A 57,671-nucleotide genomic window follows, 5' to 3' on the forward strand; every position below is an offset into this window, starting at 1 on the left:
ATGTGTCGAAATATCAGCAGATTTCAGTGGCAGATGCCATTGCCAAAGGCAATTCTTCCGGTTCCGGCTCTGCAGCGGACATGGCCGGCATGATGGTCGGGATGAATATCGCCAAAGACATGATGGATACCATGAAAGAATCGAAATCCGGAGGCGGACAAACTGCTGGAGGCGACAACGTCCAAGGACCGAACTTCTGCCCGAACTGCGGCCAGAAAAACGAAGGCGCGAAATTCTGTCCGAATTGCGGCCAGAAATTAGCCTAGGCAAATAAAAGGAAATTTCTCCGGCGCTCGAGAATAAAACCAATGGGAAACAAATTCTCAAACACCGGAAAAGAGGAATTCTATTGGAACAGTTACTGGCAGCAATGAAAATACTGGGCGATGACACAATTCAGCGGACTCAGCTGAAGCATCGCATGAATTTGGTGAAAGCATTCGGCATTCAAGACGGGATGTCAGTCATTGAAGTCGGCTGCGGCCAAGGAGACACAACGGTTGCACTGGCAAACGGAGTTGGTGAAAGCGGCCGGGTGCTGGCGGTTGATATTGCGCCGCCGGATTACGGTGCACCCATCACGCTCGGTGAAGCGACGTCTTCTATTGCAGCATCCCCGCTTGGGTCCAGAGTGGAGTTCCGGCTGGAAACCGATTTGCTGGATTTGCCGGAAGGCCGGTTCGATGTTGCGGTCTTGTCGCATTGTTCCTGGTATTTCCGGGATCCGGATCAGCTGCTGATGATCTTCAAAAAGCTGCGCCGGATGGCCAAGCGAATATGTGTCGCGGAATGGGATGTGAATTTCACACAGTTGTCCCAGCGCAGCCATTTTACAGCGGCGGCTATTTTAGCGTTGTACAGCGAGTTTGTTGAAAATGATGGCAATATCCAGCATTTATTTGATTCGCATCAATTGCAGCATTTGCTGGAAGAAGCAGGCTGGAACGTGGCCGAAACCGCAACGGTCGCGGCCTCTTATTTGCAGGACGGTTCTTGGGAAGCGGATTATGCCCGGTCAGTCCAACAGGCTTTTTCAACAGCTCCGCCGCGCATCAGGTCGCTTGCCGGCAGTTTTTATTCCTTGTTGGAAAAAGAGAATATCGCCAGTCTCGACAGCGTCGTAATACTAGCGGAATAGCAGCTGAATACGGATTTAAGCCGATGGGCAGCAGAGCAGCTGCTTTCCATCGGCTTTTTTATATCCGCTTTAATGCGCCATCATTTCATGGGCAATCGTATGGCCATCCATATCGGACGGGTAATAAGTCGGCCAGTTCACCACTTCATCAAGCAAGGCATTCCGGTCGTCGCCCCAATACAAATGATAATGGTCCGCATCGGTTGGTGAGATGCCGTGGTCACTGAATTGGATAAACTGCGGCATGCCCTCGCTGCCTTCTGCCAATTTAAAGACAAAGCGGACGCCCCGGTTGCCGGCTTCGTATGTAAGGGTTTCATAGCCGTCGTATGTATAAGTGCCGGATAGTTCTTTGCCGTTTTGGAAAAAGCTCACTTGGTCTTCGGCGATTACGACTCGCTCCACGTCTGTCTTGTAGCCTTGGGTGTAATACGTTTTATATTCTTCAGCTGTCATGTCATCTGAATGCAGCGCTTTGTCTTCGAACACTTCATCGAGTTCGCCGTTTTCAAGAAGAGGATAGACGGATTGCCAATCGCCTGCCCAGTCGGAGAGGGGACGGTCCTCTACTTGGCTGTCTTCAAAAAAGCCGTCGTAGATTTTTTGTGATTCTTCATCATGGGCATGGCTGTGTTCGTGGTCATGCCCGTGGTCATGGTCATGATTGCTTTCCGTTTCTTTTGTTTCTGCCTGTGCGGTGCTTGAAGCAGTCGTTTCTTGTTCAGCCTCGGATGGATCTGCAGATTGGCATCCGGCTGCGAACAGCGTAGTAAGGGCCAGAATTCCAGCACCTTTGATTAATGAATTTTTCATGTTAACACTCCTTTTCTTAAATCGTAATGATTACACTTTATGATTATACATAAGAAACGCAAGGGTGATAATAAAAAGATTATTCTGTCTTTTAGATTAATGAATAAAGGCGAACAGCCTTTGATTTTTCAAACCCAAAGGCTATTCGGGAAAAATAGGCAATGCTATAAAAAAGTCCTTTTTACCTAGTGAGTTAAACTTGCGCAGCAGTCAGTAAATGCCCTATAATTTGATACATTGTGTCCGAATTTCACAAACTCGGAGAAAGTCATGAACGGATTTTTGGCGCTGTGCCGCCAGCAATTTCAATTAAGAACGGAGAAGAATAAGTATGGACAAAGTTTACAGCACGGCGATCATTTTTCTGGGATCGCTTTTGCTTGGAGTAGCATTCAATATGTTTTTATTGCCGCATGAAATTTTATCAGGCGGAATCACGGGGATTGCGATGATTTTTAGTTTGATGCTGCCGGTCAATGCCGGGATTTGGCTCATTCTATTGAACATACCGGTTTTGGTGTTGGGCTGGATGAAGCTTGGGAAAGTATTCATTTTGAACAGCATTTTCTCGGTAGCAGTGACTTCAATTTCGATGCTCTATATCCCGGTTATGAAAGTGACAGAAGATGCTTTGTTGTCATCGGTATTCGGCGGGGTCCTGGTTGGAGTCGGGGTCGGATTCATCATCCGCTTTTACGGTTCAACAGGCGGCTTTGACGTAATCGGTCTCCTTTTGACAATGAAGCGCGATATTCCACTTGGTTTCTTAGTGTTTGGTCTAAACAGTTTAGTGGTCTTCGTATCAGGCTTTATTTTCACATGGGAACTTGCGATGTACACAATGGCTTCAATTTATATTACTGGGCTTGTGGTTGACCGCATCCACACCCGCCACATCAAGTTGAGCCTGATGGTAGTGACCAGCAAAGGCGATGCCGTCAAAAAGCAATTGCTTGAACATCTTTACCGCGGCATCACGGTGACGGACGGGGAAGGCGCATATTCGGGGAACAAAGTGAAGGTCCTTTACTCGGTCATTTCTCGCTACGAGCTCGCGTATGTCCGTCCGCTTATCAAGGAAATTGATCCAAATGCTTTTGTCAGCATCAGCGAAACGATGGAAGTCATGGGCAACTTCCGCAAAGACGACAATTTCAAGAAAGTGCCTGGCACATCCCAAATGATGTGAGACCGGTATTAACACCCCTTCGAAGCTGAAACTCGGAGGGGTATTTCATTTGCGAAAATATTATCAGAATAATCAAAATAAGTATTTTCAATTTAGGTAATTGGGTTTATGATGAGGGTAGAAGGAGGAGGATTTGAGATGGATCCAACATTTGGTCTGGTGCCTATGCTCGTGCTTGCAGCCATTGCAGTCGTGCTGATCATGACCTATTTCATCTTCCACCACTGGGCAAAATGAACAGTACGGCAAAAGCCGCATCTACATGCGGCTTTTTTAATTTGGCTGGAAGCAGATTGGCTTTATAGTGCTAAATTCGAAAATCGCTGCAATTGGCTGAACTCGCAGCTTGTGGAAGTATCCGAAGGCTATGGGGCAATGAAAGTGGTCCGTTAACTAAATGATTTGCATGCAGGCTACAGCCTGAACCGAAAGAACCGAGGGATTATTTAAGATGGAGGAAATTTAGTCTGGAAACCGAATGGTTAACAGAGAGATTGCTGAAAGGGCGGGATGGAATTGGAACAAAAAGAAATCATCGAGCTGGCGAAAAAGCACGGCTTTGAACTGGAAGGGCGGAAGTGGAGACTGAATGATTCAGGGCTGGATTTTTTGGTGGTGCTTTACGAAGATCCGTCAGGCATGCGTTGGGTGCTGCGCATACCGCGAAGAGCGGACGTGCAAAGTGAAATCCACAAAGAAAAAGCGATTTTGGACGTCGTGGAGCCGAATCTTGTTGTGGCGGCGCCGAAATGGGAAGTCATCACTGACGAAATGATTGCTTACCGGGCACTTCCGGGTGTTCCAGCCGGTACCATCAACAAAGAAGAGCAGCGCTATGATTGGGTGATCAATCCCGAACAGCTGTCTGAGAGTTATGTGGCCAGCTTGGCAAAAGGCATGGCGGCTCTTCATTCGATTCCATTTGAGAAAGTGGAAGCGGGAGGATTGGCCATTCAAACGATTGATGAAGTGAGGAGCCGGATGCTGGAACGAATGGAAGCGGTGAGCGAACAGTTTGAAGTCAGTGATGCTCTTTGGGCACGCTGGCATAAATGGATCGAAGACGATTCTATGTGGCCGGACCATACAGGGTTCATCCATGGCGATTTGCATGCCGGCCATATCCTGATTGACGGGCAAGAAAACGTCACGGGATTCATCGACTGGACAGAAGGCAAAGTGGCGGACGTTTCCACTGACTTTGTCGGCCATTTGCGCGCTCATGGCGAAGAGGAAATGAAGCGGCTGGTGGATGCATACGGAGAGGCTGGCGGCCGCACTTGGCCGAAGATGAAAGAACACATTCTTGAACTGGCAGCCACGTATCCGATTGACATCGCTGAATTTGCACTGAAATCAGGCATTGAGGAATATATGGAAATGGCGCGCGGAGCTTTAAAAGGAGAACAAGCTTAAGCTATTAATATTAAACTTCTAGGCAACTATAAAAACAGCAGGCATCTATCAAAGCGATGCCTGCTGTTTTTAGTTGTCGGCCTTCTTACTGACATGTTGCCGAGGGAAAATCTATGCACAAAAACAAGAGAGGAAAAAGCAATTAAAAACCATCCCCAAAACAGAAGTTCATAGGGATGGTCTTCGCTTTTATACAAACAAATGGCCGAACAAGACCAGGATCGGCAAGGTGATCACTGTGCGCAAAATGAAGATGACGGCCAGTTCCCAGAACTTGACCGGAATATTTGAACGCAGGATCAACAGTCCGATTTCAGACATATAGATGATCTGTGTCAAAGAGACACCCGCCAGAACAAAACGGGTCAATTCGCTTTCAATGCCGCTGCCGAGAACCGCTGGCAGGAACATATCCGCAAAACCGACAAGGAAAGTCGGGGCCGCTTCAGCTGCTTCGGGAAGGCCCAGCAACGTCAGTACAGGAATCAACGGATAAGAGACGATTTTGAACAGCGGTGTGTATTCCGCTACGACCAATGCTACTGTTCCAAGTGCCATTACCAATGGGATTAATGCCAGCCAGATGTCCAAAACGGTTTCTACACCGATTTTGGCGAGCTTTGAAGGGCTTGCAGCGCTGTCCGCTTTGCGGCGGGCTTCTGCAAATCCCCATTTGACAAGAGACACGTTTTCCGGAATAACATCGTCCACTTGTTTGCCAACCGGCGCATAATAGACATCCTTTTTGCGGGACAGCGGCGGAATGCGCGGCATGATGACGGCCGCGACCAGACAAGCAACGGAAACGGCCAAGTAGAACGGCAAAAACAAATGGCCGATGCCGACCACATTGGCGACAACTAAACTGAAGGCGACCGATGCAATCGAGAAAGTCGTCGCAATAACGGATGCTTCACGTTCGGTGTAATAGCCTTCGTCGTATTGCTTCATGGTGACCAGGACACCGACTGGCGCCGCTCCCATCCACGATGCCATCGCATCAATCGAGGAACGGCCAGGCAAAGTGAATACGGGACGCATGAATTTATTGACCAAAACGCCGACAAATTCCATAAGCCCGAATTCAACGAGCAAAGGCAACAGAATGCCGGCGAATAAGAACCAAGTCAATAGGACAGGCGCCAAATCATAAAGGACGACGCCGCCTGTATTGCGGGAAGCGATCGCTTCAGGGCCGATTTCAAAATATGCCATGATGCCAAATGCGAAAGCAATGATGCGTACCGCGAGGCCGAATGGGCCGTTGATAAACGTTGCACGCAGAAAAGGCGAGTTCTTTACAAACTCAGGTTTTATGGCAGTCGCTGCCAGGCTGGCAATGGCTGAAAAGCCGAGAAGGAATAGAATGAATGCAGGAATCACGTTGCTGAAAGTGGACAACAGGAAAGAGGCAAGAATGCCGACGCCGATTGTCACTTCTCCGTTATAAGAAATCGGACATAAAAACAGCAATGCTCCAATCAGGGAAGGAATGAGAAATTTCCATGTTGCAGCTGGAGAAACAGCTTTCTTGTTTTGTTGGAGCATGGTCATATATAAATCCTCCTTACGTTTCTTTAAAATAAGATGTATACAGTATACATTTAAAACTTATAATTATACAATAGTCTGAAGGGTGTAAAACTGCTTTTTTCGCTTTTTTCTTCAACTAGCCTTTATTTCAAAACCCGCCTTAAGTAATAAGAACCAAAAACTTAAGTGGAAAATAATTTTTGTACAAAATATGGCAGGTAATTTTCATCGCCGTATAGTTCATAAATTCCTTAATACCAGGCTTTTGAATGAATTATTTCACTAGATAAAGATAGAATCCACTCGTATTCATTAGACCTATTTTTAATCGGAATAATAAAATTTCTTAGAAAGTGTCCATGAACTCTGCTACTATTGATAAAGACAGATATTTTAAAATATATTTATAAAAGATGAATAATACATCTCCTTTGCCTTGCCAGGCTGGTTGGCCTTCTATATGACTATCCGGATCCTTTCGTCAGCGTATGACTGATGAAAGGATCATTATTTATATCTGCCAAGAAAATGAAGCTGATATAACCAAGTATGAAATTTCATATAGAAGGAAAATTTAATAATGAAATATTTATTTGATAAAGCATAAAGCAATTTGTATAATGATTAATAAACAATTGGGTAAATGAATATTTATACAATTGTGAACAAGGATGTTTAAAGAAAGGAATGTATGCACATGCAAGTCAAAGAACAAAAAAGTGGAGTTTTGCAGCAATCAGCCCTTGAATATATAAAAGCTACTCACCGGAAAATCAAAGACCGCAACCCGGGGGAGTCTGAATTTTTGCAGGCGACATGGGAAGTTTTTGATTCCCTGCAGCCCGTTTTCGAACAGCATCCTGAATATGTGGAAGAAGGCATCTTGGAGCGTATTTCAGAACCGGAACGTTTCATTACGTTTCGGGTGACTTGGGAAGACGACAACGGCAATGTACATGTAAACCGCGGCTACCGCGTACAGTTCAACAGCACACTTGGTCCATTTAAAGGCGGCCTTCGTTTTCACCCGTCGCTGACCGGCAGCGTTGTCAAATTCCTCGGCTTTGAGCAGATTTTTAAGAACGCCTTGACTGGTTTGCCAATCGGCGGAGGCAAAGGCGGATCGGATTTTGATCCGAAAGGAAAGTCCGACCGGGAAATTATGCGCTTTTGCCAAAGCTTCATGACGGAACTCAGCCGCCACATCGGTCCGGATATTGATGTTCCGGCAGGTGACATTGGCGTCGGCAAGAGGGAGATCGGGTATTTGTTCGGCCAGTATAAGCGGATTCGCAATGCTTTTGAAGCAGGCGTCTTTACCGGCAAGAACCCGGACAACGGCGGCAGCTTGATCCGCAAAGAAGCAACGGGCTACGGCACCGTTTATTTTGTCGAAGAAATGCTGAAAGAGCAGGGGCTGTCGTTTGCCGGCAGCACCGTCATCGTTTCGGGTTCGGGGAATGTCTCGATTTACGCGATGGAAAAAGCAATCGAATTCGGCGCCAAAGTGATTGCCTGCAGCGACTCAGAAGGCTATATCTATGACCCGGATGGCATTGATGTTGAAACCGTTAAGCAATTGAAAGAAGTGGAAAGAAAAAGAATCTACAATTACTTGGAGCATCACCCCAATGCCCGGTTTGGAAATGACAAATCCGAAATCTGGACGATTCCATGCGACATTGCCTTGCCGTGCGCCACACAGAATGAAATCGGCCGCGAAAGTGCCGAAGTGCTCGTGGACAATGGCCTTAAAGCGCTTGGAGAAGGCGCCAATATGCCTTGCGACGATGAAGCGGTGCGTGTATTGACGCATAACAAAATACTCTTTGCACCAGCGAAAGCGGCCAATGCAGGCGGCGTTGCCGTATCGGCAATGGAAATGTCGCAGAACAGCATGCGCTATTCCTGGACAGCGGAAGAAGTCGATGCGAAACTGCATCAAGTCATGAAAACCATTTATAAAAACTGCATGGAAACTGCCGGGAAATACGGTTCTCCAGGAAACTTAATCGTCGGCGCCAATATTGCCGGCTTCAAGAAAGTGGCGGATGCCATGCTCGATCACGGATTAAGTTAATCAAATAATAAAAGAAATAATTGAAAAAGCGCTTAGACAAGCAATTGTCTGAGCGCTTTTTTTTGTGTGTCAAATCTCCTGTTTCTTCGCCTCACTAAAGGATTCTCTCTTTGAGTAAATTTCCTCCTATTCATACTTTCATCCCGTTTTGGCATGAGGAGATGATAGTCGAATCTCTTCAAGTGGAAAGAAAGATGAACTAATTTTGTTATAAAAATAATTAAACGACAGGAATATTTAACCTTTTTTTAACCTTAGAACTATATTGTAGCAAGTGCAGTTATTTTTTGTGGAAATGGTAGTTCCTAAGAACTGTTTTAGAAAGGGTGACAATTTCTTTCATTATGCAGGATAGGGTGGTTGGATGAACGTTTTAAGTGGGACGATTTGCGCGTCAATGGCGCTATTTTGTTTAGCAGGAGGAGGAACAAATATGGATTATTTACCGCCGGTGCCATCATCAGATTCTCAACCCTCAGAGAACAACGGAGTACTGCAAGACTATGATTCGATTCCTTGGAAAATCGTTTGGAACGAAGAATTTGATGCAGGACCATTGGATTCGGCACGTTGGAATGTGCTGGATGACCCTTATGGATATGGCAATAGAAGCCAGCACTACAAACCAGAAAACATAGAAGTCAGTGAAAGCAATTTAATAATAAATACGAAAAAAGAAACTTCTCAAGGATTCCCTTATACATCAGGAGCGATTACGACAAAAGGAAAGGCCGTATTCAAATACGGAAAAATTGAAGTAAGGGCGAAGCTTCCTTCGGGAAGAGGGCTTTTGCCTGCGATTTGGCTCTGGAACAACGAAGGGAAAGACTTTCCGGAAATTGACATGGTAGAAGTACTTGGCCAGCAGCCGGGGCAAATATGGAACACCATCCATTACGAAGTAAATGGCGTTTACGGGAAAGATTACAAGCTTTCGGAATTGCCTAATCTGACCACTGATTACCATACGTACGGAATTGAATGGGATTCGAAGAAAATAACCTTCTTTGTTGACGGCACTTCTATCTATACCAGCACAACTTATGTACCGAATGAAGACATGTATTTATTCATCAACACCGCTGTAGGCGGAGATTGGGTTGGGGAGCCTGATGAAACCACAGAATTTCCTGTGCAAATGATGGTCGATTGGATTCGTTATTACAAAAAATAGAATAGCTAAGGGGACGGGGAAATGGATATAATTTTACTGGCGGCCTTATTATTATGGGCGGTATTTTTTAGTTTTCAATTAGCATACTTAGTTTTGGCTTTTAGAATTACGCGGGAAGATACCGATGTCAGACATGATCTGCGCGAGAATAAAATGTCGATTTTAGTGCCGGCATATAACGAAGCAAAAGTATTGAAAAGCTGTTTTTCAGGATTTAAAAATTTAGCTTACGAAAATTTCGAAATGATTATTATCAACGATGGATCAGATGATAATTCCATGAAGCTATTGGTGGATTTATTGAATTTGAAAGAGGAAAAGCTAACCCCACGAGATATATTGGCGTACAACCCGGTCATTCGAACTTTTGTGTCATCTGCTTACCCAAATGTTAAAGTGCTTGATAAAGTAAATGGCGGCAAAGCAGATGCGTTAAATGCCGGAGCTGATTATGCTAGCGGAGACATTATTATCACTTTAGATGCGGACAGTATCCTGCAGAAAAATGCTTTGACGCATATAAACGAAGCCATGCAAGATCCTAACGTCATTGCTGGCGGCGGGATGGTGCATGTTGGCCAAATGTACAAGGATTCAAAGCCGTCGTTTAAAGGGAAAGGGCTTGTGAGATACCAATTGTCTGATTATATGCTGTCGTTTTACATCAAAAGATTCGTGCAATCAAAATTCGGTCTGGTGTCTGTAGTTTCCGGAGCTTTTGGTGCATTTAGAGCTTTTGCCTTATACGAAGCGGGAGGATATAAAAAGACAATTGGCGAGGACATGGAAATCACCCTTAATATGCAGCAGCTGATTAAAAACACTTATACAAAAGGCAAGCTGGTCTTCATACCGAAAGCTGAGTGCTACACAGAAGTGCCTGCTGACTACAAGAGCCTATCGAAGCAGAGAATCAGATGGCAAAAAGGCTTTATCGATTCTTTGAAAATTTACCGCAAGGACAGAGTGAAGAAATTAGGCTTTAAACTTGTTTTCTTTGTTTTCATCGACTCGATACTGCCTGGGGTTGTTGGGATTTTCACTACTTTTCTTCTGGCATACTCGATTGTCACGGGCGGAATGCTGGGGCTGACTCTCTTATTGCTGGCAGCTACAGCCGCTTTGCAAATTGTGCAGCGAGTAGGAGCTTATGTAATTTCAAGAAGATACGGACACAAATACTCAAAAAGCGATTATGCCAGAATCACGTTGTTTTCAGTTGTTGAACTCGTCACATACCGGGTTTTGGATGCCTACTTTTTCATGTATGGATCGATTGCCTATTTGGTTCAACGGAATCATACGTGGAACAAGCTGGAGAGAACCGGAATCGTCTCAATCTATACAAATGAAATCGTGAACGAAAAACCAATTTCAATCACAGATGCACTGCCGTTAAAAGAAGCTATCGTAGAAATAGCTGCAGTCTTTGATACGGAATTGGTACCGGATGAAACTTTTGAAAGTGTGCCGGAAAAGTTTCAAGATCTTGTATCTAAAAACATGTTGGAACCAGTGAATGAGCTTTTACTGGAAGTAAGTTCTGAAGCTCCATCCCTCACCAAAAATGTCTGAGATTGCAATAACTCTATTAAAGTTAGATTGAAAATTATGTATTTTTAACTCGCTCTTTAAATTCAAAATTTGAGGAGCGCGTTTTATTTTAACTATTATTAGTTCTACAAGGCAAATTATGAATGTTCTTATTTTACCTTGTTTTGGCCGCTTGGGGCTTGGAATTCAAACACCTTACTTCTACCAATTTCAATAAGTATATTTAAAAAAGACTGAATTATTTTTAAAATACTTATTGCGTTATCAAAAATGAGCTGTTATTGTTATCTCTATCGAATATTTAGACAACTTCATACTGTTTTTCTTATCAAGAGAGGTCGAGGAACTGGTCCGATGAAACCTCAGCAACCTGCAGCTATTCAGCGGCAAAGGTGCTAATTCCAGCAAGTTTTTATACTTGATAGATAAGAAGATACCCTTAACTTATTTACTGATGCAAAGGCTCTTCTTTATTGAAGCGCTCTTGCATTTTTTTTATTGTTTAAACCTATTAAGTTAATAGGATTAATAAGTGATTGGAGGAAAAGGAATGGTTTATCAGCTTGGTATTTTGGATCAAAGTCCAATGTTCGAAGGGAAAACGGGTGCCTATGCGCTCAGAAGAACAGTAGAACTGGCGCAAAAGGCGGAACAGTGGGGATATGGGCGTTTTTGGGTTTCTGAACATCATAACAGTGAGACGGTGGCGGGATCTTCACCGGAAATATTGATGTCACACGTATTGGCTAAAACCGAAACGATCCGCGTAGGTTCTGGAGGCGTCATGCTGCAGCATTACAGCCCGTATAAAGTGGCGGAGAACTTCAATTTGCTGGCTAGTCTTGCTCCCGGACGTGTAGACCTAGGCATCGGCAAAGCGCCGGGTGGGTTGCCGTTATCAACAAAAGCCTTGAATTACGGATCTGCAAATCAAGAAATTACTTTTGAAGAGCGCCTCGTTTTGCTGGATGAGCTGCTTGAAGATTCCTTGGCGGATAATCATCAGTTGTCGGGGATTCAAGCGACGCCCCTTCCGCCTGAGAATACAGAAAACTTTCTGTTGGGGGCAAGTCCTGAAAGTGCGGAACTTGCTGCCCGCCTTGGCTGGAGTTTTGTTTACGCCTTGTTCATCAACAGTGATGCTGCCGTCTTGGAAAAAGCGGCAGAAGCTTACCGGAACAAAAACGGAAGCGGCCGTGTCCTGGTCGCTGCTGCTGTGGTGGCAGCCCCGACGGAAGAAGAAGCTAACCGCCTTGCAGGTGATAAAAAGATTTATAAAGTGCATTTGGAAAGCGGCCGGACCGTAACGCTCGTCAGTGCTGAAAGCGCGGAGGAGTTTGGCCGCCAGGCGGGTGAACCGTATACGACGTCCGTCCAGGATGCCAATGTTATTAAAGGGACGCCGGAGACAATCCACAGGATATTTGATGATTTCCACCAGCGGCTCGGAATAGCGGAATTTATCCTTCATACGCCGATTGAAACCGAAGAAGGGCGGCTGCGGTCATTCGAATTGCTCAGTCCGCTCCATGCACAAAACACAAAGGAGGAAGATACCTATGTCTAACAAAAAACAAATCAAATTTGGCGTGATGCTTCACGGTGCAGGAGGGCATATGAATGCCTGGAAAGATCCTTCTGTTCCTGCAGATGCCAGTGTTAATCTGCAGCATTATACAGAGGCAGCGCAAAAAGCGGAGCGCGCCGGCATCGATTTTGTTTTTGTGGCAGATGGACTGTTCATCAACGAAAAGTCGATCCCGCATTTTCTAAACCGTTTTGAACCGATTACGATTCTTTCCGCTTTGGCTTCGGTGACAACGCATATCGGCCTTGTAGGAACTTTGTCGACTTCTTACAGCGAACCCTTTACGGTGGCAAGGCAATTTGCTTCCCTCGATAAAATCAGTGGCGGCCGTGCTGGGTGGAACGTCGTGACATCTCCTTTAGAAGGTTCCGCGACTAATTACAATAAAGGCGAGCATCCCGAGCATGCGCTGCGCTATGAAATTGCGGATGAATACTTGGAAGTCACAAAGGGCTTATGGGATTCCTGGGAAGACGACGCTTTTGTGCGGAACCGTGAAACGGGCCAATTTTTCGACCATGAGAAAATGCACGCATTGAACCATAAAGGCAAGCATTTTTCTGTGGCAGGGCCATTGAATATCAGCCGTTCGGAACAGGGGCAGCCGGTCATCTTCCAGGCAGGCGCTTCGGAATCGGGCAAAAGTTTTGCAGCGAAGCATGCAGAAGCAATCTTTACACATGCCAATAGCCTGGAGCAGGCCCGGGCTTATTACAATGATGTCAAAGATAAAGCCGAAGCAATCGGCCGCAACCGGGACGAGCTATTTGTTTATCCAGCCTTGAGCCCGATAGTCGGGGCGACGCTTGAGGAAGCAGAAGCAAAATACGAAGAGATCCAAAACCTGGTAACGATTGAAGAAGCTTTGAATTACCTGGGCCGTTACTTTGACCATTTTGATTTCAGCCAGTTTCCGCTGGATGAACCGTTTCCGGAAATCGGAGATGTCGGCAAAAACAGTTTCCAGTCGACAACAGACCACATAAAGAAAAGAGCACGGGAACATGGTTTAACACTTCGCCAAGTGGCGATGGAAGAAGCTACGCGCAAAGGTTCATTTTTCGGTACATACGAACAGATTGCCAACCAATTGATCCAATGGGTCGAAGAAGGAGGCGCAGATGGCTTTATCGTTGGCCATCATGTACTCGGAAGGGATTTTGATGCTTTCCTTCAAAACGTGCTGCCCATCTTAGAAGAACGGGGGTATTATAGCCGGAGTTATGGGCACGATACTCTGCGGGGCAATCTGGGCTTGCCGTTTAAAGAAAACCGCTACAGCAAAGAAAAACAAACAATTACCCAATAAGAGGAGGAAATGAAAATGGCTCAATCCCCATCAATCATTGTCTGGTCGAAACAAGGCTGCCATTACTGTGCAGAAGTGAAAGAATACTTGGAAGCGAATCGCTTATCTTACAAAACGGTGGACGTGACTGAAAATGACGACCGCCGCGATATTTTGGAAATCAAATACGGCGTCCGTTATGTGCCGGTGGTGGAAATCGGAAAAGACAATGTGTACAAAGCTGTTGTGGAACTGGGAATTGAAAATTTGGAAGAGGCGTTGGAACAAGCGGGCGCTCTGATTAAATCTTAAGAAAACAGACAGGGGTTGGTGAAGGATGAAGACACTGAAAAACACGAAAATATTTTTGCTGCTAATCAGTTTGCTGCTGATTGTTGCAGGCTGCTCGCAATCTGGGGCATCAGATAGCCAGACGGCAAACGCTGGAACAAAAGAACCGGCAACTGGCGGCAATTTGACTTATGCACTGGCGACCTCACCGGATACATTAGACCCGCACCGCAGCAGTTTGGCTGTATCGGTTCGCGCATTCCGTACGATTTATGACAGCCTGGTCGTACAGGATGAAAACAATGAAATCCAGCCATGGCTGGCAACGGAATGGGAAGTGTCGGAAGACGGCAAGAGCTATACGTTTAAGCTGCGGGAAGACGTGACATTCCATGACGGCACGCCGTTCAACGCAGAAGCTGTTAAATACAACTTTGACCGCATCATCAACCCCGAAACGAAAGCCTTGAACTCCGTGGCGCTCTTGGCACCCTATGAATCGGCTGAAGTCGTAGATGAATTTACCGTTAAATTAAATCTAAGTACGCCTTCCGCTTCGTTCTTAAGCAATTTGAGCCAGGCGATGCTCGGCATCGTGTCTCCGACAGCTGCTGAAAAAGACGGCGAGCAATTCGGCAAAAACCCGGTCGGCACCGGCCCATTCAAATTTGTCAGCTGGACTGAAAACACAGAAATTGCCGTTGAAAAAAATGAAGAGTATAACTGGGCACCAGCTTATGTAGAAAACCAGGGAGCACCTTACTTGGATACGTTGACGTTCAAAATCATTCCGGAAGAAGCGACGCGCATCGGCAGCGTCCAAAGCGGGCAAGTGCTGGCAGCGGAAACCGTGCCACCGCAAAATATCGTCGCATTGGAAAATGATCCAGAAAACCATTTATTGAAAGTTAATACTCTTGGTTTGCCTTATACCTTGTTCTTTAATCAGCGGGAAGAGCCATGGAACGATGTCAATGTCCGAAGAGCGGTCTTGCAGGCAGTTGATGTGGATGCCATTGTAAAAACCTTATATATGGGCACTTACGAAAGAGCTTGGTCTCCGCTCAGCCCTGGAATACTAGGATATGACAAGTCGCTGGAAAACAGCTGGGAAACCGATATAGCCGCAGCCAATAAATTACTGGACGAAGCGGGTTACGCAATCGGGGCAGATGGCGTCCGTGAAAAAGATGGCGAGAAATTGACGTTGAATTATGTGGATGCTTCCCCGAACCGTGAGAAACGAAATGACATTGCAGTCATCGTCCAACAGCAGTTGAAAGAAGTGGGCATTGCAGTGGAAGTCAATATTACGCCGGATTACAGAACGGTCATTTATGAAAATAGCGAATACGATCTTTACGGCAACAGTATGGTGAACTCGGATCCGAACGCACTTCGCAATATTTATCACACGCCTGAAAAAACAAGGGTGCTTGAATCACTTGTAGGAGGCTACGATGAGCGTCTGGATGAATTGCTTGAGCAGGGGACAGTAGAAGCCGATCCTGTGAAGCGCGAGGAAATCTACAAAGAAGCACAGCACATCATCATTGATCAGGCGATGATCATTCCGGTTTATGTATTCCCGTACACAGTTGCTGCTTCAAATAAAGTTGACGGCATCGTCTTTGATACGCTGGGATATCCGTTATTCAATGATGCCAATATCAGCCAGTAACGAAGGAGGCAGAAGAAATGGGCTTGTACAATAAAGTGCTGGGGCGGTTGGTCAATGCAGTGCTTTCGATAATCGGTTCATTGGTACTCGTATTTTTCATCATCTATATGATGCCCGGTGATCCGGTGTTATCTATGGTAGATCCTTCAACAGCAACACCGGAAGCAATTGAAAATATGCGGGTGGAATTAGGCCTTGACCGCCCATTCTACAGCCAATTTGCCGATTATTTCAGCCAGATGATTCAAGGAGATTTTGGGCAGTCGCGGATCACCAGCGAGCCGGTGCTTGATAAAATTCTCATGCATTTGCCGGCAACCTTAGCCTTGTCTTTGGCAAGCATCCTATTCTCCATCATCATTGGCGTAGGGTTTGGCGTATTATCAGCCATATACCGCAATCGCTGGCTGGATTCAGTAGTTCGCATCATCGGCCTGTTCGGCATTTCGATGCCGACTTTCTGGTCGGGGATCCTGCTGCTTTTGGTCTTCTCTGTCCAACTGAACTGGCTGCCGATTATGGGCTCGGATGGACTGGCGACTTTGGTGCTGCCGGCACTTGCGCTCGGCTTTGTCGGTGCCGGTTTCATTATCCGGATGGTCCGTTCGAGCATGGTGGAAGTCCTCGATGAACAGTTTATTTTGATGCTTCGGGCAAAAGGCTTATCTGAACGCTTGGTCATGTATCGGCATGCACTCCGCAATGCCCTGATTCCGGCGATTACTGTCATCGGCCTCCATATCGGAGAGCTGCTGGCGGGGACTGTGGTCATTGAAACGGTTTTCTCGCGCCAGGGAATTGGCCGCATCATTGCCGATGCCATCATGTCGAAAGATATGCCTGTCATCCAGGGCGTCATCTTTTTCAGTGCTATCGTTTACGTCCTGGTTAATCTATTAGTGGATCTGTCGTATTCCGTGGCCGATCCAAGGATCCGCCGTTCAGCTGGAACGAGGTAAGAAAGGGGAGAGGCATTCATGAAAAATGTTAGTGAAAGTCCAGCTGCCAGACTGCCGAGATTAAAAGCATTCCAGCTGAAAGGCAAATTGTCGGCTTCCAATTTATCGGTTTTTTCCGCCGGTTTTGTTTTGTTGTTTATCATCCTGTGTGCGCTGTTTCCGGCTTGGATAGCGCCGTATCCACCGACGAAAATGTTCACCGATCAGATTTTGGCGGCACCGAGTGCAGCTCATCTGTTCGGAACAGATTATTTTGGCCGTGATGTGTTCAGCCTGGTGGTCCATGGCAGCCGGGATTCCTTGATCATCGGCGTGGCAGCAGTATTGGTGGGCGGTTTGATTGGTGGAGCCCTCGGCGCCATTGCCGGATATGCCGGTGGAATCATCGATGCGATATTCATGCGCATTGTAGAAATCCTCATGACGATTCCAGGAATTCTGCTCGCCCTCGCCATAGCAGCAGCTCTCGGGCCCAGTTTGAAAAATATTGTACTGGCAATCGCCATTTCGTCCATTCCCGGCTACGCACGCGTGATGAGAGGGCAGATGATTTCCATCAAAAAACGCCCGTATATCGCTGCTTCCCGATCTATCGGGACGTCAAATGTACGCATTTTGCTGTGGCATATCCTGCCGAATGCCTGGCCGCCGATCTTGGTCATGGCGACAATCGGCTTGGGATCAGCCATCTTGACAGGTGCGGGCCTCAGTTTTCTTGGCCTGGGAGTGATTAAAGAAGTGCCGGATTGGGGCGCTCTTTTGTCGCAAGGCCGCAATTACTTGACGGCTGGCTGGTGGATGGCGACTTTTCCGGGTCTTGCCATCACAGCTTTTGTGCTGGCCATTAATATTGTCGGCGACAAACTGCAGGAAGAAACCAATCCGAAATTGAGCAAGGGGAGATAGGTGAGCAGCGATGACACAATTATTAGAAGTGCAAAATCTGCAAGTGGATTTTGAAGGGAAAGAGAATCGCCTCACTGCGCTAAAAAATGTCTCCCTGCTAATAAAAAAAGGTGAGACGGTATGTGTAGTGGGCGAATCGGGCAGCGGGAAAACGGTCTTGTCCAAGTCAATCATGCGCTTGATTGAGTACGAAAATGGAAAAATTGCAGCCGGCCGGGTTTCGCTGGACGGAACGGAATTGACCGGTTTGTCGCAAAAAGAATTGCGAACGGTGCGCGGCGACAAAGTGGCCATGATTTTCCAGGAGCCAATGGCAGCTTTTGATCCGGTTTTCACAATCGGCCAGCAAATTATCGAAGCAATCCAGGCGCATAAGCCAACCAATAAAGTCCAAGCAAAAGCCCGGGCCTTGTATTTATTGGAGCGCGTCGGCATTTCCGATGCGTTCTTGCGTTTCAAGCAATACCCCAATGAACTGTCTGGAGGCATGCTGCAGCGTGCGATGATTGCGATGGCGCTTGCCTGCGAACCGGACCTGCTGATTGCAGACGAACCGACGACCGCGCTCGATGTCACAATCCAGGCGCAGATTCTGCAATTGTTGGAAGAACTGAAAGAAGAGTTCGGCATGTCGATTTTGCTGATTACACACGATATGGGAATTGCTGCAGAAGTGGCGGACCGTATTGTTGTCATGTACACAGGGGAAATCGTCGAGCAGGCAACGAAGGGGCAATTGTTCTCTGTACCGCATCATCCCTATACAAAAGGATTGCTGCAATCGGTGACAAAATTGGACAGCGACCGCAGCCAAAAACTGTTTTCCATTAAAGGCACGATTCCGCCATTATCCGATTTGCCAAGCGGCTGTTCGTTTCATCCGCGCTGCCCGTTTGCTACAGATAAATGCCAAAGCGAAAAACCTCAGCTCCGTGTTGTTAACGGCCGCGAAACGGCATGCTGGCATGCGGAGGAATTGGTGGAGCGCAAGGAATGGATTCAGAATGCCACAGCCATATTGCCAGCTGCTAAAGAAGAGAAAACGGAAGTTGCTGAAGATTTGATTGTAGTGAGAGGGCTCAGCAAGTTTTATCCGATTGGCCAAAAGGGGGGATTCTTTAAAGCGCAAAGCTATACGCGCGCAGTTGAAGATGTCTCGTTCTCCATCAAAAAAGGGGAAACGTTCGGACTCGTCGGAGAATCAGGCAGCGGCAAATCGACACTCGGCCGTGTGTTGCTGCAGCTGGAAAAAGCGACGAGCGGAAAAGTGGTGTTTGATGGAACCGACCTTTCTGTGCTCAGCACGAAAGAACTGCGGGAGCAGCGCCGGCACATGCAGATGATTTACCAAGATCCATATGGTTCCGTCAATCCACGCTGGAAGGTCGGCGATATTATCGAGGAACCATTAAAAGTCCATCAGCCTTCCAACCCGAACGCAAACCGCCAAAAAGCGAAGGAATTGCTGACAGCTGTCGGATTGAACGGCAATGCCTATGACCGGTATCCGCATGAATTTTCGGGCGGTCAGCGCCAGCGCATTGCCATCGCACGTGCAATCGCTTTGAATCCGAAATTCGTTTTGGCGGATGAAGCGGTATCGGCGCTTGATGTGTCGGTTCAGGCACAAATTATTAATTTGATGAAAGACCTGCAGCAGGAACTTGGGCTTACTTATTTGTTTATCGGACACGGCTTGAATATTGTCCGCCATATTTCCGACCGGATCGGTGTGATGTATTTAGGGCAGCTCGTTGAAATTGCTGAAAGCGAAACCTTGTTCCTGCGACCGGCGCATCATTACACGAAAGGCCTTATCGCCTCGATACCGGCAATCGATTCAACGTCAGGGAAACGGGGGAAACAGGCATACGTCCCAGGAGAGATTCCTTCCACTTCAAAGCCGCCATCCGGCTGCCGTTTTCATACACGCTGCCCAGCTGCTACAGAACGCTGCCGTTTGGAAGCGCCGCCTCTGCGTGAAGTGGAGCCGGACCATTTCGCAGCCTGCCATTATCCAGCATTGTAAAAGTAAAGATACAGTTCATAAGAACCAGCTGAAGAAAAGTTTTTTCTTCAGCTGGTTTTTATTTGGGGAGCTACTTTTTCCCCGATAATCTGAAGTTGATTCAATGAAGACAAGGGTGGCCAAGTATTTCTTATCACTGGTTCCAACCGGTTCTATCGCAGTTATTTGAAGTCTTATCGATGTTTTAAGACTTTCTATCGACGTTCTTCAATTTCCTCTTCATTTCCTCTCTTTACGCAATCCTCACATTTTTTAACACTCTCTCAACAATTCCTTCACATTGGACCCGTACACTTAATGAATAACAAACGAGAAAATCAGAGGGGGAAACGACATGAAGAAATGGGCTACGGGTGCAGGAATATTGGCGATGACGGCAATGCTCGTTGCGTGCAGCGGAGAAGAAGCGGCGAATAACGCCGAAGCGGAAAGTACGGGCAGCGGTGCAGGCCTATCCGGTCCACTTGATTTCTATACGTCTCAGCCCGATGCGGATGCACAGGCATTGGTTGACGCGTTCACGGAAAAGAACCCGGAAGTGGAAGTCAGCATTTTCCGTTCAGGCACAGAAGAAGTGGTATCGAAAATACAGGCGGAAGACCAGGCAGGGAATATACAGGCTGATGTCTTGCTAGTAGCGGATTCCGTGACATTCGAGAACTTCAAAAAAGAAGAACTTCTGCTTCCGTACAAGTCGCCGGAAGCAAAAGCAATTGATAAAGCATATGTGGATCCCGACGGCGCTTATACCGGAACAAAAGTGATGGCGACCGGTCTGATCGTCAATACGAACGAAGTGAAAGAGTTGCCGGACAGCTGGAATGTATTGGAGGAAGAAGCGGCAAAAGGTAAAGCGGTGATGCCAAGTCCGCTGTATTCCGGAGCAGCTGCGTACAACCTGGGTGTTATTACGAAGCAGGACGGCATGGGTTGGGAATTTTATGAAAACATGCGCGCCAATAACATCACTATTACGCAAGGAAACGGCGCTGTACTGGAAGGTGTTGCGATGGGCGAACAGCAGTACGGTATAATCGTTGATTACTTAGCCGCGCAGGCGAAGAGCGACGGATCTCCGGTGGAACTGGTATATCCGAAAGAAGGCGTACCGGTCATTACCGAGCCGATAGGTATCCTGGCGAATACTGATAACGAAGAAGCGGCCCAGGCTTTTGTTGATTTTGTCTTGTCGGAAGAAGGCCAGGAATTGGCGTCGGAACAGGGGTATACCCCAATCCGAGAAGGCGTTGAAGCGCCGGAAGGCTTAAAATCATTGGACGAAATAAAGGTATTGGAAGCTGATTCGGTGGGATTGCTCCAAACGCGCGATGATGACAAAGCGACATTCGGGAAAATCTTCGGTCAATGACCGATTTTCCTGGAGTAAGGAGTTAACAACATGATGGCTAAACAGCAGGCAATTGGAGAGAGGAAAAAGGGGACGCCTTCTTTCTCGCTCTTTTTTCAAAACAAAAACTTCTATAAAGGCATCGGCCTGCTTGCGGTATTCCTGCTTTTTCTGCTGCCGGTGCTCCGGCTTATCTGGCTCAGTTTTTTTGATAAGAGCGGACTGACATTGCAATATTACCAACAGGTACTGCAGGAAACAGCAACTTGGGTGACTGTCCAAAACACGCTGATCATCGTATTGGGCTCTACACTGTTGGCCCTTGTGCTGGGCGTTGCGTTCTCCTGGATTATGGCATATGTCGAGGTGAGGGGGAAACAGGCGATGCAGCTGTTCATTTTTCTGCCCTTTATCATTCCTTCCTATATTACAACGCTCGCATGGACGCAGTTTTTTAGTGGATCGGGACCAGTGGCAGCTTTATTATCGAGGCTTCCAGGAAATTTGGAAGTACCGAATTTGTACAGCATCGGCGGCATCGTCCTACTTCTCGGCTTGTCGCATTATCCACTCGTCTATCTGTTTACAGTCCATGTCTTCCGAAAGATTCCGCGTGACTTGGAAGAAGCGGCAGCGACGTCCGGCTTGTCGAAAAAGCAGGCATTCCGAAAAGTGGTGATGCCGTTGGCACTCCCTGGAATAGCGGGCGGCGGGTTGATTGCCTTTTTATCAAATCTCGACAATTTCGGCATTCCGGCATTTTTAGGAACGCCGTCGAATATCCGGGTATTAAGCACTTATATTTATGAGCAGGTAGTGGGCTTTGGTCCAGAAGCATTCTCTCGTGCGGCCGTGTTATCCGTTCTGCTTGGGATTATTGCACTGCTGGGCACATTGCTTCAATGGTTTTTGCTTCGTCGGAGCCGCGTCACGGAGACAGCGCGCAGTGATTCGGAGCCGCGCATTTTCCTGAAGCCTGCCAAAAGAAGAGTGCTGGAAGTTTCGCTCTGGGCGTTTTTGCTGGTAACGAGCGTGATGCCGCTGATGGCAATGGCTGCATTGTCGCTGATTTCTGCATACGGCGTGCCGTTTACATTGGAGAATTTGTCTTTGAAAAACTATGAGCATGTATTTTTAATTGATGCAAAACCGGCGGCTGCATTAGCGAACAGCCTTAAGCTCGCGCTGGTTACAATGGCCATTTGCTTGATTCTGGGCACAATGCTCGCCTATCTCCGGTTTAAATACCCGGATTGGAGCACAAAAACAGCGGAATTGTTCATCACAATTCCGTATGCGCTGCCTGGAACCGTATTCGCACTTTGCATGATTTTCATGTGGATGGAACCGGTGCCTGGCTGGAATCCGGGAATTTACGGGACCGTACTGATTCTTTTTATCGCCTACACCACCCGGTTTCTCGTGCTGCAGATCCGCGGCAGCCACACGGCATTCCTGCAAATCGATCCGTCGATGGAAGAAGCGGCGAGAACAGCCGGCGCAAAAGGCTGGACAAAGTGGTGCAAGATTTTATTGCCATTATTGTTTCCCGGCATACTCAGCGGTGCCTTGCTGGTGTTTCTGATGGCGTTGACGGAACTTACCGTATCGAGCCTGCTCTGGTCTTCCGGTTCTGAAACGGTGGGCGTCGTCATTTTCAGCTATGAGCAGGCAGGCTACTCGACGTATTCAACTACGTTCTCAACGGTTCTTGTGCTGGGCATTCTGTTCGGAGGCACTTTGTTTATGGGGCTCGGCAAGCTATGGGACAGAAAGGTGCTGAAAACAAAATGATTAATATGGAAGGCGTTTCAAAAAAATATGGAAATTTTACAGCGCTCTATTCCGTGGATCTAAAAATAAAAAAAGGAGAATTCATTGCGGTGCTGGGTCCTTCTGGCTGTGGCAAGACGACGCTTTTAAAACTGCTCGCAGGCTTTATGGGACCGACAGAAGGCAGCATCGCCATGGACGGTACGCAGATGGCTACGGCGAAAAAAGTTGTGCCTCCGGAAAAACGCAATATCGGCATGGTGTTCCAGTCGTTTGCCTTGTGGCCGCATATGACCGTCGCCGACCATGTCAAGTTTCCGCTCCAACACCATCCGAACAGGGAAAAAGAAGGCAAGGCTGGAGTCGGGTTACGAATCCAGGAAGTGCTGGAGCTAGTCGGGCTGGAAGCATTTGCGAAACGCTTTCCATCGGAACTTTCCGGCGGCCAGAAACAGCGGGTGGCACTGGCTCGGGCGATTGCCCCGCTGCCGAATCTGCTTTTGATGGATGAACCGTTCAGCGCGCTGGATGTCGAATTGCGGATGGAGATGCGGAAAGAAATTCAAAAGCTGCATAAGGAAACGGGTGCATCCATTGTTTTCGTGACGCATGACCAAGGTGAAGCGCTGGCGATTGCAGATAAGATCGTGGTAATGAACGCCGGGCGGATTGAACAAGTTGCTCCGCCGGAAGTGATTTATACACGCCCGGAAACGCCGTTCGTGGCGACATTTGTCGGCAAATGCAATCTCGTTGAAGGGCAGTGGCAAAAGGGCGGCTTTGTACCAGCCGGCGACGCGAAAAGCATCTGGCCGGACCTTGGAGTGGCCCGCAGTTTTAAAGCGGACGGCATCTACCCGGTGCGGCCGGAACAACTGCAACTATCAACGTCGGGGAAATCAGGACTCCAGGGACGTGTCTCTTTCGTCCAGTACCAAGGGTACGAAATCCATTATACAGTAGAAGTGGATGGAGCAATGTGGACGGTTCATGAACCGGCTAATGCTCAACGGTTTCATACGGGAGATGCGGTTGCCGTGTGCTTGAAGGCGGGCGTGCTGCAGGAGAGAGAATTAGATGCGGTTCTGAAGTGAAGGAGTGTCTGAACACATATATTTTTTTAGGAAAATAAATTGTTGTGAACTTAAATGAAAAGTTTAAGAAGCCGTCTTCTTGTTGGCAGTTTCGCTTTTCGCTTGTGAAAAGCAATCAAAAATAGGGGATGGGAATTTTGTTGGAGACAAAAAAGTTTCCGGAATATGCTGAACGCATACAAATTCCGTCAAAGTACACAGAACTTCCTGAACGCACACAAATTCCATCAAACGCACATAAAACAAAAAATCCGGAAACCGCCAATCGGTTTCCGGGTTTTTCTGCGTCTTTCTTTATTATCTCGGAGCTTTTCGTTAGTTCTATACTTGCGGTGTTATTGCCGCTGCTGCTTTTCGATCCTGTGCGTCATGCAGTTTCACCATAACAAAGCGTGCAATCGGCTGGATGACCAGACTTTCTGCAGCAAGCACGATGATGAAGTTGCGCGGCCAGTACTGCAGCCAGTTGCTAAAGAGTTCCGGATGGAAACCATTGCCGACCATATCACCGATCAAAGTCATTGCAGCGGACATTCCGAGAACAGTAAAGAGAATACGGAATAGGATTTTTGAATTGAAGCTGTCCGTCGGCTTGGTGAATTTAGCGGTTAAAGCTTCGGCAATACGGCCGAAAATAGCAGGTTCAATGACCATAACAATAATCCACATGATTGGCAGCATTTTTAAAATGGCAAAAGCAATCTCTCCATTAAACTCTCCGGCAAAGTAAATGGTGCTGAATGAAGTCATAAATAAAACAGTTAAGGTCGAGATGGTGGCGCCGTATAACAGACCCTCTTTGCCGTTGCGGGGCAATCTTTTTTCTTGATGCATGTTTTTCTCCTTTCCAAAAGCGTTTCTTGAACTTTGGCATGTCATTAAACTAGCTATACATTTTGAATAAGCTGTTTTTTGCAGCCATGCTTAATTAAATTGATGCTCTGTTCAATCTGTTTTCAACCTTAACAAAATGAATGGCTTTTTCGTAAGTGTCCATTATGTGTCTCTTTTATTTTTAATTTCCTTTAATTTCTCAGTAGACACATAAGAGGGGAAAGTTTAGGGGGTCAACTAATCGGGAAAGTATATTGAATGTATAAGAAACTAAGCATATGGGAACTTTTCTTTAGGAGGAGATTACGATGGCAAACCATACAACATCCAACCAAGAAGCAATCGAAAAAGTCAAAGAGCTGATCAAGGATATCGAAGTGGCGATGTTCACGACCTTTTCGAATGGCAAAGCGGTGTCGCGCCCGATGCAGACGCAGGAAACAGAATTTGATGGGGATCTTTGGTTTATGACGATGAAAGATACATCGAAATACCAGGAACTCCTGGCTAATCCTAATGTGAACCTTGCCTACTCAGGAAAATCATACGTATCCATCAGCGGAACAGCTGAATTCAGCGAAGACATGGAAAAGAAAAAAGAGTACTGGAATCCGGTATTCGGCAAATTGCTCGAAACGACGTACGATGACCCGAATGTGGTGTTGATCAAAGTGACGCCGGAAACAGCGGAGTATTGGGAATCGGGTACAACGCTAAAAACCGTGAAAAAATTTGCTAAAAAGTTGACGACCAAAGAAACCATGGGCGATGACGATGAATTGAACGATACGGTCGAATTCGAACGCCATTACGGCAGCGACAGCTGAATAGAAGCAGAATGAAGGCCAGCCGGCCAGCCGCAATGGGCTGGCCTTTTCGTATGGAGAAAAGGTTTATTAATCCCGGGAATTCGCTTAGAGTAGAAAGAAAGAAGCATTTTGCAGAGGATGAGGATTGTGAAGTTTTTTGCCACCCATGATGAACAGATTGCCATACTGCAAGAACGCGGGCTGCTTGTAGTAGACGAAGCGGCTGCGAAACGCATTTTGTCGCGTGAGAATTACTATGCGCTGATCGATGGCTATAAAGAGCCGTTTCTCGAGAAGGATGAGCGCCTGAATCCGTATCAAGTTGAGCAGTATACCGAAGGGACGGAGTTCAGCCATATATATGCGCTGTATCGCTTTGACCGGGAGCTGCGGATGCTGCTGCTGAATGAACTGCTGAAGTTCGAAAAGAATATGAAATCAAAGATTGCGTACCGCTTCTCTGAGAAATTCCAGGAGCAGGACAGCTTTTTGGAACCGGTGCATTACAGCCTCGATCCCCAGCATTTTCACGAAAGGGACCGCATCATTTCAACGCTTGCCAATTTGATCAAAAGCCATAAAAAACGCGACCGGGTGAGGTATCCCGCCATCCGGGACTTTTTCGACAAACATCGGAACGTGCCGCTGTGGGTGCTCGCCAATTTTCTGTCGCTCGGCCAAATCACCAACTTTTATACAGTGATCGACGAAGAATTGCGGGAACGCATTGCCCGTGACTTTGCGGAAGAGTACGGCGAAGAGTACAGCGGCATCCAGTTGAAAGCGAAGGAAATCGACGCCATCTTGAAAGTCGCTTTTCCATACCGCAACAAATCGGCGCACGAAGAAGTGCTGTACCGCTATCGTTTGCCGCATCCTGTGGAACTTGGCGGCGTGGAACAAAGCATAGGGATGCCGAAAGGAAGTTTGAGCAATGGGACGGTTTGTTCCATGGTGACTTTGCTGAAACTGGTGCTTGCGAAAGACGAGTACGATGTATTTGCAATAGAACTCAAGCGGCTGTTGGATGAACTCGAAAGCACCATTATGCAGCCGGCTTATGAAAAAATCATGAAAGACATGGGCTATAAAAAATAAAGGCAAAACGCCGCTTCCGAAAAGGAAAGCGGCGTTTTTAAATAAAGTTTTTCAACCCTTTATATATCTCGACAATGTCCTCCAGCTTCATGCGCACCAGGCCGCTTGATGAAGGGCAAACATATTCGATGGTGCCTGGCACGACCGGATTATCCTGGACGCCCCATTGGATGGAGCGTTTTTTGCTGTATTCCTGGTATACGCCTTTGCCGACAAAACAGACGGCTTTTGGCTGGTACATTTTGATTTTCCGCTGCAAAATAGCAGCACCTTCCGCATACTCCGCTTTGGAAATCTCAGCCGCTTCTTTTGTTGGGCGGTCAACAATATTCGTCAAACCGTATCCAAGTTCAAGCAGTTCATTGTTTTCATTTGGAGCATATTTTCGGGACGTCAGTCCGGCTTCGTAAAGGATTTTCCAAAACCGGTTGGTCGGGTTGGCATAGTGGAACCCTGTTTCGGAAGAGCGGATGCTTGGGTTAAAACCGACAAACAGGACTTTTAAGCCTTTTTCCATATGATCGGGGATGGGTTCCAAGTGCAACAGAATTCAGCTCCTTTGACATAAAAAGCAAACCCCTTAAAAGGGGTTTGCCAGCTGTTCAATTTATTTGGTGTTTGTGAAACCGCCGTCGATACGGATCACTTCGCCGTTGATGTATTCCGCTTTAGAAGTTAATAGGAACGTGACAAGCTCAGCCACTTCGTCGGCAGTGCCCAAGCGTTTTTGCGGGATGCCGCTTGTCGCGTTGGCTTTCATTTCCGGATTCGCTTCGTAGAACGCTTTGACCATTGGTGTTTCAGTTGGCCCTGGCGCAATCGCATTGACGCGAAGCCCATCTTTGGCGTATTCAGCAACCATGCTCTTAGTCAAACCGACAATGCCGTGTTTGGTCGCAGAATACGTGACAACGGAATCCTGCCCGATGACGCCGGCGCTTGATGCCGTATTGACGATGGAGCCGCCACCGTTTTTCAGCATTACTTCAGCAACGTAGCGCACGCCGTACAAAGCGCCCATCAAATTGATGCCGACAATCTGTTCAATTTCCTGGATGTCTGTATCAAGGAAGTATTTTCCGCTGCCGGAAATCCCTGCGTTGTTGAAGAAATAGTCGATGCTGCCAAAATGTTCGACAGTAGCGTCTACATATTTTTTCACTTCATCGGCTTTTGAAACGTCCGCTTTGATGAAAATGGCATCCGGCCCAAGTTCTTTCACCATTTCTACGGTTTCGTTTCCGCCTTTTTCACTGACGTCAACGACTGCGATGTTGACGCCTTCTTTTGCTAAGCGGACGGCTGTTGCTTGGCCTAAGCCGCTTCCGCCTCCTGTGATAATTGCTGTTTTGCTCATCAAAAATCAACCTCCATTTAGTAAATAACAACCTGCCCTTTAATTGTATTCCTCAAATATCTTGAATTAAAACAATCTGCCTGGAATGGCCAAACGCGGACTATTCAAAAAGAAACGAACACTCATGCACTTCTGATAAAGAATTGCAGCGCTGAAACTGGAACGGAGCAGCGGGTGGCATATAAAAAAGGCCTCCGCAATCAGCGAAGGCCACAAGGTGAATCAGCTTTGTTTAATCTGGTCTCCCAGTTTTTCTTTACTCATCATAAAGGCAACGATCAGCGCAAGTGCCGCTGGAACAATCGCCCATAGGAACGTGCTGGCAATCGAAGAAGAAAGAGCTCCCGTCAACGTGTCGGCAATTTCTGCCGGAATGTTTGAACGGGCTTCCGGAGATAAGAGCGCACGTGAATCACCCGAGAAAGTGGATGCGCCTTCTCCGAAGCTGTCTGCCAGGTTGCGGGTGAATGCATGGCTTTGGATGATGCCAAAAACCGTAATCCCGATTGTCATCCCGAACGTACGAAGGAAACTTACGGTAGATGTGGCTGCACCGCGCTTTCGCACAGAGAACGGATGAATGGCAGCAGATGGCAGCACCGAGAACGAGGCACCAATGCCCAGGCCGGCAAGAATCATAAACGCGACAACCAGGAAGCGAGATGTATCAATCGATAATGTAGCGAGCAGCACCATGCCGACAGTCAATAATGCAAGCGTCGGAATAAGGAAAGAGCGGTAGGCGAACTTCGCCATCAAAGCCCCGCCGATGGAAGCACTGACAACAGAACCGACCATCATCGGCAATAGCACAAGGCCGGAGTTGGTCGCATTTCCTCCTTGTACGCCTTGAATATAGAACGGAATGTATACTGAAGCCGTAATGAAAGCAGCCCCGCTGAAAATGGAAATCAGTCCGCTTGTTGCAAACAAACGCTCTTTGAACATGCTGAAGTCAATCACCGGTTCTTCTGCACGGCGCTCCGCAATCACAAAAGCGATGGCCAGGATGGCAAAACCGCCGAACAAGCTGAAGCTTTGAGGCGATGCCCAGGCGAACTCTTTGCCGCCAAGTTCAACTGCGAACATCAAACATACGACAGCGCCGACGAGCGTGAAAGCACCAATCCAGTCGATCCGCTGCTTTGCGTGTTCAACCGATTCTTTATAGAAGAAAGCGACCATTGCAAAGGCAATCAAACCTAGTGGGATATTAATGTAGAATACCCAAGTCCAGCCGATGTATTCGGTGATATAGGCTCCAAGCAACGGACCGAACACGCTTGAAATCCCGAAAACGGCACCAAACATGCCGCTCATTTTGCCGCGCTGTTTCAGCGGCACCACATCAAACATAATGGTAAAGGCAATCGGCATCAAAGCGCCGCCGCCGATGCCTTGAATCGCACGGTAAATAATCAATTCATTGATTGTATCAGCCGTTCCACATAAAACAGAGCCGATCATAAAGACCACTAACCCAAAAATGAAGAAGTTTTTGCGTCCGTACATATCGGACAATTTGCCGAAAATCGGCATGCCCGCCATCTGTGCAACTAGATAAGCGGAAGTGATCCAGACGAATTTATCGACGCCGCCAAGCTCCCCGACAATTGATGGCAACGCAGTCGTGACAATGGTGTTGTCCATTGAAGCGACCAGAATTGCAAGCAGCAAACCGCCAATGACCACTTTAATATTGCTTTGCCCTTTGTTTTTCATAAAAATCCTCCATCCATTTTCTTCAATAAACTGTATAAGCTTTTTATATCATAGTCCTCGAAAATCAAAATTCCAAATTTGGGAGCTCAGATTTTCAGTTAAATTTTAAATTTATTCAAGAGAGATTGTCTTTTAATTGGTTTGTTTAATTTTCCGGTTCTTTTAGATTATTCAATTTGCAATGACCTAGTACTGCATTTTTTCCTTTTTCAATTTGAAATAAGCACTTGTTATTTTTAAAATACAGACTAAAGTAAAAGTAAATAAGACAGGTGGAATTCGATGGAAGAAAGGGGAGTTTTCATGCGCCATGTGGCACTGCTTCGGGGGATAAATGTCGGGGGCAACAACAAAATCAATATGAAAGAGCTTAAAATGGTTTTTGAAAAAGCGGGGATGGAAAACGTCAAAACCTATATCAATTCGGGCAATGTCATTTTCAGCAGCAATCAGCCTGCATCAAAAGAAATTGCGGAAATTTTGGAAAGGGCGATTCTTGAAAATTTCAATTTAAAAATCCGGGTGCTTGTCTACAGTTTGGAGCAATACGAAAAAATTGCGAAAGCCATTCCGCTGCACTGGACGAATGGAGATGAGATGAAAAGCGATGTGCTCTTTCTATGGGAAGAAATCGACCGGGAATCCCTATTGGAAGAAGTGGGAACAAAACCGGATATTGACCAGTTGTTCTATGTGCCCGGTGCACTTCTATGGGCAGTCGACAGGCAACTGGTGACAAGGAGCGGCATGATGAAGCTCGCCGGGTCAGCTCTTTATAAGCGCATGACCGTCCGCAACGTCAACACCGCACGTAAAATCTACGAACTAATGAAAGAAGAATAGCAGAAAAAATTCCTTGAAAGCCTAAAATGAACGGCAGTGCAATAGTTGACATCATCTTGCAAAGGAGTGGACATTTTGCAAACCTATGTAAAGGATTTTCAGAAGATTGGCCACAGTGATTTATTGCAGGTCGGAGGAAAAGGGCTGAATTTAGGGCAGCTGGCAAAAATGCCGGGAATCCAGGTGCCTGCCGGATTTTGTGTAACGACAGACGCCTTCAAGAAAATGCTGGCTGGCCATACAGAAGCGGAAGAGCTGCTCGGTAAATTGTCGCTGCTGACAAGGGATGATAAGGAAAAAATTAGAGAGGTGAGTGCGCATTTGCGGAGCCTCGTTGAAAGTTTGGCTATACCGCTAGAAATAGAGCAGGAAATCATTTCTGCTATAGAAGAGCTGGGAGAAGGGACTGCTTTCGCTGTCCGCTCAAGTGCAACCGCTGAAGATTTGCCCGCAGCTTCGTTTGCCGGGCAGCAGGATTCGTTTTTGAACATCCGTGGAAAACGTGAGATTCTGCGGCATGTCAGCAAATGCTGGGCATCTTTGTTTACCGAACGGGCTGTGGTGTACCGGATACAGAACGGCTTCGACCACCGAAAAGTGCATTTGTCGGTCGTTGTTCAGCGAATGGTGTTTCCACAAGCATCCGGAATTTTGTTTACGGCAGATCCGGTGACGTCAAACCGCCGAGTAACATCGATTGATGCCAGTTTTGGCCTGGGAGAAGCGCTTGTTTCCGGGATTGTGTCTGCAGACAATTACAAAGTCCGGGAAGGCCGGATTGTCCAAAAAACAATCGCATCCAAAAAAGTCGCTTTTTACCCACGACCCGATGGAGCCACTGAGAAAAGAGAAGTTTCACCGGCCGTACAGAAAAAACAGGCGATCGAAGATGAACAGATTGTGGCCCTCGAGAAACTGGGCCGGCAGGTTGAGAGCCGGTTCGGGAAGCCCCAGGACACAGAATGGTGCTTGGCGGATGGTGCCATTTATATCGTGCAAAGCCGCCCAATCACCACTTTGTATCCTTTGCCCGAAAAACGCGACGACCATTACCGGATCTTTTTTTCAGTAGGCCATCAGCAAATGATGACCGATCCGATCAAACCGCTCGGCATTTCCTTTTTCGGGTACATGCCCGATTATGAACTGATCCATGCGGGTGGCCGCTTATTTGTTGATTTGACGCATGATCTCGCTTCGTTCAGCGGACGCAAAATTGCGGTATCGTCACTCGGCAGCAACGATCCGTTGATGAAACAGGCACTTCTCAACTTTTTGGAAAGAAAACCGAAATTGACAAAAGGCAAACGTGTATTCAAACTGGGGAACGATTACCTTCCATGGACATTTCCAGCTGTCCTGGCGAAAGTGTACCGGGACAACGATCGCCGTTTAGCCGGCCAATTGATCAACCGGAGCGAGGCTTATATCAGGGAACTCGAGTGGCGGATTGAAGAGGTTTCAGGAGATGAATTGTTCGCCTTGATTTTAGAAGATCAGAAAGAATTGAGAAAGAGTGCTTACGACCAGCGTGGCATAGCGGCGATTCTGATCGGTGCCTATGCCACACACTGGCTCAATAAAAATATGGAGAACTGGCTTGGCGAAAAAAATGCGGCCGACGTTTTAAGCCAATCGATCAACAACAATGTCACATCGGAGATGGGGCGTGAACTATTGGATGTAGCGGATGCGGTGCGCGCTTATCCGGAAGTGCTCGCTTATTTTGAACACCCGGATCGAAATGCTTTTTTCAAAGATCTCGAAAAACTGGAGGGCGGACCGGAAGCCAGCCGAGTGATCCGGGATTACCTCAGTAAATACGGAATGCGCTGTGCCGGTGAAATCGATATTGCCAAGACACGTTGGAGCGAAGACCCGACCATTCTCATGCCGCCCATTTTGAGCAACATCAAGAATTTCCCTCCGAATGCACGGCAAGCAATGGTTGAAGAAGGAAAACGGCGCGCCGCCCAAAAAACGGAAGAGCTGCTGCAGCGGCTGGCACAGCAGCCCGGCGGCAAACGGAAAGCGAAAAAAACCAGACATATGATCAGCCTGCTCCAGAATTTTCTCGGGTACCGGGAATATCCGAAATTCGCACTCGTCAAACATTTATTTCTTTACAAGCAGGCCTTGAAGAAAGAAGCGGTTCTCCTCCAGCAAAAGGGAGCGATCCAAGAGCCGGAGGATGTCTATTACTTGACGTTCGAAGAGTTCCGGGAAGCGGTGAATGGAAAAGCGCTGAACTGGCAAGTTCTTGAAGAGCGGAAAACAGCATACCGGCATTATGACAAATTGACGCCGCCGCGTCTGATGACTTCTGAAGGCGAAGAGATTTTTGGCAGTTATCAAACCGACCGGCTTCCAGAAGGGGCGCTTGCAGGGATCGGAGTTTCCGCCGGAACGGTTGAGGGGCGGGCAAGAGTGGTCTTTAAGATGGAACAGGCCCGTCTTGAATCCGGAGACATTCTGGTCACTGCCTTTACCGATCCGAGCTGGACGCCATTGTTTGTCTCAGCGGCTGGCCTGGTGACGGAAGTCGGCGGGCTCATGACGCACGGCGCAGTAATTGCCCGTGAATACGGATTGCCGGCTGTCGTCGGAGTCGAAAATGCCACGAAAACAATAAAAGACGGACAACGGATTCGCATCAACGGCTCGGAAGGCTACGTGGAAATAATGGAATAACAGAAGAATGATTGAAAATTACAATAGTAAGTATTTTGATTTATTGGTAAACTAAGGTTAATTAACCTATTCGATTGTTAAGGAGACTCAGCCATGTCGAACCTTTCACTTGCGGAAGCAGTAAAATTGAAAAGTGTGTTAGCGAAACGAATTCAAGAATTGGAAGAAGAAATGTACCGCGTGTCCTATGTTGAAATTGAAAAAGGGGCGAAAGTGCCGAAACAACCCCGTACTTTATCGATGGTGGAAGAGGAAATCGACGAGATTCGCAGCGACTTCCGCCTATTGGACAAATTGATGTACCGGGCAAATATCGAAAATGAAATCGACTTTAACGGCGAGGCTTTAACAATTGTGGAAGCCATCGAACTGGCGACGCAGCTGCGTGCCAAAGCACGGAAGTTCAAAGACTTCGGAGCTGCTTCCAAAGAAGAGCTGACCTATTCATTTGGGGAAGGGACGCCGCTTGTCCGGCTGGCCATGTTTGAGCCGGAAGAATACCGGCTGAAGGCCCTTGAACTGGAACGCCAGGCGAACCGCCTTTCGAACGCCATCAACTCAAAAAACTATGCAGTTGAGCTGGATTTTGACAGCGAGAAGTATTTCTGATCCTTGAAGCGGTGAGACTCCGCTTCAAGGCATAGGAGGAGCACTTGCGTTGTACTCCGGTACAAATGATTGAATGGCAGATGGCTAAACCAATGACCCATCACCCATGACACCTTTACCTGTGACCGATGACCAACCATTTGCAAATGCTGGCTGATAGCCAATTTAGTGTTTTACCCGCTCCTTCTATGAATCCTCTTGCCTGTTGGCAAGAGGATTTTTTTATTGCAGTTTTAGACGCCTGCTAACGCTTTTATTTTATTCTCTATCGCTGTCTTTCCAGGTTCTATCAACGTTATTGCAATCTCTATCGAAGTTCTTCTTTTATTAGCACAGAGAAGAACATGGCTTTCCCGTTTAAGTTCAGCCTTCTGCAGGAATAGAACAGCAAGGAGGGGCTGTTTATGATTATTTATACGATTGGGCATTCCAGCCATTCAAAAGAATTTTTTGATCGCATGCTAAAAGAAACGGGCATTGAATTGTTGGCGGATGTGCGGGCATATCCTGGCAGCCGCAAGTGGCCCCAGTTTTCAAAAGATGTGTTTCCTGTCTGGCTGGAAGCGGAAGGAATCACGTATGAACATTTCGGGAAACTCGGTGGCAGGCGCCGAAAATCGAAAGACGTGGAAGGGGAAGTGAACGCCGGCTGGCGCAACCGCTCATTCCAGAATTACGCGGATTACACGCTGACGGAAGAATTCCAGCAAGGCATTGAGGAACTGCTGAAAAGGGCAGCTGAAAAGAAAGTCGCGTATTGCTGTTCGGAGCGGCATCCGTCGCGCTGCCACCGGCTGTTGATTTCAAACTGGCTTGTCGCAAACGGGCATTCAGTCAAGCACATCATTGATGGCAAAGACGGGGCAATCGAACTTGTGGACCACGAGCTTGGCATGTGGGGTGCGCCCGCAGAATTGAGGAGTGACGGCACGGTCGTTTATCCGGCCGCTGAAGAATAAGCACAAAAACGAAACTTCTGTCAGCTTTAACCCGTACAATAAAGAAGAAAGCAAACACAAGAAGAAATGGAGAACGGTGCCGATGACGAATTTTAAAATGCTCCTGGTTGGAAATCTGCTGTTAGCTGCCATGCTGGCCGGCTGTTCCAGTGATGAAGAACCGGGTGCGGTGGACAACCAGCCGGCAAAAGAAGCGCAGCAAGTTGAGGAAGAAGCCGAAAAAGAAGCGTCAGCTGAACCGGCCATGCCGGAAGCAGCCGTACATAATGTGGAAGAAATTGTGAAAGAAAAAGGGAAATACGATGCAAGAAATCAGATGGAGGAAATCCAGAAAGAACTGGAAGCAGCTCCCGATGGAATGACCGGGGAAGAAGCCTATTCCCTGATTGTTTCATTGATCGCACCGGACCTTGAGGAGCCGGCAGCGAAATTCGAAGCAATCGATCCGGTGATCACGATTGATTCCGCCACACCGGAAGACGAAATCGATCTGCCGGAACAGGAAACGGTCAATGTCGCTGTACTTTTGGATGCAAGCGGCAGTATGGCCGGGGAAGTATCGGGCGGCCAAAAGATGAAGCTGGCCAAACAGGCCATCCAGAAATACGCAGCGGACCTGCCGGAAGGCTCAAACGTCATGCTGCGCATCTACGGCCATAAAGGCGAGGGAACCAATGCCGATAAGGAAATGTCCTGCAGCTCAAATGAAGTGGTATATGACTTGAGTGCTTACGACGAATCTAAATTCACCGCAGCGCTTGAAGCGTTTGCACCGGCCGGGTGGACGCCTTTAGCAGGAGCTATCGAAGCAGCCGAACAGGATTTGCAGGAACAGAAAGGCGACAATATCCGCAACGTGATTTATGTTGTCAGCGATGGCATTGAAACTTGCGGCGGCGATCCGGTGGCAGCTGCAGCATCTCTCAGCGGGTCCGGCATTGAAGCGGAAGTGAACATCATCGGATTTGATGTGGACAACGAAGGGCAGAAGCAGCTTGAAGAAGTGGCGAAAGCCGGCAAAGGCCAGTACAAATCCGTTTACTCAGAAAGTGAACTGAATGAATACCTGAAGCAGGAATACAGCCGCCTGTACTGGGAATGGCTGGCTTGGGGCAATGACCGCTATTATGATATTTTGCACCAAAGCAATAATATCTACAGCGACCTTCTGAAATACAACAACGACATTTACGGCAAATCGCTGGCTTCCTTGAATAATATGTACAGCATGTCCAACAAATTGATAAACCTTGGGAAATTCAAAGACGAGGAAGCGGCTGACAAATACAAAGAGTTGATCGAGACACGGCACGAAACCGTGACCCAATACTTCAGGCAGGAACAGGAAAGAAAAGACACCATCCGTAAAGACATGCACGAAAAGCTCGAAGCTAAAGTAAAACAGCTGCAAGAAGAAAGTGAAGAAAATTACGGTTCATAAAGCAGCAAAAGCCCCTGTTGAGATCCATGGATCTCAGCAGGGGCTTTGTTTAGGAAACGGGTGCATCTATTAAGAATTTCATCAGATCAAACCAGATGACTGCTCCGATAGCTAGAGCTAAAATGGCCATTTCACTTGCCGTCAAAATGGCTTCCTTTGGATGTTCGGAATAGCGCCATTCGAAAAATGCCTGAACGGCCATCTGCAGAACAAAAAGAATAAGCATAATGCCTAGCATTAGATTGAGGGAATAATCTTCATAGATTAGCTTGTAAAAGAAAATGAGATAAACAATCATAGAACCAATCCGAATAACCCAATCAACTTTCCGATGCAGGCTATTGACATGATTATAAGAAAAGAACTCTTTTTTCCGTTTTTCGATATGGAAGATTTTCCGCAATAAAACCTTGACCAGAAAAATGACTATGAACAGTACGGCTAGACTTAATAATAACTTCCCCATGGCTGGCCCTCTCCTTCATACCTGCAATCTGCTGTAAATGCTTCTATTACAAATACGTTCCAAAAGATGGAAGGTTTCAGAAAGTGAAGGAATTCAGTAAATGAATTCATGCGAGATGTCGGCATAATAAAAACCTGCAGCAACTTGTCCAGTTCCCGCAGGTGATGAGGTTAATATTTTCTGCCGTGTTTCGCCTGGAAATTTTCTTCTGACGACAATAAATAAGAAACACCTTCGATGAATCCAAGAATCGCAGGGATGGCTGTCCAACAGAAGGCTAAATACAAAAGTCCGGTTTTCGGTTTGCCAAGATAGAATTTATGAGCACCAAAGTCACCGAGGAAAATGCCGAGAAGGCCGGCTGCCAATTTGTTTTTCATGCCGTTCATCCTTTCTGCATTATTCGTATGTTTTCCCTTCTATGTAAATTGCTAATCCTGATTCATAAATCCAATCCGATTGACAAATGCAGACTTAGGAGCTATTATAGACCCATAAAGTCTTTGAAAGGAGACGGACAGCTATATGAAATATTCTAAAGCCACAAATTACGCCCTTCATACCATGCTCCATCTGGCAGCAGCTACACCGGACAAACCGATGGGCGTGCAGCAATTGGCGCAGCAACAGAAACTTTCACCGACTTACTTGTCTAAAATCCTGACGAAGCTGGTGAAAGAAGGCATGGTGCAATCCGCTTCAGGCGCCAATGGAGGCTACTCGCTGAAAGCAAACTGGGAAAGCATTTCATTTCTTGATATCATCCACGCCATTGAAGGTAAAGCTTCGCTGTTCGACTGCGATGTTGATCACGGACCGAACTGCCTGATTCAACAAGTAATGGTTTCGGCGGAAGAGAAAATGGAAGAAGAACTGAGAAACGTAAAAATAGCCGATTTGGCCAAAGAAATAACAGCGGCAAAATAAACCGCTGTTTCTTTTTAAGTCAATTAAGGATTTAAAGAGTCTTTAAAGTCTTTTAAAAACAAAGGAGATGAGTCGAAATGAAAACAGTGGATTGTGCCATTATAGGCGGGGGAGCAGCGGGACTGAGTGCAGCGTTGGTGCTCGGAAGATCGCGGAGAAAAGTGGCAGTGTTTGATGACAATACCAACCGGAACCGGGTAACGCAGGAATCCCACGGATTTCTGACAAGGGATGGCATCAAGCCGGAAGAATTCCGAACCATTGCGTTGGATCAGCTGAAGCCTTATCCTTCCGTCGAGCATTTTTCCAAAACGGTAACCGCCATTGAGCGGCTGGAAAATGGTTCTTTTACAATTTCAGCCGCCGGCGAAGAATTTAATGCGGAAAAAGTAATCCTGGCTACAGGCGTCCAGGAGACATTTCCGGATATTCCAGGCATCCGTGATTATTACGGCAAAAGCCTTTACAGCTGCCCTTATTGTGACGGTTGGGAAATGAGAGACCAGCCGCTCGTGGTTATTGCTGAAATAGAAGCGCATGCTTTGCATTTAGGAAAGCTTGTTTACAACTGGTCGGAAGATCTTGTCATTGCAAGCAATGGGCACAGTTTCACAGCCGAAACGCTGAAAGAGTTTGAGCGGAAAAATATTCATGTTAAAATCGGAAAAATAGCTGGTTTGGAAGGACAAGACGGCTATATGAAGAAATTGTTGTTTGAGGGCGGAGAAGAACTGGAGCGGACAGGCGGCTTAGTCGTGCCTTCCTACTACCGGCCAAATCCTTTTGCGAAACAACTGGGCTGTGAACTCGACAGCAACGGAGCCTTGGCAATGGATCCTTTTGGGCGGACTTCTGTGCCCGGCGTTTATGCAGCCGGGGAAAACGTTTCCGGCGGCCCTTCGTCGCTGATTATTGCAGCGGCAGAAGGAAGCAAGGCAGCGACCGTAGCAAACATGGAGCTGGTACTGGAACGCTTCTGATTTTGAGCCATTCCGAGCATCGCTCACTTCCGCTATAATGGTTGTTAAAAGGGAAAAAGGATGGGGACAAATGAAGCGATTTTCGACAGAACATAGAATTACGGCGTTTTCCAAAAATCACGAACCGGCATACTTTGCAGAACTGGGTGAAGCAGTGGCGGTGGAAACAATGGATTGCTACGACGGACAGGTGCAAGACAGCTCAACGCTCCGCGGGGATTTTGACAGAAGCCGGCTGAATCCGGCAACCGGTCCCATTTACATTAACGGCATCCAACAAGGGGATACTTTGTGCGTCGAGGTGCTGTCAATCGAAACCGGTGACTTCGGCATCATGATGGCAGCGCCCGGTCTCGGGCCATTAGGAGAGCATGTTACGGATTCGACGACGAAAATTTTGCCAATCCGGAATGGCCAGATAGAATTTGCGGAATCGCTCAAGCTGCCGGTAAGATCGATGATCGGCGTGGCCGGCGTCGCACCGGCGGAAGGGGAAATCTCGACCGCCCTGCCAGGAACACACGGCGGCAATCTTGATACGAAAGACATCAAAGCGGGCAATAAACTTTATCTGCCTGTTTTTGCAGACGGTGCGCTTGCGGCGTTCGGAGATCTGCATGCGGCAATGGGAGACGGGGAACTGAGCGGCACCGGTGTTGAAACAAGCGGTGCTATCAGTCTGCGCTTCACAAAAGCATCCATCAAACTTGAGAACCCGATGGTGGAAGATGGTGATTTTCTCTACTTCCTTGCATCTGCGAAATCGTATGAAGAAGCGATCGATACAGTTCTGTACCAGACGGCGAAGCGATTGGCGGACTGGCTTGGTTTGCCGTTTAATGACGGATACCGACTGTTGAGCGCAGTCTGTGATTTGAAATTTAGCCAAATCGTCAACGACTTAGTGACTGTAAGAGTCGCGGTGCCGAAATCTTTATTCGCTGATTCCTTCCCTTGGCAAAAGTGAAATAAAAAATCCGACTTTTTCCAACCCGTGCATATCGGATGAACGCATATAATTCCTCATATACTGGAAAGTGAAAGGAGGTCAGCAAATGGATATGCTAAAAGATATGAACGAAGCTTTGCGCTATATCGAAGAACAGTTGGACGGGGACATTGATTTTGATGAAGTGGCGGCCATCGCGGGCGTTTCGGAATACCATTTCCGCAAATTGTTTTCGTATTTATCCGGCATGAGCCTGAGCTCATATATTCGCGGCCGGCGATTATCCCAAGCGGCAATTGATCTGCAGCAGGGCGGTGAACGGGTATTGGATGTCGCAGTCAAATACGGCTACGATTCAGCAGACGGTTTTAGCCGGGCGTTTCGGGACTGGGCCTTCATGAATCCGTCAGAAGTAAAAAACAGCGATTCGTTCAAAGTGTTTCCTCGGCTGACTTTCCAATTAACTGTACAGGGAGGAATCGACATGGAATACCGCATTGTGGAAAAAGAGCCGTTTAAATTAGTGGGACTCAAAAAACGGGTGCCGATCGTTTTTGAAGGCGAAAATCCGGAAATTATGAAAATGGTGCAATCCATTACACCAGAACAGCGGGAGCAGCTCCAGCAACTGCGCAACACGGAAGTGAAAACTGTCGTCAACGCATCGTTCAATTTTGATGAAGGACGTTACGCGGAAAAAGGGGAATTGGACCATTTAATCGGATCCATCACCACGGAAGATAAAGATTTTGGAGGTTTTGACGTGGTGGAAGTGCCGGCAGGAAGCTGGGCTGTTTTCAGTTCAGAAGGGCCATTTCCAGAAACGCTGCAACAAACATGGGCGAAAATCTTTTCGGAATGGCTGCCTTCTTCCCATTACGAGTTGGTAGACGGACCCGAAATCTCTTTTAACGGCGACTTTTCAAATCCGCAGAAAGTCTATAGTGAGATCTGGATTCCGGTGAAGGAAATGAAGAAATAACTACACGACAAAAGCCGTACTCTTTAGAGTGCGGCTTTTTCAATTTGGTTTTCCTTAGTGAATTGCTTTTCTTTCCTGCCATTTATGACAGGAAATTGCCATAGAGCTTAAAGTTATTGAAAATAAAATAATAAGCGACAAGAGTAAGGGGGCGTGTGCAAGTAATATAGTGTGCAATGAAAATCGGGGGAATTATTAATTATAAAAGCTGTTGTATTTAAAGCAATGAAGAAAAGCAACGGATTTGCGAGGGGGAAAGAAGCTTGAAAGAGAGACGCAAAAGGAGCTGCAGGCACCTTTCGGTTTTCCTGCAGCTCCTTATTATTCATTTCGCCATATCTTTATGGTTAAAAGGGCATTTGCCTTTGATTGGTTCACTGTCGTCGCCGATGAAAAACTGCTTCCATTCATTATGCGTCGGATCGCCGAAATGGCTGATGTCCGGATGAGTCGGCAAGTGGTCCCAGGCTTCCACACGGGAACGGACTTTGTCGCGTGACATGATGCCGCCTTTTTCTGTTCCTTTCAAACCTTCGAAAATTCGGCGCGGCTGGAACCCGAGCACCATCGCGTTGCCAAGATGGCGCGTTTTGCGCTGCTTGTATGCCGGGGCATTGCCGAACACGAAAATCGGTTCGCCGTCGAAGGTGAAGTCCCATAGGTAATGGTCCGGATCTTTCGGCGCGTCTTCCGGCCATTCGGTTTTGTCGGTATCGTGCATGTATTGCAAAAGATCCCAAAATTGTTTCCGGTACTCTTCAAGAGAACCTTCCGTTTCAAAAGGCTCAACAAAAACAAACAGGCCGTGGCGTTTATGTTTCGGATCCTTGAACAGCTGAAGGAATGCCGACACCGCTTCCGGCAGATTGCGCCAGTCATCCTGGGTGACATAGGCGTAACGGAGCTCGCCTTTCAATTCGCCGCTCATCCCAAAATAGCAGGGGAACGTTTTATCGGTTACTGTGTTATGGAACGTCTGGTATTCATTCAGCAGCCATTCAGGCAAATCGCTGCGGGTTTGAAAATCTTCTTTCGTCAATAAGGCGTCAACTGTTGTCGTCAATGAAATTCCTCCAATTTACTTTACGTACATCTCTGTAAAGCATTCCCTAATCAGACGGAATAAAACGCTTAGCCGGCTGCCGGGAAAGGGGCATTAAAAGTGAAATTTACAAGTCTCTGCATAATATTGGATACCTGTAAAACGAGAAAATGAAGTATTTATAAGTAAAATGCCATTTTATTCGGAGTCTTTATATTTATTTTTATACAACAAAACAAATAAAAATTTATTGACTGACTTTTTTATTCATAGTAACCTTTAACATGAGTTTAATAAAAAACCAGATTCTATTGCAGCTAATGCAAAACAAAAGGGATGAGGAAATGGCTACAGTTACGGAAATCAGTTCGAAAAAGAAGAAAAAGCGGGAAGCAATGCATCCGTTCAATATTTTGTTTATCGTGATTTTGTTTATGGCGCTCTTAACTTATTTTGTACCAGCAGGAGAATATGAACGCATCACAAACGATGCCGGGCAGACGGTTGTAGTGGACGGCTCTTATACGCAAATCGATTCGAATCCAGCTGGGTTCTTGAGTGTTTTTCAGGCGATACATAAAGGGATGGTGCAAAGTGCACCGATTATTTTCTTCATCTTTATCGTAGGCGGGGCCTTTCATGTCTTCCGGGATACAAAAGCAATCGAAGGGGCATTTGCCAGTCTTTCTGCGAAGACAAAAGGAAAAGAAATGCTGATGATTCCCATTGTCATGCTATTCTTCGGAGTAGCCGGAGCGTCAATCGGCATGTTTGAAGAAGCATTTCCATTTGTCATGATCATGGTGCCGCTTGCGATCGTGCTCGGCTATGATTCAATGGTGGGACTTGCAATGGTGTTAATCGGTGTTTCGGCAGGATTTACGGCTGCTTTCATGAATCCTTTTACAGTCGGCGTAGCACAAGGTTTGGCTGAGCTTCCGCTGTTTTCAGGAATGCTGCCGCGAATCGGCTTTTGGCTGGTGTATATGGCTGCCGCAATTATTTTTGTGATGCTGTATGCACGCAAAGTGAAAAAAGATCCGAAGAAAAGCATCGTTTACGAAGAAGACCAGGCACGCGGCATTGACCGAAGCGGCATGAATATGGAAAAAATCACGAAAAGGCAAGTAGCGGTTCTCGGTATTTTGGGGCTCACTTTAATTGTCCTAGCTTATTCGGTTATCGAGTACAAGTGGTATATCGGTGAGATTTCAGCTCTGTTCATCATCATGGCGATCGTAATGGGCTTGGTTTATGGGATGGGATTCAATCGAATCACGAAATCCTTTGTCAAAGGCTGCGAGGAAATGGCAACCGGTGCGTTGATTGTCGGTCTGGCTTATGCGGCGGTCGTGATTCTTCAGGAAAGCTTTATCATCGATACGATTCTCTACGGCATTTCTGGGCTGATTTCTTCCATTCCGGCAGGCTTAAGTGCAGGTGCCATGTTCATCACCCAGGCGCTTTTGAATATTGCTGTATCGTCAGGAAGCGGCCAGGCGGCACTGAGCATGCCGATCATGGTTCCGCTTTCGGATTTGATCGGTGTCAGCCGGCAAACCGCGGTTCTGGCATTCCAGATGGGAGACGGCATCACCAATATGTTCTCTCCGACAAGCGGCCTGTTGTTCGCGGCGCTTGCCATGGCAGGGATTCCAATTATCAAATGGTTCAAATGGGTATGGCCTTTGATTTTGGTGCAGGCTATACTGAGTCTCGTTTTTGTGACAATCGCCCACTTCTTTATCTGGACGGTTTAAATGATTAATTAGACAGAACGGCTGCACAACATCGTTTGTGCAGCCGTTTTTTTCTATGGAAGAAGGGTATAACAAAATAAAGGCAGCATGTTTATTGTAAAATCTTCATTTAAAAGGAGGTAAACAATATGAAACCAGGTTCTGATCACCAAGCAAATAGCGATTCAACAATGGATAAAATCACGAAGAAAGCAAAAGACGCCTTTGGCAAAGACGACAGCCATGAAATCGGCGTCGACGGGCCTTTTCAAAATGCACCGGATGAAGGCAGAGAAGATGTTCCAAAAGGCGATAAAGTCATTACTGACCACAAGACCGGGGAAAAGAAACATATTGAAAATACCGGAGACAAATATTAAAAAGTATGCGGCAGCCAAAATGGATGCCGCATACTTTTTTTCTGGGACTATGCTCTTCTCAACAAGACCTTCTGCAGAAATTTCTGCGTCCGTTCTTCAGTCGGAGCCGTGAAAATGTCTTCCGGCTTTCCTTGTTCGACAATATGGCCATCTGCGATAAAGATGACGCGGTCCGATACTTCGCGGGCAAAATCCATTTCATGCGTCACGATAACCATTGTTTGTCCTTCCAAAGCCAATTCTTTAATGACGGTCAATACTTCTCCGACCAGTTCCGGATCAAGCGCAGAAGTCGGTTCATCAAACAACAGGAGATCCGGTTTTAAGGCAAGAATGCGGGCGATGGCGGCCCGTTGTTTCTGGCCGCCTGACAATTGTTCCGGGTACTGGTTTTTATGGTCGAGCAGTCCGACTTTCTGCAGCAATCCTTCCGCTTCACTCAACAATTCCGGCTTGTTCCTTTTCTGCACGACAAGAGGCGCTTCGATGATATTTTCAATTACCGTCTTATGGGGGAACAAGTGAAAATGCTGAAACACCATGCCCGAGAATTGGCGGATATCGATTTTTTGCTTTTTGCTTGGCGTTCTTCCGGTGAACACGACATGGACATCATTGATCTGGAGTGATCCATGTGAAGGGGTTTCGAGCAGATTCAAACAGCGGAGCAAAGTTGTTTTGCCGGAACCCGACGGCCCGATGATGCTGACGACTTCGCCCTTTTCAATCTCTAAGGATATCGATTTCAGTACTTCCACGTCTTTAAATTGCTTGCTTAAATTTTCAACTTTGATCATATAAAAGACCTCCTATCAGGCTGCGACATAGCGGTTTGCTTTCTTCTCGAGATAATCCTGCAACAGTGTCACCAAAGCGCAGATGGCCCAGTAAATGAGCGCAACCAGAATATACAGAGTCAAGCTTTCATACGTTTGCCCGACCACCACTTTGGCGCGGTAGAACATTTCAGAAACGGTGATGACCATCGCGAGGGAAGTCCCTTTGATGATATCCATAAATGTGCTCGATAACGGCGGCAAGGCGATGCGCGTCGCCTGCGGCAAAATGATGCGGGTCATCGTTTGCCAATAACTCATACGAAGAGTTTCTGCAGCTTCCCACTGGCCCTTCGATACAGAAGAAATGGCGGAACGGATAATTTCTGCGGTATAGGCAGAAAAATGGACGCTGATGCCGATAATGGCTGCAGTGAGCGGTTCCATTTCAATGCCGACCATCGGAAAGCCGAAATACAGGATAAACAAGATGACTAACAGCGGGGTGCCCCGCATAAAGGAAATAAATAAACGGGCAGGCAGTGACAGCCCGATAAAGCGGTTCATGCGGGCAAGGGCAACGAACAGCCCCATGATCAGTGCAAAAAACATGCTGACCAGTGCAATCAAGATGGTTTGCCAGGCTCCTTCTAAAATAAAGGGAAGGGAGTCCAGTGCAATTTCTACATTAAAAAGATATTCCCATTTAAAGTCGGCCATTGGAAGACTCCTTTACTCATTATGTAATAAGAGGGGAACCCCAGGATTCCCCCAAAAGATTTTATTCTTTTTCAAGCGGCTGGGTAACATCGGCACCCAGGAATTTATTGGAGATCTCTTTAAGGGTTCCGTCAGCCAGCAATTCTTCAAGTGCAGCATCGAGTTTTTCTTTCAGTTCCGGGCTGTCTTTCGGCATAACGATGGCGCTGCTGCTGAATGAGAATTTAACGCCTTCAGCCAGTTTCAAGCCAGGCTTGTCGTACTGCTCAAGCGAACGCATCAATACCAGATAATCATTTAGCGTCGCATCCACGCGGCCATTGACGATTTCCGGAAGGACCGTATCAGAGCCGGTGTAAACGATCACTTCAGCTCCTTGTTCCTGGGCAAATTTCGAATAATTGCTTGTCGCCGAACCACCGACTTTTTTGCCTTTCAGATCTTCTACCGATTCAATGCCGGAATTGTCGCTTTCACGGACGATGGCAGAGCCGTAGGAATGTTTCACTGGAATCGTGAAATCAAATTTTTCTTTGCGTTCGTCTGTAATGGCGAAATCGTTGGCTGCAATATCAATCTGGCCATTGCGAAGCGCAGGAAGCAAGCCGTCAAATTCCATTTCTTTAAACTCGACTTCGAGTCCGAGCTTTTCACCAAGAGCACTGGCAACCTCCACATCGTAGCCCGTCAATTCTTTCGTTGTTTCATCATGGTATGTAATCGGATAATAAAGTCCTTCTGTTCCTACAACGATTTTGCCGGATTCTTCAATGCGTTCCCACGAATTTTGTTCTTTGCCTTCCGATGAAGCTGACGCCTCATTTGATGATTCTTCGCTGCTGCATGCTGCCAGCAAGAAACCGGCTGCCAAAACTGCCAGTAACAATAAAAGCTGTTTCGTGTTTTTCATAAATCTGCACCATCCTTTTCTATCGATTTACTTGGTTTTAAGTTAATAGAACTGTTTTATCATGAAGGCAAACAAAAAGCCTCTTCTATAAGAAGAGGCAGGCATGTGAAATCACATTGATGTTCCGGCTCTTCTTATCTCTCAAGCTAAAAAGCTTGTTGGATTTGGCACAGTGCTCTTGTTGCGAGCCCGCTGCCGAGGTTTCGTAGGGCCAATCCCTCCACCTCTCATGATAAGAACAAATTGCTATTAAACTATGTTGAAAACTTTACCATCATCGCATTTAATCGTCAACACAATATTCTGAAAGAAAACATTCGAATTTGCCATTTAGGCTAGAAGCTTTCTTCCTTCAAACTTCACAAAAAGCAGCGATTAGATAATCAAGAGGTGAAATCAAAACTGACACCAGTCAGTTTTTCTGAGACTTCCCAAAGCCTTTTGCTTACTTCTTCATTATGGGCTGCCGGGTGAGGGGTTTCGATAGCTGGGTAACCCCGGCGCTGGCCTTTGCCGTCGGGACCGATGTATTCGCCGCCCTTTAAGCCGGGCTCAGTTGCTGCGTAGATAGTGGGAAGTGCGCCCATCGCTGCAGGTTGAAAATAGCGGTTCATCAACCCTTTGAAAATCCGCGGAGCTTCCCGTTTGCCGAACTTGAACAAATTGGTCGCAGAAATGCCCGGATGGCAGGCAATGCTAATTGTCGATAAGCCGTGTTGCTTCAATCTCTTGTCGAGTTCCTGTGCAAACATCAAATTGGCAAGTTTGCTTTGCCCGTAAAACTTCATCCCTTTATAGCCTTTCGAGCCGTCCAGGTTATCAAAGTCGATGGCTGCACCGCGATGAGCCAGGCTGCTGAGTGTCACTATCCGAGACGCCGGAGCTTTTAAAAGGAGGGGCAATAAACGGCCGGTCAATGCAAAGTGCCCAAGGTGGTTGCTGGCAAACTGCAGTTCAATCCCGTCTTTTGTCTTAGTGAATGGAGGAACCATGACCCCTGCGTTATTGATCAATAAATCCAACGAGCCCATTTTGCCTTTAACTTGTTCAGCAAAGTCCCGTACACTGCCAAGATCAGATAAATCGAGTTTCATGACTTCAATGGAAGCGCCGGGTGCTTCTTTTTTAATGTCTTCCAGGGCGGTTTGCCCTTTATCCATGTCCCGAACAGCAAGAGTTATTTGTACACCTTGTGCGGCAAAAACTTTTGCGGTTTCAAGGCCGAGTCCACTGTTCGCTCCTGTAACGATGGCCGTCTTTTCCGTTAATCGGTTCTCTTCCAAACAATCCGCTCCTTATTTGATAAAATCATTTTTCTAAACCACTGTACCCCTATCTTGGTTTCGGTAATCCATGCATTTATCCCATATGGTGATTAAAAGAAATGAACGAGGGAAGAGAATAGAAAACACACTCAAAAAGGAGACTTGCCATTTATGGATTATCGAAAAATTACAGTTGCCGGAAGCGGTGTACTGGGAAGCCAGATTGCCTATCAGACAGCATTTAAAGGATTTGAGGTGACGGTTTACGATATCAACGATGAAGCACTTGAAAAAGCAAAGAATAGAATGACCAAGCTGAAAGCCAATTACAAAACTGATTTAGGCGCAACGGATGCAGAAGTTAACGCGGCTTTTGACCGTCTGACATTCAATTCGAACTTGGCACAAGCGGTAGCAGACGCAGATCTTGTCATTGAAGCGATTCCGGAAGTAGTCGATATCAAGATCGCTTTCTACGAGGAACTGGGAAAAGCGGCTCCTGAAAAAACGGTTTTTGCCACAAACTCCTCAACTCTCTTGCCAAGCCAGTTTGCAGAAGCGACAGGGCGTCCGGAAAAGTTCCTTGCTCTCCACTTTGCGAATACAATCTGGATCAATAACACAGCAGAAATCATGAAGCATCCTGGAACGGATGAAAAAGTATTCAATGATTTGATCGAGTTTGCGAAAGCGATTGGGATGGTGGCACTGCCGCTTCATAAGGAACAGCCAGGCTATATTCTGAACTCTTTGCTTGTACCTTTCCTGGACGCGGCAGAATTGCTGCTGGTAAAAGGGGTAGCGGACATCCAAACGATTGATAAAACATGGCAGATTGCAACCGGTGCACCGCTCGGTCCGTTTGCTATTTTGGACGTGGTCGGCATCAATACAGCCCATAATATTGTTCAGGCAAAAGCAGCAGCTACCGGCAATCCGGAATTCGAAAAGCTTGCGAATTTGCTGAAGACCGAATACATCGACCAAGGGAAACTTGGAAGATCGACAGGAGAAGGATTTTACAAATACCCGAACCCGGCGTTTCTCGATCCGGACTTTTTAAAGAACTGAATTTCACGGAGGCTATGGCTGTTGAAACATCGGGCCGGTAGCTTCATCGTGCAGTCACTCCAATAAAAAGGACCAAGCTTCTGAGTGAGGAAGCTTGGTCCTTTCATGTTAAATTGCATCAGTGATGGCCATCTTTATGATGGTCTTTTTTGTCAGGATAGAAATAGAATTTTCCATGTTTGTAGAAGTATTTACCAACTTTGTGGAAATGGTCGCCATGTTTAACATAGTACTTACCGTCTTTTAGATAGTATTTACCAACTTTGAAGAAGCCTTTGTGATCTTTATCGTATTTGTCTTTCTTATCGTGTTTGTTTCGTTTATCCCGTTTATCGTATTTATCTCTCTTGTCCCGTTTATCCCGTTTATCATATTTATCTCTCTTGTCATTTTTGTCCCGTTTATCATACTTATCTCTTTTATCATTCTTGTCCCGCTTGTCATGATAGCCGTTTTTAGAATCGTCATCATGGTCACCAGATGCTAAAGCGGTAGATGAAGCACCGAAGATTAAGAAAAACGCCATCAAAATCATCAAATACTTTTTCACATTCGTTCTCTCCATTCCATAATAAGATTTTGGTCTTTTCTCTAGCCGAAGGCGCTACTGAGACTGAGACTTTCATCTTTATGTAATTTGAGCGAATATGACCTCCTTCTCGGTTAAATAAACGGATGACATCATATAGTTTAAATTTGTTTATAAAAGTAAAAATATGATGTCTCTTTAAGCCATCATAAATCAAATGGCAAAAAAATGCTATAGTTTTTAGAAAATTTAATAAATTAATGGTTCTATTTTTTATACTAGCCTTTGCTTTTTAATATAACCATGTAAAAGGAAGGCCCTTATGATTCTTTAAATCAAGCTTAGACAAACCTGATGTTTTTTTAAACCTGCTTTACTATTGATGATAGATTAATATGGACTGAAAAGAAGGCAGTAAATTGCAGAGATTTTCCTTGAGAAGAATGGCTGATTTTTAGAATCGATTCCTTATGAAAGAATGATTTTGAGACTTGAAAAAACAGTAATATCAATAGATTAAGGGGAAGTTTATCAGTTGACGGCAAAACAGTTTTGAATATAATTTTAAGTAGAAAGATTAATTATGAAGAAAGGGGAAGGATCACCGTGTGGGCCTTGAAAGTCATTTCATGGCAAGCCCAAGTGTTAAAAGGGTGGCCATAGGAACCGGTTGCTTATGAAAAAAGTGATTTGGATCTTGTGACTTTTGAAAAGCTGGCATCGGCCAAAAAATACTTTAATAAAGGAGAAGATTGCAATGAGCACTTTGTTTCCAAGAAAACAAACCGATTTGTTCCCAAGCCTCTTTGGAAGCGGATTGGAATCTGACTTCTTTAATAAGTTTTTTGGGGAAAACACCTATCCTCAAGTTGATATAAAAGAGAAGGCAGGCCAGTATGAATTTATGGTCGACCTTCCTGGGTTCTCCAAAGATGAAGTTGAAGTGGAGTACAAAGACGGCTATTTGGAAATCCGTGGTGAACGGGAACAGAATTGGGAGTCCAATGATACTGAAGGACGCTACGTACGAAAAGAACGTTCTTATGGCGCCTTCAAACGCAGTTTCTATATTGGTGAAATTGATGAAAAGCAAATTGCCGGTTCATTTGAAAAAGGGGTATTAATGCTTCAAGTGCCGAAATCCAGTGAGCAGGCAAGAAAAGATAAAGGCTACCGCATTCCAATCGAATAAGGTGACGCCTCATATTCCCATTATTTATCGGGAAGCACAAAACCGGTGTGCAGCTGAAAGATAGCTGCACACCGGTTTTTTACGCCTTAATGTGTTCATTTTTTATTCTGCTGCTACAGCAGCCCTTTCAAATACCCATAACCTTCAGCTTCCATTTCCGCTTCCGGAATGAACAGAATGGATGCGCTATTGATGCAGTAGCGCAAGCCGCCTCTGTCTTTTGGACCGTCATTGAAAACATGCCCCAAATGGCTGTCGCCGGAACGGCTCCGGACTTCAATGCGCACCATATTGTAGCTGGTGTCTTTATGTTCGGTTACGACATCCGGTTCAATCGGCTGGGTGAAGCTCGGCCAGCCGCATTTGGAATCGTATTTGTCGCGGGACGAGAAGAGCGGCTCACCGGTTGCAACATCCACGTAAATGCCAGGCTCGTAGTTGTCCCAGTATTCGTTGGAGTAGGCAGTTTCGGTGTCGTTTTTCTGCGTCACTTGGTACTGGGCATCAGTCAGTGTCGTTTTCAGTTCCTCGTCGCTCGGCTTCGGGTAAAGCGCTGGGTCGATCAAGGCCGGGACTTCCTGATCTTCGAGTGAATCAAATTCGACGTGGCAATAGCCGTTCGGGTTTTTCTCCAGGTAATCCTGATGGTATTCCTCTGCTAAATAATAATGTTTCAACGGCTCCACTTCTGTTACAAGAGGATCGTCGTATTTCGGCGCTTCGTTTGCCATTACTGCTTCAATGATGGCGCGGTCGGCTTCGTCTTTGAAGTAAACACCGGTGCGGTATTGTTCGCCGCGGTCATTGCCTTGCTGGTTCAACAGCGTCGGATCAATGATCATAAAATAATGGGACAGCAGTTTTTCAAGATCGATCCGCTCGGGATCATAGCGGACGTGGACTGTTTCCGCGTGTCCTGTGTTTCTGCGTGTTACGTCTTCATAACTGGGGTTTTCGGTATTGCCGTTGGCGTAGCCGGAAGTGACGTCATAAACGCCGAACACCCGCGCCATATAAGCTTCGACACCCCAGAAGCAGCCGCCCGCAAGCCAAATATCCTTCAAGTTTTCTTCGTCAAAAGTTAAGCCCTCATTCGGATTATCGGGGAACCGTGATTCGGAACCGGCAGCAGTGGTCTCGCCCGCATTGCTGAAGTTCGGTACGGAGCAGCCGGCCAGCAGCACAATCAATAGCAGGAGACAGGCGTGTTTAAGTTTCATGGTTGAGTAACCGCCTTTCATTATTGGATGCTTTCGAAGGTCTCATAAATTTGTTCGTTGCTGAAATGGCCGGGAGCGCTTTTTACCATGATTCCGTCAGAACCGATATAAGTGGATGTCGGATAGGCGAGGACTCCGTATTCATCGAAGACAGCACCGCCTTCATCCAGCAAAACGGTAATGTTCGATGCGTTGTCCAGTCCGCTGAACCATTTGGCGAAAGACGCACTGTCTTTTTCGGCATTTGAACTAGGCGACACAATGGTCAGCACTTCAAAGTCGGGATCTTCCCCAGCCAGCGTATTCAACTCTTCCATGCCGGCGAGGCAGATGGAGCACCAGGAAGCCCAGAACTTCACATAAACTTTTTTTCCGGCATACTGGGACAACTCGTGCGGATTGCCTTCCAGATCGACCAAGTCAAAAGCAGGTGCCGGTTCGCCTTTATTTAAAGGCTGGGCAGAAGTGGCAGCGTTTTCAGGATTACTTGAACAAGCGGCCAATAGAAAAATTAGGGCGGTAATCAAAAACACTTTGGAAAATGGTTTCATCGGACTCATCCTTTACTCGGGAATCTAGCGGCTGGGGGAAAGTCAATTGCAGGATAGGGAAGCCATCTCTATTTACGAATATCATATAGCGGATTGGCAATAAAAGACATCGAATGGACTCAGGATAGAGAATAAAGAATAGAAGGCTGTCCACATTTCAGACAATAGATGAAAACCGGCAGCCCAATCCTCGGAGCTGCCGGTTTTGTGTAAAAAAGGAACTTTTATTTGTGTTTGTTAAAATCAAACTTTACGCCCGTCAGTTCTTCAGAAACTTCCCAAAGCTTGTGGGCGACTGCTGCATCCAGTGCGACGTGGTGCGGCGTTTCAAGCGTCGGATAGCCTTTTCGGTAACCTTTGCCGTCCGGGCCTATGTATTCGCCGCCGCTCAAGGCAGGATTAGTTGCCGCATAAACTGTCGCAAGTGCGCCCATTTCCGGCGGCTGCAAATAGAAATTAGCGGCGTTTCTCAAAAACTTTGGGGCATCCCGTTTTCCGAGTTTAAAAATATTGGTGGCGGAAATGCCGGGGTGGCAAGCCACGCTGATGGTTTGGTGGCCATACTGTTTCAGTTTTTTATCCAATTCGAGTGCAAACATCAGATTGGCGAGTTTGCTTTGGTTGTAAAATTTCTTCGCTTTATAGCCTTTAGAACCGTCTAAATTGCCAAAGTCGATTTTGCCGCGGTTATGGGCGAGGGAAGCAATGGTGACCACGCGCGAAAAAGACGTTTGAATCAGCAAAGGCAGCAAGAGGCCGGTCAATGCGAAATGCCCCAGATGGTTGCCGCCGAATTGAAGTTCAAAACCGTCCTTGGTTTTAGTGTAGGGAGGCATCATCACACCGGCATTGTTGATGAGCAAGTCGAGTGAATCGTTTTCGCTCCGGAAGCACTCAGTAAAAAAACGGATGTTGGTCAGGTCGGTAAGATCCAGTTGCATCAGTTCCACTTGTGCCTGTGGATGGCGGCCGATTATTTCTTGCCGTGCTGCATTTCCTTTTTGCAGATTGCGGACAGCCATCACAATCCGTGCCCCTTTGCCGGCCAAGTCTTTTGCCGCTTCCAGGCCGATGCCGCTGTTGGCACCTGTAATGATGGCGGTTTTTCCTGCCAGTAGATGTTTTTCCACAAAATCAGCTCCTGCTATAGAGTGCGAATCCTTTTCAACTTATCATGAGAACCAAATCAGAACAAATAAAAAAATGATTTATTTCCCTAAACGGATGTTGTAAGATGAAGTTGATATTAATCTGATAATTCTAATAATTTTACATAGCCACTCCTTGCATTTAACGCTATTAGGAAAGAAGGAGAACAGCGTGGCAGAGATCATGCAAAAATTCACCACGTGCTTATGGTTTAATATGCAGGCAGAAGAGGCGGTAAATTTCTATGCCTCAGTTTTTAAGGATTCAAGCATCGGCCGGATCACCCGTTATGTGAAGGCGGGGCAGGAAATTCATCACAAGGAACCTGGTTCAATCATGAGTATCGAATTTCAAATCGGAGGGCAGGCGTTTATGGCGTTGAACGGCGGTCCTGAGTTTAAATTTTCGGAAGCTGTATCGTTCATCATCAACTGCGAATCCCAAGAAGAAATTGATTACTACTGGGATAAACTGACCGAAGGCGGAGACGAGAGTGCGCAGGTTTGCGGCTGGCTGAAAGACAAATTCGGGGTTTCGTGGCAAGTGGCACCGGTTGCGTTGAATGAGATGCTGGTGGATCCGGACACCGAAAAAGTGGAGCGTGTCACCAACTCATTTATGCAAATGAAAAAGCTGGATTTGAATGAACTTCAACGGGTGTACAAAGGTTAAAGACTTTGGGAGTGGCTTGAAAATTTTAAGGTAAGTGTAAAAGATCAAGCTCCTTTAAAAAGGAGCTTGATCTGGTGTTCTTATTTTAGCTGTCAGTGTTTATGATTGTGATGCTTTTTGTGGTGCTTGTAGAAATGTTTGCCGTGTTTGTAATGTTTTTTATCTTTGCATTTGTCATCGCCGCGATCGTGTTTGTGTTTTTTGTGATATTTTTTATGATACTTTTTGTGTTTCTTTTTATCATGTTTTTTGTGTTTGTATTTATAGTCATCTTTTTTATCACGTTTATCATACTTATTATCATGATCTCTTTTGTGCTTTTCATGGTAACCGTCTTTGTCTTTATCATGTCCGTCGTCCCCATGTGCCAATGCTCCAGTTGCTGAGAAGCCGAACACTAAAAATAATGCCATCAAGATTGAAAGATATTTCTTCATGTTGTTCTCTCCGTTTCATAATTAGATTTTGTTTATTCTCTAGTCTGTAGGGGCGTAGAGTTATAAACTTGCCTATTTATGTACTTTTAGAGAGTATGACCTCCTTCTCACTTAGGATATGAAATGGTTTCAAGAAATTTCTATAAATGTCTATTTAATAAAAATTTCTTGTCCTTGCGGATATTGTACAACATAAATCAAAAATTTACTACAATTATCCGAAAATTATAAAAAATAAATTTATTTTATTTTTTCGGGATAATAGTTGGATAAGAACAGGGAAATATCAAAATACATAGTCCTGTTTTGTTTCGTGGAAGAAACTTGCAGCTGATTGACCTCTCCATTTAGCAAAGAACTTTATTGCTATAACACAAAAAGGAGGAAAAATCGTGAAAAAGATTTTAATTTATGGGGTAGGGCCGTTCGGCAGCCTATTTGCCGAACGCCTTTCAGAAGCGGGGCACTCTGTATTCTTGCTTGATCACGGGGAGCGGCAACAGGAGTTAAAGACTTACGGCATTGTTACGGAGAATACGAAAACGGGGGAACAGACAGTGACAAGGCTTCCGGTGGTGGAACGTTTTGCTGAAGAAGATATATACGATCTGGTCATCGTGCCAATCCGCAAAAATTTGGTGGCGGATGTATTGCCTTCACTGGCCGCGAATAAAAAGGTTCCAACTTATTTATTCATGATGAACAATGCTGCCGGACAGCAGCGGTTTGTTGAAGCTCTCGGCAAAGAACGGGTAATGGTGGGTTTTCCGCTTCCAGGCGGATATAAGAAAGGCCATATTATGTATATGATGCCGGTGGAAGAAAAGAAACCAACGGTCCTACCGATTGGTGAAGTGGATGGAAGCATTCTTCCGCGAACTTATGAAGTAGCGGACATTTTAAGTTCCATGCGCGGCTACCGTGCAGAAATCCGAAAGGATATGGATGATTGGCTGAAGACGCATGTCGCTCTGCTAATTCCGACGCTTGCTCCGGCTGTTTATGCATGCAAGACAGACTTGGAGCATTTTGCTGCAACCCGGGATGCCCATGTGCTTTTGAAGCGTGCGCTGCCTGAAGCTTTCCATGCACTCCAGAATGCCGGAGTACCCATAACTCCTCCCACACTACGCATCATCGAATGGATTCCGGAACCGCTGTTTGTTCTGGCTCTTGGCCAAATGGCAAAAGGCGCCACATTTGAAAATGTGATGGGCCATTTGGAAAGCGTCCCGGATGAAGTGCGGCATTTAACCGACGAATTTTTTGAGTTGATCCGGACAGGGAATACCCCGACCCCGACTTTGGATGAACTCGCTGAATTTACTTACGGCACCAAAGAGGCGCTGCCTTTTGGATCAAAAAGCATTCCTATCAGGTGGGGAGGGGTTTATAGAGTAGCGATTGGAGTAATTGTTTTAGCAGGCTTACTCAAAAAAGCAAAGAAGTAAAATTGTTTAGGGAAACTAAAAAGAACAGGCTCCATATTGGCTGGAGCCTGTTCTTAATAATTAGTGGTGTTTTTTGCCTTTGTCTTTCCCGTTTTTCTCCCATTTTCCATGGTTTTTCTCTACTTTAACAACCTTTTTGTCAAAATAGGTTTTTTCGTTTTTCTTGAATGTTTCTTTTTCCTTCGTCACTTCTTTTGTGGTTTTTCCGAAATCTTTATCGACAAACTTCTCAGTGTCTTTGCTGATGATTTTGCCGTTGCTTCCTGGTTTGCCTCTATGCTTAATCGTTGTAACTGTTGTTTTGGTAATTTTAACCGGAGTCGTGAATTTTTTAATGGTGTGGATGGCTGTTACTTGATCCCAAGAAGTCGTTTTGGTTATATCAAAAGTAGTTTTAATGAATACGTCTCTATACCAATCATGCTTCGGATGTTTTTCACGTTTCTTTTCTACTTTAGATTCTTGGTAAGTGTCCTTTTTGGATTTCTTAACGGTTTTGTAATCGGTGTCTTTTTCTACTTTCACCACTTTGTCATGGGTCACTTCTTTTGTCGTCTTTACGATGGTCGTGACGCCTTTATGGAAAGTCACTTTTTCAGTGGTGTTGTTGTCTCCCTTATGATTATCGCTGCCTGCGAACGTCATGGAAGAAAAGCCGAATATCAACATAAAAGTCAATAAAATCATAGCAAACTTTTTCATGTCTGATTCTCCCTTATTTAAAATTTGATTTTTTTGTTAGCCTCTACATTAAATGGACAGAGATTAAACTTGCAATCAGCATTTTAAAGTATTTTTTGAGAGAAATATGGCCCCCCTTTTTATACGGCTCGCGACAAAAAATATTGAACTTGCACGATAATTATACTATAAAGGTCAGATAATTTATATAATTTAGAATAAATAATTTAAATTTATTTACTAATATCAAGGTATTCTTTAGTAGGATAAAGTGTTTGTTTTTTTAAACAGTTCAAGCTCAGTATAGATATGAAGAAAAGAAGTTCAATTCGCCTGTTGGACCAAATCTGTTGATCTTTTTTTATCGGTGAAGTTTCCAGAATGCTTTAACAATTTTCATGTAGAATAGAGATAACTACTTTAAATCCGAAAGGAGCTCATACATATGAAACATAATTTTCCTTTTTCCAAAGATATAAAACGGGCCTTCCAAAATGATCCGCCGGGACAATGGATGACTGTCGTACCAACGGGATGCATTCGCCTGAATTCAGGTTATCCGCAACCGGTCTTGGTGCCTTCCATAGAAATAAAAGAGGCAGTTGCGCGCTTGATTGATGAAGAACAGGATTTGCCGCTCCACTATATCGGCAGCCCGAGAATTCCGGAGTTAAAAAAATTTATCCAGCAGCGCATGCAAAAACGAGAAGTCGTTCTTTCCGAGGAAGAACTTTTGGTCACATCCGGAGCTTGCCAGGCCATTGACTTGATCTCCCGGATTTTGCTTGATGATGAAGCCGTTGTAGCAATTGAGGCGCCAACCTATATGGAGGCGTTGGAGGTGTTCGGAAATTATACCGAGCATTTCATGGATGTGCCGATTGACGCAAACGGGCTCGATACCGACCGCTTTGAAGAAATGCTGGCAGACAAAGAAGCGAAAGGGGAAACTTTGCCGCGCTTGCTTTACACCATCCCGACATTCCAAAATCCTACGGGGACGACAATGACGCTGGAACGGAGAAAAAAGGTGCTGGAATTGGCAGAACGCTACGATTTTCTGGTTTTAGAAGACGATGCCTATGGTGAACTGGCATTCGGGGAACAAGCGCGTTTGTTGAAAGCGATGGATCCGGGCAACCGTGTGCTTTATGTCGGTTCCTTATCGAAAGTTGTCGCGCCGGGCATGCGGATCGGCTGGGTGGCAGGAGCGGAGGAATTAATCACGGCTATGGACTGGTTCAAAAAAGATTTGCACCATCCCTTCGCCCAGGCAACCATGGCTTCATATCTAGAAGGACTGGATTTTGACGGCCATCTTCAAGAGCTTCAGGATGCTTATCAGCGAAAAAGCAGTGTAATGGT

General features: G+C 46.2%; 53 protein-coding genes, 1 pseudogene and 2 riboswitches (2 of these 56 running past the window's edge). Of the genes and pseudogenes, 35 read left to right on the plus strand and 19 right to left on the minus strand.

Features of this window, described 5'->3' with window-relative positions; all coding sequences use genetic code 11:
• Both HU147_RS10595 and HU147_RS10600 read left to right on the plus strand, forming a co-directional pair.
• On the plus strand, positions 1–266 hold the final stretch of the coding sequence (locus HU147_RS10595) for an SPFH domain-containing protein (RefSeq protein WP_224076248.1). The gene continues 703 nt to the left of window position 1, outside the view; only the last 266 of its 969 coding nucleotides appear in the window; the start codon falls outside the window, past its left edge; it ends in the stop codon at positions 264–266.
• A gap of 83 nt (positions 267–349) precedes the next feature.
• On the plus strand, positions 350–1,138 hold the full coding sequence (locus tag HU147_RS10600) for a class I SAM-dependent methyltransferase (RefSeq protein ID WP_224076194.1): 789 nt from the start codon (positions 350–352) through the stop codon (positions 1,136–1,138).
• 69 nt (positions 1,139–1,207) lie between these two features.
• Here the strand turns inward: HU147_RS10600 and HU147_RS10605 are convergent, their stop codons facing one another.
• The gene (locus HU147_RS10605) at positions 1,208–1,951 is read right to left on the minus strand and encodes a metal-binding protein ZinT (RefSeq protein ID WP_224076195.1); all 744 of its coding nucleotides are present in this window, start codon (positions 1,949–1,951) and stop codon (positions 1,208–1,210) included.
• Between the two features lie 331 nt (positions 1,952–2,282).
• Between HU147_RS10605 and HU147_RS10610 the strand changes: the two genes are divergently transcribed.
• Positions 2,283–3,140 carry a YitT family protein gene (locus HU147_RS10610; RefSeq protein WP_036804142.1) on the plus strand — a complete coding sequence of 286 codons (858 nt, stop codon included), beginning with the start codon at positions 2,283–2,285 and terminating at the stop codon, positions 3,138–3,140.
• 510 nt (positions 3,141–3,650) lie between these two features.
• The gene (locus HU147_RS10615) at positions 3,651–4,556 is read left to right on the plus strand and encodes a macrolide 2'-phosphotransferase (RefSeq protein ID WP_224076196.1); all 906 of its coding nucleotides are present in this window, start codon (positions 3,651–3,653) and stop codon (positions 4,554–4,556) included.
• Positions 4,557–4,745: 189 nt separating this feature from the next.
• Here HU147_RS10615 and HU147_RS10620 read toward each other — a convergent pair whose 3' ends face one another.
• Positions 4,746–6,110: a YjiH family protein gene (locus tag HU147_RS10620; RefSeq protein ID WP_224076197.1), complete on the minus strand. Its 1,365-nt coding sequence runs from the start codon at positions 6,108–6,110 to the stop codon at positions 4,746–4,748.
• A gap of 676 nt (positions 6,111–6,786) precedes the next feature.
• Between HU147_RS10620 and gdhA the strand changes: the two genes are divergently transcribed.
• The 13 genes from gdhA to HU147_RS10685 all read left to right on the plus strand — a co-directional run bounded on the left by gdhA (position 6,787) and on the right by HU147_RS10685 (position 23,854).
• Positions 6,787–8,169: an NADP-specific glutamate dehydrogenase gene (gene gdhA, locus HU147_RS10625; RefSeq protein ID WP_224076198.1), complete on the plus strand. Its 1,383-nt coding sequence runs from the start codon at positions 6,787–6,789 to the stop codon at positions 8,167–8,169.
• 433 nt (positions 8,170–8,602) lie between these two features.
• Positions 8,603–9,343 (plus strand): glycoside hydrolase family 16 protein, encoded by a 741-nt coding sequence (locus tag HU147_RS10630; RefSeq protein WP_224076199.1) that lies wholly within the window; start codon positions 8,603–8,605, stop codon positions 9,341–9,343.
• Between the two features lie 21 nt (positions 9,344–9,364).
• Positions 9,365–10,918: a glycosyltransferase family 2 protein gene (locus HU147_RS10635; protein WP_224076200.1), complete on the plus strand. Its 1,554-nt coding sequence runs from the start codon at positions 9,365–9,367 to the stop codon at positions 10,916–10,918.
• A 301-nt stretch (positions 10,919–11,219) separates the two neighbouring features.
• Positions 11,220–11,329: riboswitch (SAM riboswitch) on the plus strand.
• Between the two features lie 118 nt (positions 11,330–11,447).
• A complete protein-coding gene (locus tag HU147_RS10640) occupies positions 11,448–12,464 on the plus strand; it encodes an MsnO8 family LLM class oxidoreductase (protein ID WP_224076201.1) in 1,017 nt (338 codons plus the stop codon).
• Positions 12,457–13,794, plus strand: coding sequence for an LLM class flavin-dependent oxidoreductase (locus HU147_RS10645; RefSeq protein WP_224076202.1), 1,338 nt, complete (start codon positions 12,457–12,459; stop codon positions 13,792–13,794). The genes HU147_RS10640 and HU147_RS10645 overlap by 8 nt, the downstream gene beginning before the upstream one ends.
• 15 nt (positions 13,795–13,809) lie before the next feature.
• The gene (locus HU147_RS10650; protein WP_224076203.1) at positions 13,810–14,085 is read left to right on the plus strand and encodes a glutaredoxin family protein; all 276 of its coding nucleotides are present in this window, start codon (positions 13,810–13,812) and stop codon (positions 14,083–14,085) included.
• Between the two features lie 25 nt (positions 14,086–14,110).
• Positions 14,111–15,745 carry an ABC transporter substrate-binding protein gene (locus HU147_RS10655; protein WP_224076204.1) on the plus strand — a complete coding sequence of 545 codons (1,635 nt, stop codon included), beginning with the start codon at positions 14,111–14,113 and terminating at the stop codon, positions 15,743–15,745.
• Between the two features lie 23 nt (positions 15,746–15,768).
• Positions 15,769–16,704, plus strand: coding sequence for an ABC transporter permease (locus tag HU147_RS10660; RefSeq protein ID WP_224076249.1), 936 nt, complete (start codon positions 15,769–15,771; stop codon positions 16,702–16,704).
• A gap of 18 nt (positions 16,705–16,722) precedes the next feature.
• A complete protein-coding gene (locus tag HU147_RS10665; RefSeq protein WP_224076205.1) occupies positions 16,723–17,610 on the plus strand; it encodes an ABC transporter permease in 888 nt (295 codons plus the stop codon).
• A 10-nt stretch (positions 17,611–17,620) separates the two neighbouring features.
• Entirely contained in the window at positions 17,621–19,639 is a 2,019-nt protein-coding gene (locus HU147_RS10670) for an ABC transporter ATP-binding protein (protein ID WP_224076206.1), read from the plus strand.
• A 334-nt stretch (positions 19,640–19,973) separates the two neighbouring features.
• Entirely contained in the window at positions 19,974–21,008 is a 1,035-nt protein-coding gene (locus tag HU147_RS10675; protein ID WP_224076207.1) for an ABC transporter substrate-binding protein, read from the plus strand.
• A 30-nt stretch (positions 21,009–21,038) separates the two neighbouring features.
• Positions 21,039–22,781, plus strand: a complete 1,743-nt coding sequence (locus HU147_RS10680; protein WP_224076208.1) for an ABC transporter permease — start codon at positions 21,039–21,041, stop codon at positions 22,779–22,781.
• A 53-nt stretch (positions 22,782–22,834) separates the two neighbouring features.
• Positions 22,835–23,854, plus strand: a complete 1,020-nt coding sequence (locus tag HU147_RS10685; RefSeq protein WP_317985512.1) for an ABC transporter ATP-binding protein — start codon at positions 22,835–22,837, stop codon at positions 23,852–23,854.
• Between the two features lie 321 nt (positions 23,855–24,175).
• Here HU147_RS10685 and HU147_RS10690 read toward each other — a convergent pair whose 3' ends face one another.
• Positions 24,176–24,688: a DUF2798 domain-containing protein gene (locus HU147_RS10690; RefSeq protein ID WP_224076209.1), complete on the minus strand. Its 513-nt coding sequence runs from the start codon at positions 24,686–24,688 to the stop codon at positions 24,176–24,178.
• Positions 24,689–24,996: 308 nt separating this feature from the next.
• Between HU147_RS10690 and HU147_RS10695 the strand changes: the two genes are divergently transcribed.
• Positions 24,997–25,515 (plus strand): pyridoxamine 5'-phosphate oxidase family protein, encoded by a 519-nt coding sequence (locus tag HU147_RS10695; protein WP_224076210.1) that lies wholly within the window; start codon positions 24,997–24,999, stop codon positions 25,513–25,515.
• Between the two features lie 120 nt (positions 25,516–25,635).
• On the plus strand, positions 25,636–26,595 hold the full coding sequence (locus HU147_RS10700; protein WP_224076211.1) for an Abi family protein: 960 nt from the start codon (positions 25,636–25,638) through the stop codon (positions 26,593–26,595).
• Positions 26,596–26,632: 37 nt separating this feature from the next.
• Here the strand turns inward: HU147_RS10700 and mug are convergent, their stop codons facing one another.
• The 3 genes from mug to HU147_RS10715 all read right to left on the minus strand — a co-directional run bounded on the left by mug (position 26,633) and on the right by HU147_RS10715 (position 29,674).
• Positions 26,633–27,133 carry a G/U mismatch-specific DNA glycosylase gene (mug, locus tag HU147_RS10705; protein WP_224076251.1) on the minus strand — a complete coding sequence of 167 codons (501 nt, stop codon included), beginning with the start codon at positions 27,131–27,133 and terminating at the stop codon, positions 26,633–26,635.
• 69 nt (positions 27,134–27,202) lie between these two features.
• Complete coding sequence (locus HU147_RS10710; RefSeq protein WP_224076212.1) at positions 27,203–27,952, minus strand: SDR family NAD(P)-dependent oxidoreductase; 750 nt, start codon at positions 27,950–27,952, stop codon at positions 27,203–27,205.
• Positions 27,953–28,174: 222 nt separating this feature from the next.
• Entirely contained in the window at positions 28,175–29,674 is a 1,500-nt protein-coding gene (locus tag HU147_RS10715; protein ID WP_224076213.1) for an MDR family MFS transporter, read from the minus strand.
• Positions 29,675–29,956: 282 nt separating this feature from the next.
• On the opposite strand from HU147_RS10715, the gene HU147_RS10720 reads away from it, so the two are divergent.
• From HU147_RS10720 to HU147_RS10740, 5 genes are all read left to right on the plus strand, one after another.
• Positions 29,957–30,517 (plus strand): DUF1697 domain-containing protein, encoded by a 561-nt coding sequence (locus tag HU147_RS10720; RefSeq protein WP_317985513.1) that lies wholly within the window; start codon positions 29,957–29,959, stop codon positions 30,515–30,517.
• A 75-nt stretch (positions 30,518–30,592) separates the two neighbouring features.
• Entirely contained in the window at positions 30,593–33,208 is a 2,616-nt protein-coding gene (gene ppsA / locus HU147_RS10725) for a phosphoenolpyruvate synthase (protein ID WP_224076214.1), read from the plus strand.
• 93 nt (positions 33,209–33,301) lie between these two features.
• Positions 33,302–33,817: a DIP1984 family protein gene (locus HU147_RS10730; RefSeq protein ID WP_224076215.1), complete on the plus strand. Its 516-nt coding sequence runs from the start codon at positions 33,302–33,304 to the stop codon at positions 33,815–33,817.
• Between the two features lie 404 nt (positions 33,818–34,221).
• Positions 34,222–34,776 carry a DUF488 domain-containing protein gene (locus HU147_RS10735; protein WP_224076216.1) on the plus strand — a complete coding sequence of 185 codons (555 nt, stop codon included), beginning with the start codon at positions 34,222–34,224 and terminating at the stop codon, positions 34,774–34,776.
• Positions 34,739–36,217 carry a VWA domain-containing protein gene (locus HU147_RS10740; protein WP_224076217.1) on the plus strand — a complete coding sequence of 493 codons (1,479 nt, stop codon included), beginning with the start codon at positions 34,739–34,741 and terminating at the stop codon, positions 36,215–36,217. The genes HU147_RS10735 and HU147_RS10740 overlap by 38 nt, the downstream gene beginning before the upstream one ends.
• Before the next feature lie 49 nt (positions 36,218–36,266).
• Here the strand turns inward: HU147_RS10740 and HU147_RS10745 are convergent, their stop codons facing one another.
• Together HU147_RS10745 and HU147_RS10750 are read right to left on the minus strand one after the other, a co-directional pair.
• Complete coding sequence (locus HU147_RS10745) at positions 36,267–36,683, minus strand: DUF4181 domain-containing protein (RefSeq protein WP_224076218.1); 417 nt, start codon at positions 36,681–36,683, stop codon at positions 36,267–36,269.
• Between the two features lie 170 nt (positions 36,684–36,853).
• Positions 36,854–37,063, minus strand: a complete 210-nt coding sequence (locus HU147_RS10750; protein WP_081720615.1) for a TM2 domain-containing protein — start codon at positions 37,061–37,063, stop codon at positions 36,854–36,856.
• A 145-nt stretch (positions 37,064–37,208) separates the two neighbouring features.
• On the opposite strand from HU147_RS10750, the gene HU147_RS10755 reads away from it, so the two are divergent.
• The 4 genes from HU147_RS10755 to HU147_RS10770 all read left to right on the plus strand — a co-directional run bounded on the left by HU147_RS10755 (position 37,209) and on the right by HU147_RS10770 (position 40,521).
• Positions 37,209–37,610, plus strand: a complete 402-nt coding sequence (locus tag HU147_RS10755; RefSeq protein WP_074509744.1) for an Rrf2 family transcriptional regulator — start codon at positions 37,209–37,211, stop codon at positions 37,608–37,610.
• Between the two features lie 77 nt (positions 37,611–37,687).
• Complete coding sequence (locus HU147_RS10760) at positions 37,688–38,590, plus strand: NAD(P)/FAD-dependent oxidoreductase (RefSeq protein WP_224076219.1); 903 nt, start codon at positions 37,688–37,690, stop codon at positions 38,588–38,590.
• Between the two features lie 70 nt (positions 38,591–38,660).
• Positions 38,661–39,557: an acetamidase/formamidase family protein gene (locus HU147_RS10765; protein WP_224076220.1), complete on the plus strand. Its 897-nt coding sequence runs from the start codon at positions 38,661–38,663 to the stop codon at positions 39,555–39,557.
• A gap of 88 nt (positions 39,558–39,645) precedes the next feature.
• Positions 39,646–40,521: an AraC family transcriptional regulator gene (locus tag HU147_RS10770; RefSeq protein WP_224076221.1), complete on the plus strand. Its 876-nt coding sequence runs from the start codon at positions 39,646–39,648 to the stop codon at positions 40,519–40,521.
• 325 nt (positions 40,522–40,846) lie between these two features.
• Here HU147_RS10770 and HU147_RS10775 read toward each other — a convergent pair whose 3' ends face one another.
• A complete protein-coding gene (locus tag HU147_RS10775; RefSeq protein WP_224076222.1) occupies positions 40,847–41,584 on the minus strand; it encodes a YqcI/YcgG family protein in 738 nt (245 codons plus the stop codon).
• Positions 41,585–41,883: 299 nt separating this feature from the next.
• Between HU147_RS10775 and HU147_RS10780 the strand changes: the two genes are divergently transcribed.
• On the plus strand, positions 41,884–43,323 hold the full coding sequence (locus HU147_RS10780) for a YfcC family protein (RefSeq protein WP_224076223.1): 1,440 nt from the start codon (positions 41,884–41,886) through the stop codon (positions 43,321–43,323).
• A 128-nt stretch (positions 43,324–43,451) separates the two neighbouring features.
• Positions 43,452–43,682 (plus strand): hypothetical protein, encoded by a 231-nt coding sequence (locus HU147_RS10785; RefSeq protein WP_224076224.1) that lies wholly within the window; start codon positions 43,452–43,454, stop codon positions 43,680–43,682.
• 47 nt (positions 43,683–43,729) lie between these two features.
• Here the strand turns inward: HU147_RS10785 and HU147_RS10790 are convergent, their stop codons facing one another.
• The 4 genes from HU147_RS10790 to HU147_RS10805 all read right to left on the minus strand — a co-directional run bounded on the left by HU147_RS10790 (position 43,730) and on the right by HU147_RS10805 (position 47,371).
• Complete coding sequence (locus HU147_RS10790; protein WP_224076225.1) at positions 43,730–44,479, minus strand: amino acid ABC transporter ATP-binding protein; 750 nt, start codon at positions 44,477–44,479, stop codon at positions 43,730–43,732.
• A 15-nt stretch (positions 44,480–44,494) separates the two neighbouring features.
• Positions 44,495–45,178: an amino acid ABC transporter permease gene (locus tag HU147_RS10795; RefSeq protein ID WP_036804205.1), complete on the minus strand. Its 684-nt coding sequence runs from the start codon at positions 45,176–45,178 to the stop codon at positions 44,495–44,497.
• 61 nt (positions 45,179–45,239) lie between these two features.
• Positions 45,240–46,088, minus strand: coding sequence for a transporter substrate-binding domain-containing protein (locus HU147_RS10800; protein ID WP_224076226.1), 849 nt, complete (start codon positions 46,086–46,088; stop codon positions 45,240–45,242).
• 131 nt (positions 46,089–46,219) lie between these two features.
• A riboswitch (SAM riboswitch) is annotated at positions 46,220–46,327 on the minus strand.
• Between the two features lie 144 nt (positions 46,328–46,471).
• Entirely contained in the window at positions 46,472–47,371 is a 900-nt protein-coding gene (locus HU147_RS10805) for an oxidoreductase (RefSeq protein ID WP_224076227.1), read from the minus strand.
• Positions 47,372–47,512: 141 nt separating this feature from the next.
• On the opposite strand from HU147_RS10805, the pseudogene HU147_RS10810 reads away from it, so the two are divergent.
• A pseudogene (locus HU147_RS10810) lies at positions 47,513–48,424 on the plus strand (3-hydroxyacyl-CoA dehydrogenase); the annotation flags it as partial.
• Between the two features lie 118 nt (positions 48,425–48,542).
• Here HU147_RS10810 and HU147_RS10815 read toward each other — a convergent pair.
• The gene (locus tag HU147_RS10815) at positions 48,543–48,974 is read right to left on the minus strand and encodes a hypothetical protein (RefSeq protein ID WP_224076229.1); all 432 of its coding nucleotides are present in this window, start codon (positions 48,972–48,974) and stop codon (positions 48,543–48,545) included.
• Positions 48,975–49,710: 736 nt separating this feature from the next.
• Between HU147_RS10815 and HU147_RS10820 the strand changes: the two genes are divergently transcribed.
• Positions 49,711–50,145 carry an Hsp20/alpha crystallin family protein gene (locus tag HU147_RS10820; protein WP_224076230.1) on the plus strand — a complete coding sequence of 145 codons (435 nt, stop codon included), beginning with the start codon at positions 49,711–49,713 and terminating at the stop codon, positions 50,143–50,145.
• 113 nt (positions 50,146–50,258) lie between these two features.
• Here HU147_RS10820 and msrB read toward each other — a convergent pair whose 3' ends face one another.
• The 3 genes from msrB to HU147_RS10835 all read right to left on the minus strand — a co-directional run bounded on the left by msrB (position 50,259) and on the right by HU147_RS10835 (position 53,046).
• Positions 50,259–51,365 (minus strand): peptide-methionine (R)-S-oxide reductase MsrB, encoded by a 1,107-nt coding sequence (gene msrB, locus HU147_RS10825; protein ID WP_224076231.1) that lies wholly within the window; start codon positions 51,363–51,365, stop codon positions 50,259–50,261.
• Positions 51,366–51,385: 20 nt separating this feature from the next.
• A complete protein-coding gene (locus tag HU147_RS10830; protein WP_224076232.1) occupies positions 51,386–51,916 on the minus strand; it encodes a redoxin family protein in 531 nt (176 codons plus the stop codon).
• Positions 51,917–52,140: 224 nt separating this feature from the next.
• Entirely contained in the window at positions 52,141–53,046 is a 906-nt protein-coding gene (locus HU147_RS10835) for an oxidoreductase (RefSeq protein ID WP_224076233.1), read from the minus strand.
• A gap of 190 nt (positions 53,047–53,236) precedes the next feature.
• Here HU147_RS10835 and HU147_RS10840 point away from each other — a divergent pair, with 190 nt between their 5' ends.
• A complete protein-coding gene (locus HU147_RS10840; protein WP_224076234.1) occupies positions 53,237–53,737 on the plus strand; it encodes a VOC family protein in 501 nt (166 codons plus the stop codon).
• A 92-nt stretch (positions 53,738–53,829) separates the two neighbouring features.
• On the opposite strand, the gene HU147_RS10845 is transcribed toward HU147_RS10840, so the two are convergent.
• Entirely contained in the window at positions 53,830–54,174 is a 345-nt protein-coding gene (locus HU147_RS10845; RefSeq protein ID WP_224076235.1) for a hypothetical protein, read from the minus strand.
• A 392-nt stretch (positions 54,175–54,566) separates the two neighbouring features.
• Here HU147_RS10845 and HU147_RS10850 point away from each other — a divergent pair, with 392 nt between their 5' ends.
• Entirely contained in the window at positions 54,567–55,625 is a 1,059-nt protein-coding gene (locus HU147_RS10850) for a ketopantoate reductase family protein (RefSeq protein WP_224076236.1), read from the plus strand.
• A 60-nt stretch (positions 55,626–55,685) separates the two neighbouring features.
• Here HU147_RS10850 and HU147_RS10855 read toward each other — a convergent pair whose 3' ends face one another.
• The gene (locus HU147_RS10855) at positions 55,686–56,327 is read right to left on the minus strand and encodes a hypothetical protein (protein WP_224076237.1); all 642 of its coding nucleotides are present in this window, start codon (positions 56,325–56,327) and stop codon (positions 55,686–55,688) included.
• Between the two features lie 424 nt (positions 56,328–56,751).
• Here HU147_RS10855 and HU147_RS10860 point away from each other — a divergent pair, with 424 nt between their 5' ends.
• Positions 56,752–57,671, plus strand: the 5' portion of a protein-coding gene (locus tag HU147_RS10860; RefSeq protein ID WP_220629694.1) for an aminotransferase-like domain-containing protein. It continues 286 nt past the right edge of the window; the window shows 920 of its 1,206 coding nt (coding positions 1–920); the start codon lies at positions 56,752–56,754; its stop codon lies off the right edge, out of view.

This window comes from Planococcus chinensis, assembly GCF_020071995.1.
GTDB classification, from domain to species: Bacteria; Bacillota; Bacilli; order Bacillales_A; family Planococcaceae; genus Planococcus; species Planococcus chinensis_A.

Excerpts from the sequence above, each read along its gene's own strand:
- HU147_RS10605 (WP_224076195.1), bottom strand. The coding sequence starts at position 1,951 with ATGAAAAATTCATTAATCAAAGGTGCTGGAATTCTGGCCCTTACTACG.
- HU147_RS10610 (WP_036804142.1), top strand. The coding sequence starts at position 2,283 with ATGGACAAAGTTTACAGCACGGCGATCATTTTTCTGGGATCGCTTTTG.
- HU147_RS10615 (WP_224076196.1), top strand. The coding sequence starts at position 3,651 with ATGGAATTGGAACAAAAAGAAATCATCGAGCTGGCGAAAAAGCACGGC.
- HU147_RS10620 (WP_224076197.1), bottom strand. The coding sequence starts at position 6,110 with ATGACCATGCTCCAACAAAACAAGAAAGCTGTTTCTCCAGCTGCAACA.
- gdhA (WP_224076198.1), top strand. The coding sequence starts at position 6,787 with ATGCAAGTCAAAGAACAAAAAAGTGGAGTTTTGCAGCAATCAGCCCTT.
- HU147_RS10630 (WP_224076199.1), top strand. The coding sequence starts at position 8,603 with ATGGATTATTTACCGCCGGTGCCATCATCAGATTCTCAACCCTCAGAG.
- HU147_RS10635 (WP_224076200.1), top strand. The coding sequence starts at position 9,365 with ATGGATATAATTTTACTGGCGGCCTTATTATTATGGGCGGTATTTTTT.
- HU147_RS10640 (WP_224076201.1), top strand. The coding sequence starts at position 11,448 with ATGGTTTATCAGCTTGGTATTTTGGATCAAAGTCCAATGTTCGAAGGG.
- HU147_RS10645 (WP_224076202.1), top strand. The coding sequence starts at position 12,457 with ATGTCTAACAAAAAACAAATCAAATTTGGCGTGATGCTTCACGGTGCA.
- HU147_RS10650 (WP_224076203.1), top strand. The coding sequence starts at position 13,810 with ATGGCTCAATCCCCATCAATCATTGTCTGGTCGAAACAAGGCTGCCAT.
- HU147_RS10655 (WP_224076204.1), top strand. The coding sequence starts at position 14,111 with ATGAAGACACTGAAAAACACGAAAATATTTTTGCTGCTAATCAGTTTG.
- HU147_RS10665 (WP_224076205.1), top strand. The coding sequence starts at position 16,723 with ATGAAAAATGTTAGTGAAAGTCCAGCTGCCAGACTGCCGAGATTAAAA.
- HU147_RS10670 (WP_224076206.1), top strand. The coding sequence starts at position 17,621 with ATGACACAATTATTAGAAGTGCAAAATCTGCAAGTGGATTTTGAAGGG.
- HU147_RS10675 (WP_224076207.1), top strand. The coding sequence starts at position 19,974 with ATGAAGAAATGGGCTACGGGTGCAGGAATATTGGCGATGACGGCAATG.
- HU147_RS10680 (WP_224076208.1), top strand. The coding sequence starts at position 21,039 with ATGATGGCTAAACAGCAGGCAATTGGAGAGAGGAAAAAGGGGACGCCT.
- HU147_RS10690 (WP_224076209.1), bottom strand. The coding sequence starts at position 24,688 with ATGCATCAAGAAAAAAGATTGCCCCGCAACGGCAAAGAGGGTCTGTTA.
- HU147_RS10695 (WP_224076210.1), top strand. The coding sequence starts at position 24,997 with ATGGCAAACCATACAACATCCAACCAAGAAGCAATCGAAAAAGTCAAA.
- HU147_RS10700 (WP_224076211.1), top strand. The coding sequence starts at position 25,636 with ATGAGGATTGTGAAGTTTTTTGCCACCCATGATGAACAGATTGCCATA.
- HU147_RS10710 (WP_224076212.1), bottom strand. The coding sequence starts at position 27,952 with ATGAGCAAAACAGCAATTATCACAGGAGGCGGAAGCGGCTTAGGCCAA.
- HU147_RS10715 (WP_224076213.1), bottom strand. The coding sequence starts at position 29,674 with ATGAAAAACAAAGGGCAAAGCAATATTAAAGTGGTCATTGGCGGTTTG.
- HU147_RS10720 (WP_317985513.1), top strand. The coding sequence starts at position 29,957 with ATGGAAGAAAGGGGAGTTTTCATGCGCCATGTGGCACTGCTTCGGGGG.
- HU147_RS10730 (WP_224076215.1), top strand. The coding sequence starts at position 33,302 with ATGTCGAACCTTTCACTTGCGGAAGCAGTAAAATTGAAAAGTGTGTTA.
- HU147_RS10735 (WP_224076216.1), top strand. The coding sequence starts at position 34,222 with ATGATTATTTATACGATTGGGCATTCCAGCCATTCAAAAGAATTTTTT.
- HU147_RS10745 (WP_224076218.1), bottom strand. The coding sequence starts at position 36,683 with ATGGGGAAGTTATTATTAAGTCTAGCCGTACTGTTCATAGTCATTTTT.
- HU147_RS10750 (WP_081720615.1), bottom strand. The coding sequence starts at position 37,063 with ATGAAAAACAAATTGGCAGCCGGCCTTCTCGGCATTTTCCTCGGTGAC.
- HU147_RS10755 (WP_074509744.1), top strand. The coding sequence starts at position 37,209 with ATGAAATATTCTAAAGCCACAAATTACGCCCTTCATACCATGCTCCAT.
- HU147_RS10760 (WP_224076219.1), top strand. The coding sequence starts at position 37,688 with ATGAAAACAGTGGATTGTGCCATTATAGGCGGGGGAGCAGCGGGACTG.
- HU147_RS10765 (WP_224076220.1), top strand. The coding sequence starts at position 38,661 with ATGAAGCGATTTTCGACAGAACATAGAATTACGGCGTTTTCCAAAAAT.
- HU147_RS10770 (WP_224076221.1), top strand. The coding sequence starts at position 39,646 with ATGGATATGCTAAAAGATATGAACGAAGCTTTGCGCTATATCGAAGAA.
- HU147_RS10780 (WP_224076223.1), top strand. The coding sequence starts at position 41,884 with ATGCAAAACAAAAGGGATGAGGAAATGGCTACAGTTACGGAAATCAGT.
- HU147_RS10785 (WP_224076224.1), top strand. The coding sequence starts at position 43,452 with ATGAAACCAGGTTCTGATCACCAAGCAAATAGCGATTCAACAATGGAT.
- HU147_RS10790 (WP_224076225.1), bottom strand. The coding sequence starts at position 44,479 with ATGATCAAAGTTGAAAATTTAAGCAAGCAATTTAAAGACGTGGAAGTA.
- HU147_RS10795 (WP_036804205.1), bottom strand. The coding sequence starts at position 45,178 with ATGGCCGACTTTAAATGGGAATATCTTTTTAATGTAGAAATTGCACTG.
- HU147_RS10800 (WP_224076226.1), bottom strand. The coding sequence starts at position 46,088 with ATGAAAAACACGAAACAGCTTTTATTGTTACTGGCAGTTTTGGCAGCC.
- HU147_RS10820 (WP_224076230.1), top strand. The coding sequence starts at position 49,711 with ATGAGCACTTTGTTTCCAAGAAAACAAACCGATTTGTTCCCAAGCCTC.
- msrB (WP_224076231.1), bottom strand. The coding sequence starts at position 51,365 with ATGAAACTTAAACACGCCTGTCTCCTGCTATTGATTGTGCTGCTGGCC.
- HU147_RS10830 (WP_224076232.1), bottom strand. The coding sequence starts at position 51,916 with ATGAAACCATTTTCCAAAGTGTTTTTGATTACCGCCCTAATTTTTCTA.
- HU147_RS10845 (WP_224076235.1), bottom strand. The coding sequence starts at position 54,174 with ATGAAGAAATATCTTTCAATCTTGATGGCATTATTTTTAGTGTTCGGC.
- HU147_RS10855 (WP_224076237.1), bottom strand. The coding sequence starts at position 56,327 with ATGAAAAAGTTTGCTATGATTTTATTGACTTTTATGTTGATATTCGGC.